44 protein-coding genes are annotated in these 57,671 nt (G+C 58.1%); 29 read left to right on the top strand and 15 right to left on the bottom strand.

Annotated elements, in window-relative coordinates:
• Positions 1 to 77 precede the first annotated feature (77 nt).
• The 7 genes from cls (at position 78) to FD37_RS00190 (ending at position 10,536) form a co-directional block, all read left to right on the top strand.
• Positions 78 to 1,529 (top strand): cardiolipin synthase, encoded by a 1,452-nt coding sequence (cls, locus tag FD37_RS00220; RefSeq protein ID WP_056962645.1) that lies wholly within the window; start codon positions 78 to 80, stop codon positions 1,527 to 1,529.
• Between the two features lie 963 nt (positions 1,530 to 2,492).
• Positions 2,493 to 4,307, top strand: a complete 1,815-nt coding sequence (locus tag FD37_RS00215; RefSeq protein WP_056962643.1) for a DUF2207 domain-containing protein — start codon at positions 2,493 to 2,495, stop codon at positions 4,305 to 4,307.
• Between the two features lie 400 nt (positions 4,308 to 4,707).
• Complete coding sequence (locus tag FD37_RS00210) at positions 4,708 to 7,809, top strand: YfhO family protein (protein WP_056962641.1); 3,102 nt, start codon at positions 4,708 to 4,710, stop codon at positions 7,807 to 7,809.
• A gap of 141 nt (positions 7,810 to 7,950) precedes the next feature.
• Positions 7,951 to 8,886: a prenyltransferase gene (locus FD37_RS00205; RefSeq protein ID WP_082605078.1), complete on the top strand. Its 936-nt coding sequence runs from the start codon at positions 7,951 to 7,953 to the stop codon at positions 8,884 to 8,886.
• 30 nt (positions 8,887 to 8,916) lie between these two features.
• Positions 8,917 to 9,543 (top strand): pyroglutamyl-peptidase I, encoded by a 627-nt coding sequence (pcp, locus tag FD37_RS00200; protein WP_056962637.1) that lies wholly within the window; start codon positions 8,917 to 8,919, stop codon positions 9,541 to 9,543.
• A 252-nt stretch (positions 9,544 to 9,795) separates the two neighbouring features.
• On the top strand, positions 9,796 to 10,152 hold the full coding sequence (locus FD37_RS00195; protein ID WP_056962635.1) for a hypothetical protein: 357 nt from the start codon (positions 9,796 to 9,798) through the stop codon (positions 10,150 to 10,152).
• Between the two features lie 57 nt (positions 10,153 to 10,209).
• The gene (locus tag FD37_RS00190) at positions 10,210 to 10,536 is read left to right on the top strand and encodes a hypothetical protein (RefSeq protein WP_056962634.1); all 327 of its coding nucleotides are present in this window, start codon (positions 10,210 to 10,212) and stop codon (positions 10,534 to 10,536) included.
• Between the two features lie 81 nt (positions 10,537 to 10,617).
• Here FD37_RS00190 and FD37_RS00185 read toward each other — a convergent pair whose 3' ends face one another.
• Complete coding sequence (locus tag FD37_RS00185) at positions 10,618 to 10,851, bottom strand: hypothetical protein (protein WP_045807307.1); 234 nt, start codon at positions 10,849 to 10,851, stop codon at positions 10,618 to 10,620.
• A gap of 227 nt (positions 10,852 to 11,078) precedes the next feature.
• Between FD37_RS00185 and larD the strand changes: the two genes are divergently transcribed.
• Positions 11,079 to 11,795 (top strand): D/L-lactic acid transporter LarD, encoded by a 717-nt coding sequence (larD, locus tag FD37_RS00180; protein ID WP_045807306.1) that lies wholly within the window; start codon positions 11,079 to 11,081, stop codon positions 11,793 to 11,795.
• 556 nt (positions 11,796 to 12,351) lie between these two features.
• Here larD and FD37_RS00170 read toward each other — a convergent pair.
• Positions 12,352 to 13,662 carry an NCS2 family permease gene (locus FD37_RS00170; protein ID WP_056962630.1) on the bottom strand — a complete coding sequence of 437 codons (1,311 nt, stop codon included), beginning with the start codon at positions 13,660 to 13,662 and terminating at the stop codon, positions 12,352 to 12,354.
• Between the two features lie 248 nt (positions 13,663 to 13,910).
• The gene (locus tag FD37_RS00165) at positions 13,911 to 14,894 is read right to left on the bottom strand and encodes an aldo/keto reductase (protein WP_056962628.1); all 984 of its coding nucleotides are present in this window, start codon (positions 14,892 to 14,894) and stop codon (positions 13,911 to 13,913) included.
• Positions 14,895 to 15,052: 158 nt separating this feature from the next.
• Here FD37_RS00165 and FD37_RS00160 point away from each other — a divergent pair, with 158 nt between their 5' ends.
• From FD37_RS00160 to FD37_RS00140, 5 genes are all read left to right on the top strand, one after another.
• Positions 15,053 to 15,667: an SDR family oxidoreductase gene (locus FD37_RS00160; RefSeq protein ID WP_056962625.1), complete on the top strand. Its 615-nt coding sequence runs from the start codon at positions 15,053 to 15,055 to the stop codon at positions 15,665 to 15,667.
• A 76-nt stretch (positions 15,668 to 15,743) separates the two neighbouring features.
• On the top strand, positions 15,744 to 16,106 hold the full coding sequence (locus FD37_RS00155) for a hypothetical protein (RefSeq protein WP_045807302.1): 363 nt from the start codon (positions 15,744 to 15,746) through the stop codon (positions 16,104 to 16,106).
• 206 nt (positions 16,107 to 16,312) lie between these two features.
• A complete protein-coding gene (locus tag FD37_RS00150) occupies positions 16,313 to 17,782 on the top strand; it encodes a C69 family dipeptidase (RefSeq protein ID WP_056962623.1) in 1,470 nt (489 codons plus the stop codon).
• A gap of 396 nt (positions 17,783 to 18,178) precedes the next feature.
• Positions 18,179 to 19,192 (top strand): polysaccharide deacetylase family protein, encoded by a 1,014-nt coding sequence (locus FD37_RS00145; RefSeq protein ID WP_056962621.1) that lies wholly within the window; start codon positions 18,179 to 18,181, stop codon positions 19,190 to 19,192.
• A gap of 188 nt (positions 19,193 to 19,380) precedes the next feature.
• Positions 19,381 to 20,415, top strand: coding sequence for a polysaccharide deacetylase family protein (locus tag FD37_RS00140; RefSeq protein ID WP_056962619.1), 1,035 nt, complete (start codon positions 19,381 to 19,383; stop codon positions 20,413 to 20,415).
• An 84-nt stretch (positions 20,416 to 20,499) separates the two neighbouring features.
• Here FD37_RS00140 and FD37_RS00135 read toward each other — a convergent pair whose 3' ends face one another.
• Positions 20,500 to 21,642, bottom strand: coding sequence for an ArgE/DapE family deacylase (locus FD37_RS00135; protein WP_056962617.1), 1,143 nt, complete (start codon positions 21,640 to 21,642; stop codon positions 20,500 to 20,502).
• 190 nt (positions 21,643 to 21,832) lie between these two features.
• On the opposite strand from FD37_RS00135, the gene FD37_RS00130 reads away from it, so the two are divergent.
• From FD37_RS00130 to preA, 4 genes are all read left to right on the top strand, one after another.
• Positions 21,833 to 25,483 (top strand): PD-(D/E)XK nuclease family protein, encoded by a 3,651-nt coding sequence (locus FD37_RS00130; RefSeq protein ID WP_056962616.1) that lies wholly within the window; start codon positions 21,833 to 21,835, stop codon positions 25,481 to 25,483.
• Positions 25,473 to 29,249, top strand: a complete 3,777-nt coding sequence (gene addA / locus FD37_RS00125) for a helicase-exonuclease AddAB subunit AddA (RefSeq protein WP_056962614.1) — start codon at positions 25,473 to 25,475, stop codon at positions 29,247 to 29,249. The genes FD37_RS00130 and addA overlap by 11 nt, the downstream gene beginning before the upstream one ends.
• Positions 29,250 to 29,857: 608 nt before the next feature.
• Entirely contained in the window at positions 29,858 to 31,093 is a 1,236-nt protein-coding gene (locus FD37_RS00120; RefSeq protein ID WP_045807296.1) for an FAD-dependent oxidoreductase, read from the top strand.
• A complete protein-coding gene (preA, locus tag FD37_RS00115; RefSeq protein ID WP_045807295.1) occupies positions 31,090 to 32,358 on the top strand; it encodes an NAD-dependent dihydropyrimidine dehydrogenase subunit PreA in 1,269 nt (422 codons plus the stop codon). The genes FD37_RS00120 and preA overlap by 4 nt, the downstream gene beginning before the upstream one ends.
• A gap of 301 nt (positions 32,359 to 32,659) precedes the next feature.
• Here the strand turns inward: preA and FD37_RS12685 are convergent, their stop codons facing one another.
• Genes FD37_RS12685 through FD37_RS00105 form a run of 3 tightly spaced genes read right to left on the bottom strand, consistent with a single transcriptional unit; the run spans position 32,660 to position 35,066 of the window.
• Positions 32,660 to 32,824 carry a FeoB-associated Cys-rich membrane protein gene (locus FD37_RS12685; RefSeq protein WP_147007762.1) on the bottom strand — a complete coding sequence of 55 codons (165 nt, stop codon included), beginning with the start codon at positions 32,822 to 32,824 and terminating at the stop codon, positions 32,660 to 32,662.
• Positions 32,825 to 32,839: 15 nt separating this feature from the next.
• The gene (gene feoB, locus FD37_RS00110) at positions 32,840 to 34,837 is read right to left on the bottom strand and encodes a ferrous iron transport protein B (RefSeq protein WP_056962612.1); all 1,998 of its coding nucleotides are present in this window, start codon (positions 34,835 to 34,837) and stop codon (positions 32,840 to 32,842) included.
• Position 34,838: 1 nt separating this feature from the next.
• Entirely contained in the window at positions 34,839 to 35,066 is a 228-nt protein-coding gene (locus tag FD37_RS00105; RefSeq protein WP_225351224.1) for a FeoA family protein, read from the bottom strand.
• 275 nt (positions 35,067 to 35,341) lie between these two features.
• Between FD37_RS00105 and sufC the strand changes: the two genes are divergently transcribed.
• Genes sufC through FD37_RS00070 form a run of 7 tightly spaced genes read left to right on the top strand, consistent with a single transcriptional unit; the run spans position 35,342 to position 41,776 of the window.
• Positions 35,342 to 36,136, top strand: coding sequence for a Fe-S cluster assembly ATPase SufC (gene sufC, locus FD37_RS00100; RefSeq protein ID WP_056962610.1), 795 nt, complete (start codon positions 35,342 to 35,344; stop codon positions 36,134 to 36,136).
• A 12-nt stretch (positions 36,137 to 36,148) separates the two neighbouring features.
• Positions 36,149 to 37,420, top strand: coding sequence for a Fe-S cluster assembly protein SufD (gene sufD / locus FD37_RS00095; RefSeq protein WP_056962608.1), 1,272 nt, complete (start codon positions 36,149 to 36,151; stop codon positions 37,418 to 37,420).
• Positions 37,413 to 38,660 (top strand): aminotransferase class V-fold PLP-dependent enzyme, encoded by a 1,248-nt coding sequence (locus tag FD37_RS00090; RefSeq protein ID WP_056962606.1) that lies wholly within the window; start codon positions 37,413 to 37,415, stop codon positions 38,658 to 38,660. Before sufD ends, FD37_RS00090 begins: the two co-directional genes overlap by 8 nt.
• A complete protein-coding gene (gene sufU / locus FD37_RS00085) occupies positions 38,638 to 39,093 on the top strand; it encodes a Fe-S cluster assembly sulfur transfer protein SufU (protein WP_045807290.1) in 456 nt (151 codons plus the stop codon). Before FD37_RS00090 ends, sufU begins: the two co-directional genes overlap by 23 nt.
• A 3-nt stretch (positions 39,094 to 39,096) precedes the next feature.
• Positions 39,097 to 40,503 carry a Fe-S cluster assembly protein SufB gene (sufB, locus tag FD37_RS00080; RefSeq protein ID WP_056962604.1) on the top strand — a complete coding sequence of 469 codons (1,407 nt, stop codon included), beginning with the start codon at positions 39,097 to 39,099 and terminating at the stop codon, positions 40,501 to 40,503.
• Positions 40,504 to 40,521: 18 nt separating this feature from the next.
• Positions 40,522 to 40,857 carry a metal-sulfur cluster assembly factor gene (locus FD37_RS00075; RefSeq protein ID WP_056962602.1) on the top strand — a complete coding sequence of 112 codons (336 nt, stop codon included), beginning with the start codon at positions 40,522 to 40,524 and terminating at the stop codon, positions 40,855 to 40,857.
• Between the two features lie 16 nt (positions 40,858 to 40,873).
• Positions 40,874 to 41,776 (top strand): helix-turn-helix domain-containing protein, encoded by a 903-nt coding sequence (locus tag FD37_RS00070; protein WP_056962600.1) that lies wholly within the window; start codon positions 40,874 to 40,876, stop codon positions 41,774 to 41,776.
• Positions 41,777 to 42,004: 228 nt separating this feature from the next.
• Here FD37_RS00070 and FD37_RS00065 read toward each other — a convergent pair whose 3' ends face one another.
• Positions 42,005 to 42,679 (bottom strand): response regulator, encoded by a 675-nt coding sequence (locus FD37_RS00065; RefSeq protein ID WP_056962598.1) that lies wholly within the window; start codon positions 42,677 to 42,679, stop codon positions 42,005 to 42,007.
• 72 nt (positions 42,680 to 42,751) lie between these two features.
• Positions 42,752 to 44,380 carry a helix-turn-helix domain-containing protein gene (locus FD37_RS00060; protein ID WP_056962596.1) on the bottom strand — a complete coding sequence of 543 codons (1,629 nt, stop codon included), beginning with the start codon at positions 44,378 to 44,380 and terminating at the stop codon, positions 42,752 to 42,754.
• A gap of 254 nt (positions 44,381 to 44,634) precedes the next feature.
• Here FD37_RS00060 and FD37_RS00055 point away from each other — a divergent pair, with 254 nt between their 5' ends.
• On the top strand, positions 44,635 to 45,198 hold the full coding sequence (locus tag FD37_RS00055) for a DUF1097 domain-containing protein (RefSeq protein WP_045807284.1): 564 nt from the start codon (positions 44,635 to 44,637) through the stop codon (positions 45,196 to 45,198).
• Positions 45,199 to 45,379: 181 nt separating this feature from the next.
• Positions 45,380 to 45,934 (top strand): DUF1097 domain-containing protein, encoded by a 555-nt coding sequence (locus tag FD37_RS00050; RefSeq protein WP_056962594.1) that lies wholly within the window; start codon positions 45,380 to 45,382, stop codon positions 45,932 to 45,934.
• Positions 45,935 to 46,192: 258 nt separating this feature from the next.
• Here the strand turns inward: FD37_RS00050 and FD37_RS00045 are convergent, their stop codons facing one another.
• Both FD37_RS00045 and FD37_RS00040 read right to left on the bottom strand, forming a co-directional pair.
• Positions 46,193 to 46,384 carry a hypothetical protein gene (locus FD37_RS00045; protein WP_056962592.1) on the bottom strand — a complete coding sequence of 64 codons (192 nt, stop codon included), beginning with the start codon at positions 46,382 to 46,384 and terminating at the stop codon, positions 46,193 to 46,195.
• Positions 46,385 to 46,460: 76 nt separating this feature from the next.
• Positions 46,461 to 47,630, bottom strand: a complete 1,170-nt coding sequence (locus tag FD37_RS00040) for an acetyl-CoA C-acyltransferase (RefSeq protein WP_056962590.1) — start codon at positions 47,628 to 47,630, stop codon at positions 46,461 to 46,463.
• Positions 47,631 to 47,823: 193 nt separating this feature from the next.
• Between FD37_RS00040 and FD37_RS00035 the strand changes: the two genes are divergently transcribed.
• Positions 47,824 to 48,780: a hypothetical protein gene (locus tag FD37_RS00035; protein WP_056962588.1), complete on the top strand. Its 957-nt coding sequence runs from the start codon at positions 47,824 to 47,826 to the stop codon at positions 48,778 to 48,780.
• 232 nt (positions 48,781 to 49,012) lie between these two features.
• Positions 49,013 to 50,107 (top strand): agmatine deiminase, encoded by a 1,095-nt coding sequence (aguA, locus tag FD37_RS00030; protein ID WP_056962586.1) that lies wholly within the window; start codon positions 49,013 to 49,015, stop codon positions 50,105 to 50,107.
• A 202-nt stretch (positions 50,108 to 50,309) separates the two neighbouring features.
• On the opposite strand, the gene FD37_RS00025 is transcribed toward aguA, so the two are convergent.
• The 4 genes from FD37_RS00025 to lysS form a co-directional block, all read right to left on the bottom strand.
• Complete coding sequence (locus FD37_RS00025) at positions 50,310 to 51,047, bottom strand: amino acid ABC transporter ATP-binding protein (protein WP_056962584.1); 738 nt, start codon at positions 51,045 to 51,047, stop codon at positions 50,310 to 50,312.
• The gene (locus FD37_RS00020; protein ID WP_056962581.1) at positions 51,044 to 52,486 is read right to left on the bottom strand and encodes an amino acid ABC transporter substrate-binding protein/permease; all 1,443 of its coding nucleotides are present in this window, start codon (positions 52,484 to 52,486) and stop codon (positions 51,044 to 51,046) included. The genes FD37_RS00025 and FD37_RS00020 overlap by 4 nt, the downstream gene beginning before the upstream one ends.
• A 505-nt stretch (positions 52,487 to 52,991) precedes the next feature.
• The gene (locus tag FD37_RS00015) at positions 52,992 to 54,503 is read right to left on the bottom strand and encodes a UDP-N-acetylmuramoyl-L-alanyl-D-glutamate--2,6-diaminopimelate ligase (protein ID WP_056962578.1); all 1,512 of its coding nucleotides are present in this window, start codon (positions 54,501 to 54,503) and stop codon (positions 52,992 to 52,994) included.
• Positions 54,504 to 54,524: 21 nt separating this feature from the next.
• A complete protein-coding gene (gene lysS, locus FD37_RS00010; RefSeq protein WP_045807275.1) occupies positions 54,525 to 56,036 on the bottom strand; it encodes a lysine--tRNA ligase in 1,512 nt (503 codons plus the stop codon).
• Positions 56,037 to 56,231: 195 nt separating this feature from the next.
• On the opposite strand from lysS, the gene FD37_RS00005 reads away from it, so the two are divergent.
• Positions 56,232 to 57,407: an MFS transporter gene (locus FD37_RS00005; protein WP_056962576.1), complete on the top strand. Its 1,176-nt coding sequence runs from the start codon at positions 56,232 to 56,234 to the stop codon at positions 57,405 to 57,407.
• Positions 57,408 to 57,671 lie beyond the last annotated feature (264 nt).

Here is a 57,671-nt window from a genome sequence, read left to right as displayed (position 1 = left end):
CTGAAATTTAGGAAAAAGTAAAGACATTTGTTTGTTTTGGCGTATGATAAAAAGGCAAGGGATGAAGGAGGTTACCCATGACATTTAGCACGGTAATGGAAATTATTATCATCATCAACGCGGTCCTCGCTTTTCTAACGGTCTTCCGGGAAAAACGGGATATCGCCGCGACCTGGGCCTGGATGCTGGTGCTGGTCTTGCTGCCGGTGGTCGGTTTTATTGCCTACGCCTTTATCGGGCGTAAACTGCCCAAGGGCCGGATGTTCCAACTGCAAAAACAGGTCGCCATGCAACTCGATGAGCGCCTCGCGCAGCAACGCGAACAGATCGGTAGCCAGATTATGCCGGCCGACCAAATCAGCCACTCCGTGATCAACATGGTCAACATGTTCATGTCGACCGACCACTCATTTTTAGCCCGGAAGAACCGGGTGCGGGTGATCACCGACGGCCACGACCTTTTCCACGTGATGTTGGAGGATATCGAGAAGGCCACGTCGAGCATTCACATCGAATTCTATACCTTTTATAACGACCAAATCGGCAACGAGATTCTCGACCTGCTGGTGAAGAAGGCCCAAGCTGGGGTCGAAGTGCGGGTCATCTACGACCCCTGGGGCTCGATGGGGACCTGGAAACGGTTCTTCAAACCCCTGATGGACGCCGGCGGCCACGTGGAACCCTTCCTGGGCACTCGGTCGGCCATCATCGACTTTCGGTTGAACTTCCGGGATCACCGGAAGATCGTGACCATCGACGGCCGCATCGGCTACGTGGGTGGGTTTAACATCGGCGACCAGTACCTGGGCCGCAAGGAAAAGTTCGGTTACTGGCGCGACACGCACCTGCGCATCGTGGGGTCCGGGGTCTTTTCCCTGCAGGCGCGCTTCATGCTGGACTGGAACGCCACCGATAAGGACCACCCGTTCAACGACTACCAGATCGACCACCGCTACTTCCCGCTGACCCAGGTCAAGGGGGAGACCAGCATGCAGATCGTCTCCAGTGGGCCGGACTCCGACCTGCAGCAGATCAAGATGGGCTACATGCGCCTGATTCAGACCGCCGAGAAACGGTTATGGATTCAGACCCCGTACCTGATTCCCGACGACAGTGTCCTGGACTCCCTGCGGATCGCGGCCATGGCCGGCATCGACGTGCGGATCATGATTCCGGACAAGCCGGACCACGCCTTCGTCTACCGGGCGACGCAGTACTATGCGCGCCAGCTGGCCGACGACGGGGTGAAGATCTACTACTACCATAACGGCTTCATCCACGCCAAGACCATGGTGGTCGACGGCAAGATCGCCTCCGTGGGGTCGGCGAACATGGACTACCGGAGCTTCAAGTTGAACTTCGAAATCAACGCCTTCCTGTACGACGCGGACATTGCGACGCAGTTGGAGGACATCTTCGAGGCGGACATGCGCCATAGCGAGCTGATCACGCCGGAGAAGTTCAACCAACAATCGTGGTATTTGAAATTCAAGCAAACGGCGTCACGCTTACTCTCACCGATTCTTTAGCGGGTCAAATCGCTTGGCTTCCGGGAACCGGGGGTGTACTCTAAGGGTGCTGACGGACGACGGTCACGGCCGGATTGAGGCCGGAACTTTTCCGGTGGTCGCAACCGTTAACAGCAGAATATGAATATGTGTAAGAAGGGCTCGTATCATGCGGTACGAGCCCTTTTTGCGACTGAAAATGAGGCTACAAGGGTCGTTGACTGCCGCTCCGCGCCGGCGAGCAAGCTGGTCACCATCGTCCTAGTCAGTCGCTTCCCTCCGCCGAGCAAGATGACCCGTAGTGGGCACGATTCCGAAGCCTCGCAACCCACGAGTCTTCGGAACTCGACCTTGTTCTAAGCCGGGAAAGTTCCCCCGACTAAGAACAATTTCACTACGGGTCATCAAGTCGGCTCCGGTCCGCTGATGTGGTGGCAACTTGCCGCAGGGGCGATGGGGATGGTCAACATTGGCGAAACTTTTCAGCACATTTCAGCGAAAATTTCGAAGATTGTCACGGTAGCGCGTTATTTCGGGCTGAGGGGGACGGTGCCTTTAATGAACCACTACGGAGGTTTCCTCCGTGCCTGATGAACTGAGCTGATTCTGTCGGCGATGGTGCACCTCATGCGTCAGGTAAGCACATAACGACATCGGCGGCTGATGGTCCGGATAACGGCTTAATGCTGATGATATCGTCCGTTGGATGGTCATATCCAGCAACGTGAGCGCAACAGAGGCGACTTGCTGGTCGTGGTGAAATTGATGTTACCTGGCGTTCTTTGCCAGGTTACATCAAGGCCGAGTTCCGGAGACCCGTGCACTTCGGGGCTTCGGAATCGTGCCCACCTCGACCAGCTTGCTCGCCGGCGTGGAGCGACTGGCTCGTACAATCTTTAAATTTAGAAGCTATCTATCTGTCAGACATCGTTTTGCGTGGGGAATTTGGTACACTAGAGGAAAGACTCCTGGGGAGGAAGAGGCATGAAATTTTGGCAAAACCGGTGGTGGCTGCTCATCATCGGGTTGATCATCGGCTGGACCGGCGTCGTGCAGGCCCACGCCGACTACACGATTGAGCCGTACCGGATGGCCGTACAGGTCACCAAGGACGGCAACGCAACGGTCACGCAGACCATGACCTACGACTTTGACGACGACTATCACGGCGTCTTCAACGTCCAGGACCTGCGGGGCATTCAGGGCGGCCGCCTGACGGGCGTGACCACCCAGCTGAATCACCAGGCGCCCGTCACCGCCCGGGCGGGGGACCAGGGTGCCACCAACACCTACCGGCTGACGAAGACGGCGGACCGGGTCAAGGTCAAGCTGTATCGCCCGGTCACGGACAGTGATCAGTTGAAGGTGACCTACCGCTGGCACCTGCGCGGCGTGGTCACCAACTACCGCGATACCGCCGAGCTGAACTGGAAGGTGATTGGGACCGGATGGTCGGAACCGCTCAACCACGTGCGTATCACGATTCAGCTGCCGGCCAAGCAGATTGCGAAACTCCAGGCCTGGACGCACGGCCCCTTAGACGGGCATACGACCGTGGACCGGCAGGTTGGTCGGGTGACGATGACGGTCGGCCAGAATCCGGCCGAGAGCTTCGTGGAAAGTCACCTGTTGTTTCCCACGACGGTGACGCCCGGCGCCCGGGTCGTTGACCGCCAGCGCAAAGCGGCCGCTCAGAAGCAAGAGGCGCAGCTGGTGGCCGCGGCCAACGCGAAGCGGTCCCGGCGCCAGCACCTGCTGTGGGGCGGCTTAGGTGGTATCTGGCTGTTGACGCTGGTGGCCGTCGTGGTTGCGGGCGTCTGGGTCCGGCGCCATCCCGCCCACGCGTACGTCCATCCGATCCCGATTCCCCACGCGTTTGACGTTCCCAGCGTCTCGCCCGCGGTGGCGGAGTCACTGCTGGACTATCAGTCGCCGACGACCGATGCGCTGGCGGGGGAGATCCTGATGGCGGTCACGCGCCGTGAGATCACCCTGGAACCGGTTCAGGACGGCCGGCACGCGACCATGCGGCTGACCAAGGTCGGCGACGTGCAGAACAGCTTTCTGCGGCACTGCTTCGACCGGGTGGCCCAGGACGACACCTCGTTTACCCTGCGCGACCTCAAGAAGTACGGCAAACGCGATAAGAAGGGCCGGCTGGGCAAATGGTTCCAGCACTGGCAAGACGACATCAACCGGGACGTGGAAGCCTACCAGGACGGCGAAAACGTCGCCTTACGCGACCGGCTGGCCTGGATTCGCGCGGGGTTGACGGGCCTCTTCGTCCTGTGTGCGGTCCTGGGCTGGCTGGTCAGTCCCACCTGGGGCGGGTGGCCGGTGGCCCTGGTCATGATGGTGCTGATGTGGATCGTCGTGACGCGGCAACGGCGCCGCATCGACCGGTACAACCAAGCGGGGCAGGAGTTGGCGAATAATGTTGGTGGGTTTCGGCGGATGCTCAAGGACATCGGCCACTTCAACACCGCACAGATCGGAGATTTGATCCTCTGGGAGGAGATTCTCCCGTACGCCGCGGCGTTTGGGTTGGCCAAGCAGGTGGCGGCGAAACTGGCGGTCGACTTCGATTCGACGGCGCTCCAGACCCAGTTCATGCTGTTCTACCCGCTATACATTGACAACAACGGCCTTAACCTGTCGCTGGGGGATGCCTTGAATACGGGGCTGTCCGGTGCGTTGGACGCGTCGGGCAATGCCAGTTCCAGCTCCGGTAGTTCGGGGGGCTTCTCGGGCGGTAGTTCCGGCGGTTTCGGCGGTGGTTCCGGTGGGGGCGCGTTCTAATCAGGCGTCCGCAGCCGCTCCACGCCAGCAAGTCGCCTCTGTTTCACTCATGGGGCGATTTCCCCTCAGTATTTTCGGCCGCCCAACGATGATGATCACAGTGGTCTACCTATCTTCAGGGTTTCGGGCCCCATACCGGCCATTTCTAAGTGATAGGGACTCACGAAATCCATGTGGGCGCCTGGGGGAGACCGGCGCTTCAAACGAGTAATGATTTCTTAAAACGAACGTGTCCTGACCGCTAAAACCGGGAAGGGCACGTTTTTTGAGTGGGATGGTGACGGGGCTGAAATATTACCGTTTGGCTAAACTTGGCCGCCCGCGATTGACACCGGGCCACCAGATTTGTACATTGGGAGTAACGACTTTTCACAGATAACTTGAAGGAGGACCTCGTATCATGAAAATTGCACACCACCGCTGGCCGATCACGGTCCTGTATACCGTGGCCTTTGCGGTGATTGCGGCGCTGAGTTTTGGCATCTTCGCCCTGAGTAACCGGACCCTGATCTGGTACCTCGACGGCATTACCCAGCATTATCCGATGATTATTGAATTACACCGCCTACTGGTCCAGCACGGCCTGGGCGGACTGGCGGGCTGGTCGTGGACCTTTGGCCTGGGAGCCGATAAGCTCACGACGCTGTCCTACTACGTGCTGGGCGACCCGTTCGCCTACCTCCTGGCCCTCCTGCCCACGCGGCTACTGGAGAGCGGCTACGGCTGGTTCGTGGTGGCCCGGTTGTACGCGACCGGGCTGGCGTTTTTGCCGTTAGCGAAAACGTACCGGTTTAAGCCACTTAGTCAACTATTGGGGTCCTTGACCTATGCGTTCACCGGCTACTCCCTGATGATTGGGGTGCACCACCCGTTCTTTTTGATGCCGATGATCTGGATGCCCCTGCTGTTTGTGGGCATCGAACGCATCCTGCGGGGGAAAAACTGGGGCGTCCTGGGTCTGGTGACCGGCCTGGCCATTCTCAGCAACTTCTACTTCGCCTATATCTTGGGGCTGGGAAGCCTGCTGTACGCCGGGATTCGCTTCTGGCACCGCAAGACCGATCGCAGCCTATTGGTCAGCGGTTGGCAAGCATTGCGGCGCTTCGTGACCGCGGCGCTGAGCGGGGTTCTGTTGGCGGGAATCTTCCTGGTCCCGTCCCTGTTGATGATGCTGCATTCGACCCGGGCCGCGGCGACCTTTGCCAACGGTCTGTGGCTTTACCCGGCCAGCTATTATCTGAAACTCAGTAACGCCGTGCTGACCACGGGGAACGGGCTGAGCTATTGGGCCGTGCTCGGCATGAGTGGGCTGACCTTTTTGGGGTGCGTCTACGTGCTGGTGCACTGGAAGCAGCACCGCTTCCTGGCGGGGACCCTGCTGGCCATCGTGGTGGGGCTGGGCTTTCCGGCGGTCGCCGCGTTCTTTAACGTGCTGTCGACGCCGTCCAACCGCTGGCTGCTGCTGGCGGTGGTGCCGTTTACCCTGGCCACGATGGTCTTGGCCGACCACCTGACCGAGCTGTCGGTGGTCGACCGCCGCTGGATCGGCGGGGCGGCCGCGGGGCTCCTACTCTGCGTGTACCTGAGCAACGGCCTGGTCTTTAATAACCCGGGACGTAATCTGATCACCTACGGCCTTTTCCTGGCCCTGACCGCCGCGTTAGTCGGCAGTGGTCAGCAGCCGGCTAAACTGGTGGTACCGGTGGTCTGCGCGCTGGTGGGTCTCAACCTGGTCAACAACGCGTGGGGCTATTACGACCCCAACGCCAGCCAGCAGGCGACCCAGCAGCTACGGCGCGGGGACGCGACCAAGTACCTGACCGACTACTACGACGGGGCGCAGGTCGTGCCCCAGGCGTCCAAGACCTTTACCCGGGTCAACCAGTTGCCGAGCTTCAACGTCTTCCGGACGGCCGGAAACAACTACGCCATGCTGCACGACCTTCACGGTATCATGTCGTACTTCTCCGTGGAGAACGGCTACGTGGGGCAGTTCAGCCAGGACCTGCAAAATTCGCAATATCAAATGAACTCGCCGATTACCCAGATCGATAACCGGACGGGGATGAACCACCTGCTGGGGGTCAAGACGATTTTCGCCCGGCAGGACCAGATCGAAGACCAGATGGCGTTGCCGTACGGGTACCACGTGACCAAGAAAATCTTTGCCGAAAAACCGGTCTACGCGCTGTCCAACGGTACCGGCACCCAACTGCTGACCACCAACCTGAACTTCCCGTTGGTTTACAGTCAGCCCAAGGCGTTGAGTGCCGCCCAGTGGCGCTCCCTCAGCGGGTACGACCGCGAGCGCAGCCTGACGCAGGCGGCGCTGGTCGACCACCCCAAGGCCAGCCAACGCACGACCTACCACTCCCCGGGCAAAACCCTGGATTACACGGTGACCGCCAACACGATTCCGGTGGTCGACAGCACCAACAAGCTGATCCAGTACCGCTTGAAGAAGGCGTTTGCCGGCCAGAAGAACAACCTGAATAACAAGCAGTCGGCCAACTTCGGGCAGACGCTGAAGATGCCGAAGCTGACCCTCGACGAGAACGGGCTGATGACCAAGCAAGAGGAAGCCCAGTACGGGCCCATGGTCCAGCTCGACCAGAACCGTGAGGCCGTTGACCGGGTGCTGACGCAGAACCAGGAGATCGTGGCCCGGACCAACGAGGCCAATGCCAACGGGCTGAAGCAACTGACCAGCGACGCGCAGGGGACGCCCATCAGCTACACCCTGACCATCAAACGGCCGAAGCTGGCCCAGGGGACCGAGCTGTACCTGGACCTGAGCGGTATTGAGGCCCAACGGCTGACCACGCAGGACCAACTGCGCGCCGAGGACAACACCAGCGTGCTGGGTGCGACGCCGCGGTCGGACCTGACCAAGCTGAACGACTGGCGGGACGCGGTCAACAGCCCCGACCTGGGCGACTACTGGGTCAAGGCGCAGACGCGCAACCAGACCAAGAGCTTTACCCAGCTGGGAATCGACAACCTGTCGGACTACGAGCCCAAGCACCAGGTCCTGTTGAACCTGGGGTACAGTCAGAAGAAACGGGAAACGGTCGACATCACCTTTAGTACGACCCGACAGATTACCTTCAAGTCGGTCAAGCTGGTGGCGATGCCGTTCAACCAGCGCTACAATCGGCGGGTCCACGCGGCCCAGAAGCGGGGCCTGCAGAACGCGCAGGTCCGCGATAACCGGGTCAGCGGTCAGTTGACCACCAACCAGGCCAGCGTGCTGACCACGTCGATTCCGTATTCGACGGGCTGGCGGCTGACGGTGGACGGGCGGACCACGCCAACGACCGTGGTCAACGACGGCTTCGTCGGGGCCCAGATTGGGGCCGGCAAGCACCAGATCGTGTTAACCTATCAGACGCCGGGCTTGAAACTGGGCACGGCGATGACGGGGGTCGGCCTCCTGTTCCTGCTGCTGGGGAGCGGCTGGACCTGGTTCCACCGCCCGACTAAACGTAAGCATAAGCACTAAGATGACTGGCCGTTCGCCCGATGAGGGGAACGGCCTTTTTGGAAACCAACCATCACGGAAGTACCGGGTCAAGCCGGTGAGCGGCTGGTGAGCAGGCGTTATTGACCGGATAGTCCGCGTTGTTTGCTACACTAAAGAAGAATGATTTTGGAGGGGGAGTTTCACGTGAAACAGTGGTTAACTTGGCCCGTTTTTTATGAATTAACGGAAATCTACACGGCACCGTTAAACGTCTTGTGGTTCGTTCTGGGAGCGGCCATCGCGCAGTACCACGTGGGAACGGTCGATTGGGGCAACGTGGCCCTCTGCCTGGTCGACGTGTTCATTTTTGATTTGGCGGTCAACGTCGCGGATAACTATTACGATTACCGCCACGCCCGTGACCGCGCCTATCGCGAGCAGACCAACCCCATCGGGCGCTTGCACCTGCCCGTCGCGGGCGTGGGGCGCTTGGCCGGGGGCCTGTATGCGTTGTCTGCGGTGCCGGGCCTGTGGCTGGTCGCTCGCACCGGCTGGCCGGTCCTGGCATTGGGGGCGGTGGGATACGTCGTGGGCATCTTCTACACGGCGGGGCCCCATCCCATCAACGCCACGCCGGTGAGCGAGACGGTGGTCGCGTTGGCGATTGCGTACCTGATTCAGCTGACCTGCGTCTACGTGTCGATTTATGGGCGGCAACCGCTGACCTGGTCGATCGTGGGCACGACCTTCCTGCTGTGCCTGCCGTTGACCCTGATCTTTTTCACCCTGCAGTTGGCCAACGATACGGCCGACCGGGACGAGGACATCGCCAATCGCCGCTTCACGTTGGCCTATTATCTGGGAAAACGCGGGGCGGTCCGCGTGATTCAGGGCTTGCTGGTGCTGGGTAGTCTGTGGCCGTTGGTCAACCTGTGGCTCGGCATTGCCCCGGGCATCACCGGGCTGGCGGTGATCCTGCTGCCCGTGATGTGGCGGGGAATGCGGCCGTTCTTTGCCGTTCAGGACAAGCAGCGCACGTTCATGACCACGGTCAAGAGCGCGTCCCTCTTTTTCTTGGCCTATCCGCTCTTGTTTGCGGTGGGCGCCTGGGTATAATTAATTTAATAAAACGAGGAGGCGGTTGTGATGAAAATTTTAGTAACGGGGTTTGACCCGTTTGGCAAGGAGACCATTAACCCGGCCTGGGAGGCGGTTCGTCGGTTACCCGCGACCATCGCGGGCGCCCAGATTGTGACGCTGCAGGTGCCAACGGTCTTTGATCAGGCCGCCAGTGTGGTCCACGCCGCCATCGTGCGGGAGCAGCCCGACGTGGTGCTCGACATCGGCCAGGCCGGTGGGCGCTCCGGGTTGACCCCGGAACGGGTGGCCATTAACCTCAATGATGCCGGTATCGCCGATAATCAGGGAAACCAGCCGGTTGATCAGCCGATTCAGGCGGACGGCGCGGCGGCCTACTTCACCCAGTTGCCGGTCAAGGCCATGGTGGCGGCGATTCGTGCGGCGGGGCTGCCCGGCTACCTGTCGACCACGGCGGGGACCTTCGTCTGCAACCACCTGATGTACCAGGTCCAGTACCAGCGGGCCCACGAGTTTCCGCGGTTGCGGGCGGGGTTCATGCACATTCCCTTTTTGCCCAGTCAGGTCAGTGCTCGTCCCGGGGTGCCCAGCCTGGCGCTAACGGACGATGTGCGGGGCCTCACGGCGGCCATCACCGCCATCGTGACGCAAATTGAAGACGAAAAAGACGCGTGATTGTTGCTGGTCACGCGTTTTTTGAAGAGTGTTTGCCGGGAAATCAGCGGTCATAACCCAGGAAATTTCTGAAAATCACCCGGGTTGTTGAGCGCCGGGGGTGTCTGGTATGCTAGAGGGGTGTTATGAGGAGGCGGGACGTTTGTGTAAAGAGAGAATGGAGGCCGCGGCTGGTGAGCTGGGGCCATTATTTCCCGGGAAATTAACCGATTGGATGGTGCCGCTGGGTGGCCGATTCTTGGGGGTGTTCGCATGAAACTGACGAGACGAAGGCTGCTCCGGTGGGGTGGCCTGGGATTGTGGTTGGTGGCTTTAGTGGGCTTTCCCCTGGGCCTGGAAATTCCATGGTGGGGTCGTGGGGTGATCCTACTGGCGTTGGGGCTCCTGAGTGTCTTTTGCTGGCGGGTCCGAGGAGCCTGGCAGGACCGGGATCATCCTTACCTGGAACTGTTGATTCTCCTATTTCCGTTGAGCATTTGGGACCTGCCCACGGCGTTGACCGGTGCCTGGCAGTGGCTCTGGTGGGTAACCGGACTCTTGCCGTTTTGGCTCCTGATTTACGCCGCCTACTTTCTGGTCGACCGCTGGCAGAATCGTTCTCGCGCTTAGGACACCTACCGTTAAGTGGGTGATGGATGCTAAGCTACGGACGTAGGGGGAATGACGATGTGGAAAACCTTGATGGCCCCTTGGATGCGGGGAACCCAGCAATTTCGGGAGAGGGCCCAACAGACCCCCACGCGCCGGTTACGGCAGTGGGGCGGAGGGCTGGTGGTCCTTTTGTTGCTGGGCGCCGGACTGGTCGGCTTGCGGCTGACGACCTGGGGGTACGGCCTGATTGGGCTCACGTTCTTCGGGTTAGCCGATTACCTGCAGCTGTGCTGGTTACGCCGGTACCACAGCTACTGGATCGGCCTGCTGGTGAGCAGCGGTGCCGCGTTCGTGATCGTCGCGACGGAAAGCCTGGGCCTGGCCTTGCTGTTTCACGATTAACGGAAACTAGACAAAAATAGGCAGACAAATCGCGCATCGTTCGCCGCGATTTGTCTGCCTATTTTTTTAGCATCCGGGTGCTTAGAGCCGGCTGTTGTAGATCAAAAAGCTGATGTAGCAGTTCTCGCCTTCCGGTAGGTCGTAGCCGGTGTTGGTGTTTGATCCGTCGTTTTCGTGGAGGACCACGAATTCACCGGAGCCATAATCTTGTTCGTTTAAGTACTTGGCCAGGCGGTCGTCACATTCAGCCAGGGTCTTGCCAGTCACGACGCGGCGGTTCCAGCCACGGTGGATGACCTCGTTTGGATTCATCATACTGCTCATCTCCATCAATTTTTGTCCGGGAAACCGGGTCCGTGTGGTTAAGCGGTTCCATCCGGGCGACTACCTTCATCATAGCAAAGTTCGGGGGACGACATCAACCAATTGGTTAGCCCCGTTTATAAAAATGTAACAGACATAAGGCGAAACCTCTAGTATAATAATTAAATGCGCGCTTTTCGGCGGCAGCAGGCATAGGAAAAATTAGGAGGATTTGAGTCTTGTTACATAATTTAATCGCAGAATTCATGGGTACGGCGCTCATGATCATTTTTGGTGTCGGCGTTCACTGTAGTTCGGTTCTGAAGGGGACCAAGTACCGGGGCTCTGGCCATATTTTTGCCATCACGACTTGGGGATTCGGGATCAGCATTGCCTTGTTCATCTTCGGCAACGTCTGCATCAACCCCGCCATGGTCTTGGCACAATGCTTATTAGGCAATCTCAAGTGGAACGCCTTCATCCCATACTCCGTGGCGGAAGTCTTGGGTGGGGTCATCGGGTCCTTCATCGTGTACATCATGTACGCCGACCACTTTAAGGTCTCGGCCGACGAAATCTCGCCGATTACGATTCGGAACCTCTTCTGTACGGCGCCCGCTGTGCGGAACCTGCCCCGGAACTTCTTCGTCGAATTCTTCGACACGTTCATCTTTATCTCGGGGATCCTGGCTATTTCCGAAGTCAAGACGCCCGGCATCGTGCCAATCGGTGTCGGTCTGTTGGTCTGGGCCATCGGGATGGGGCTCGGGGGTCCGACTGGATTCGCCATGAACCTCGCCCGGGACATGGGCCCACGGATCGCCCACGCCCTACTGCCACTGCCCAATAAGGCGGACAGCGACTGGCAATACGGCATCATCGTACCCGGCATCGCGCCCTTCGTTGGCGCCGCTTGTGCCGCTTGGTTCATGCACGGTTTCTTCGGAATCGGGTAGTTTAAAGAACTAGGCACGACGCATCGTGTTGGTTAACATGAGTGATCGCTAAGGTTATCGGTGGGATGACCAGTAAAACAGCATGAAAAAGTCTGAAGCAGGCTGTCACTGCAAAGGTCGTTAAGGCCCCGAGCAGCGGCAACCTGCTTTTTTGATAGCGTGCCGGCCACCGCTGTTGCTGGTCAGCACGGTGTTAGGATTACTGAACATTCTACTGGGGCACGGTACCCCAGTACTTGAGTCGTGTTGGGGGGGCATTATAGCCTGAAAAAAGGATAGTGGAATCGTATGTCATGGTTATGCCACTGTGTCAGCAAAACAGAGGCGACTTGATGGCCGTGGTGAAATTGATGTTAGCTGGCGTTCTTAGCCAGCTTACATCAAGGCCGAGCTTCGGAGACCCGCGATTTTTGCGGGGCTTCGAAGTCGTGCCCACCTCGGCCAGCTTGCTCGCCGGCGTGGCGCGAAGGTTATCAGTGGAGTGACAAGTAAAACAGCATGAAAAAGGCGTCTGACCGCATGATGGGTCAGACGCCTTTTGGCATGTTCGTAAAGGTTAGTGGGCGTTGAGGATCCAGAGGAACCCGACGAAGACCACGGCCAGACCGTACATCATCGGGCCGACTTCCTTACCGCGCTTAGCGGCGATCATGGTCAGTGGGTAGGTGATGAATCCCAGTGCAATCCCGTCAGAGATACTGTAGGTCAGTGGCATGCCCAGCACGATCAAGAAGGCGGGCGCTGCGACTTCGAACTTTTCCCAGTGGATGTTCTTAAGGGATTGGGCCATCAAGACCCCGACGATGATCAGGGCGGGTGCCGTCACTTGGCTGGTCACCACGGCCAGCAGTGGAGAGAAGAAGGCCCCGAAGATGAAGAGAATCCCGGTCACGATGGCGGTAAAGCCGGTCCGACCACCCACGGCGATCCCCGCGGAGGATTCCACGAAGGCGCCCATTGGCGAGGTCCCCAGTAAGGACCCCACGACCATGGTACTGGAATCGGCCATCAAGGCCTTTCCGATCCGGGGCAGCTTGTTGTTTTTAACTAACCCGGCTTGTTCGGCCAAGCCGACCAGCGTCCCGGTGGTATCGAAGAAGGTGACCAGTAAGAAGGTCAGCACGACCACGGCCAGTTGAAGCGTGTTGATGCTGCCGACGTGGGTCAGCCCCACCATGAAGGTTGAGCTGATGCTGGGCACTCCGGAGATGATCTGTTTAGGCATCGGAATCAGACCGGTTGCCAAGCCCAAGACGGAGTTAGCAATCATCCCGATAAAGATGGCCCCGGGAATCCGGGCGCTCATCAGGATCAGGGTCACCAGCAGCCCGAAGATGGTCAACCAGGTGCTGCCGACGTGTAAGGAACCCAGCGTCAGGAAGGTCGATTTATCCGCTTGGACCAGGCCCCCTTCACTGAGCCCGATGAAGGCGATAAACAACCCAATCCCGGCACTGATGGCCATCTTGAGGTCCCGTGGGATGGCGTCGACCACCATTTCCCGCAGCTTGAAGGCCGTCAAAATCATGAACAGGATGGAGGCCACGAAGACGCCGGCCAGCGCCGTCTGCCACGGCACCTTCATGCCGATGACCACGGAGTAGGCGAAGAAGGCGTTGATCCCCAGGCTTGCCGAGATGGCGATGGGGTAGTTGGCCAGGATACCCATCAGGAAACACCCGAAGGCGGAAGCGAAGGCCGTCGCCGTGAAGACGGCGCCCTGGCTGATGCCGGAAGCCCCTAAGACTTGGGGGTTGACGAACAGGATGTAGGCCATGGAAACGAAGGTGGTTAAGCCGGCCAATATTTCAGTCTTGAAGTTTGTGCCGTTCTCTTGGAAATGGAAAAAGTCTGCGATGCGTTGCATATGAATGCACTCCTTAAAGCAATTAGTAGAAACCGAACATTCTGGTTAATCGTTCGGATTTTATCCCTTAATCAATACTTATAGAGTATAGCATAGCCACAAAAAGATAACAATCACGAATTTATATTAATTTTAAAATAATAAAGTTCGTTATTAAACGCAAACTGATTAAATGCAGTCGAAAAAGGCTCGGGGAACGGTGCGTTTTCTGCATCGTTCCCCGAGCCGGGATGGGTCTTTATTAAGGGTTAATCGGGATCGGCCAGAGACTTGCCACTAGTGGTGGACTTGAAGCCGCTGAAGGCCTGGTCGATGGTCTGATACTCGGCCGCCGTCAGGGTCACGTCCAGCGCCTGGGCGTTGGCCTCGACCTGGCTGGCGCGCTTGGCACCGGGGATGACCACGCTGACCAGTGGATCCTGCATGTACCAGGCTAAGACGGTCTGGGCGACGGTGGCGTCGTGGGCCTGCGCAATTGGCCGAACCTGGTCGATGGCCTTGAGCGCGGCGCTGTACCGGGGTTCCTGGAAGTCGCTGATCTGGCTGCGGATATCGTCGGCCGGGAAGTTGACCGCTTGGTCGTACTTGCCGGTCAACAGGCCGGAAGCCAGTGGGAAGTACGGCACGAAGCTGATCTGATGGTCCTTCAGGTACGGCATCAGGTCGGCCTCGTGGTCCCGGTGCAGCAGGCTGAACTCGTCTTCGACCACGTCCACGTACCCGTCGGCGTTGGCTTCCTTGACCTGTTCGAGGCTGAAGTTCGAGACCCCGATGGCCCGAATCTTTCCCTGTTCCCGCAGACGTTGCAGCGCGCCGACCGCTTCGGCCTTTGGCGTTTGCTTGTCGGGGAAGTGGATGTAGTAAATGTCCAGGTAATCGGTGTTCAGGCGTTTTAAGCTGGCCTCGACCTGGGCGGTGAGAAAGTCAGGGGTGTTGTTGATGACCTGCTCGCCGGAGGAGAAGTCCTGCGCGCCCTTGGTGGCCAGGGCGAAGCTGTGCCGGTCGAAGGCGTGCATGGCTTGACCCACCAGCTCTTCGGAGTGCCCCAGCCCGTAAACGTAGGCGGTATCGAGCAACTTGATGCCGTGGTTGAGCCCCGCCGTGACCAGCTGGAGCCCGTCCTCATCCTTCAAGTTGGGGAAGAGGTTGTACCCGCCGACCGCGTTGGTCCCGAGACCTAAGGCAGTGGCTTGAACGTCGGATTTACCAATTGTGACCATTTCGTGTGACATCGAAATCCCTCCTATAATATGAAACCGGATACAAATCTACGTTCATCATACCAGATTCTCGAAAGCGGGGAAAACATTCGTTGGATTTTTTCACGAATACCTGCCGCGGCCCCCGTGCTTTCTGGTACACTGGACCTTAAAGACAAGGAGTAAATGATATGACAACCTATTTAATCATCGGGGCAAACGCCATTGCCCAAACGGTCGCCCGCCAGGTGCTCACGGATCCGGCGGCCACGGTGCGGGTGGTGCACGCCGCCGATCAGTCCTTACCGGCCGATTTAGCCGCCCAAGTCACGGAGATTGCGGGGGACCTGCATCAGGCAGCGACCTACGTACCGGCCTTGCAGGACCGGCCCAGCGTTTTCTCGGCGTTGACCGGGGTCGACGTAGACTGGGCGTTCGAGGAGCTCTTCGACGCGCAGTACCACCAGCAATTGCCGCTGACCCGCTTCATCATGCTGAGCACCGCCGGGGTCGACGACGAGGTCACCGGTGAGCTGACCTATCCGGGGATTTCCGACGTGAAGGAATACCTGAACCAGCAGCGGTACGCGGCCAAACAGGTCGATGAGGCGGAATTTCCGTACACGATTCTGCGGCCCGTGACGTTGACGGATGAGCCGGCCCAGACGCCGACGCTGATCGACGAGGGCCAGCCGGTACCGGCGGGAACTGTTTCACGTGAAACAGTAGCTGGGGTCGCGGCCGACCTGTTGATCCACGGGGGCCACGATTACCAGTCACTGGCGATTTGCCAGTCAATTCATTAAGTTTACGCGAATCCGATGAAATTGCGGTCATCGGCGGGACTTCTTTGTTAGAATAAACTGTGCGGGGGTGAATGAAATGGCCTTGAATATTAGTGACCAGCAACTTGAGGTGGTTCGCGAGCGGATTGGGGAAGCTAACCAGCGCGCCCACTTTGTGATTTTTCAGTCGATTGAAAAGGCATCCGGCAAGGTGTTGCGGTTGATCACCGACATCGACAGCTTCCGGACGATTCAGGAACAGCACCAGGGTGACGCTCAGATGGCGATCATCCAGGACATTGTTCCGATTACCGATACGTTGGCTCGCTGGGCGGTCGCCGAGAATATGGCGGCCCAACAGCAGGATAACGCCGAGGTCCTAGCCGATTTGGAAAAGTATACGAACGCCGTCTTAAAAGAAAATCACCAAGCCGAGAATACCGGTGAAGATGACGACTAAATCGCAGCTGCCAGGGATGGTGGGCTGCTTTTTTTTGCAATTTTTAAAGTCGAAGATATGCCATGATTCGGAGCAATTAACGATAATAGCAAATCAGATTTGATACGATGAGCACTGTTCTAATAGGAATGTAACCGCTATCTAATAAATATAGATTGTGAATAACTATTCATGGTATTCTTTATTTAGTGAAGGAGGGTAACATTATGAAGAAATTACATATTGCAATGGTGACTATGGTTTCATCGATGGCAGCGCTATGGATGATGACGGATCCAGCTTTAGGTTGTACTACCGTATTAGTGGGGAAGAGTGCCTCGACGGATGGGTCGACCATGATTGCTCGGGATGAGGATGCGCATACGGCCTGGACGAAGCGGTTCGTGGTTCATCCGCAGACGAATAATGGCGCGACAACATATCGGTCGGTAGGGAATGACTTTACAATGACCCTCCCGAAAACACAACAACGCTACACTGCCACGCCGGATTGGACGTCTGAGGACGGAACCTATGGCGAAGACGGGATTAATCAAAACAATGTCGCAATGAGTGGTACGGAATCCTCTGAGAATAACCAGAAAGCTGCTAAGGCAGATCCGTATGTGAAGAACGGGATTAGTGAAGACTCGATGTTAGATGTCGTGCTTCCGTTTATTGATTCTGCAAAAGACGGGGTATTACGCTTAGGACAAATTGTTGAAACAAAGGGAGCTGCTGAATCTGACGGCATCATTTTCTCCGACAAAAATGAGATTTGGTACATGGAAATTGGTTCTGGCCATGAATGGGCAGCCGTTCGGGTCCCAGATAACCAATACGCCGTGATTCCTAACCAGATGATGATTGGTAAGCTTAACTTGAAAGATACTAAAAACTACTTATCATCACCGAATTTACAGGGATTTGTTAAAAAACATCAACTTAAGTCATACAGGAATAAACAAGTTAATTTCTCAGCAGCGTTTGGAACCAACAGTAAGAGTGACGCTCAGTATAATCGACCACGGGTCTGGGATGGACAACGAATTTTAACGCCTAGCAAGAAACAGACGCCTCAACAAAAGCATTTTGCGATGTTTATGAAGCCGGATAAAAAAATTAGTCGGCAAAAAGTGGGCCAAGTTCTCGGCTTACATTTTAACGGGACTAAGTACAACTCGACTGGCAAATGGACTAAAGAGTATCGGCCAATCAACGTGCCGACAAATATGGAATCCCACATTATTCAATTTCGGCAGAATGTTCCAGCCGCTATTTCTGGAATTCAATGGATTGCACTAGCATCACCAGATACCAGTGTGTATGTACCGTTCTATACGACGATTACGGATACACCGGCGCAATACAAGATTGGGACGGATCATTATGACAGTCAGTCGGCAGCTTGGACGTATAAGCAGACGAAGGTACTGGTCGATCCGTACTACAATGAATTTGTGAAGAAGTACGTCCGGCCAGCTCAAGCAACGACGAATCAAGAACTGCAAGCTAATCTGAATGCTTCGGATCAAAAGGCCAAGAGTATCACAAACTCAACGGATTTGGCCGCTTATCTGACAGCAAGTAATGCAACTCAGGCAGATTTAGCCCAAAAGAACTTTACGACGCTTAATGCAAAATTAATGGAAGCAGCAACTGCCAAGACGCCGATTAAGCACAAAGCAAACCTATAAATTATGCTAAGAATGATCCTTTCGATAGTCTGAAATAGGGCTACTAAGGGGTCATTTTTATGATGGTGCTAATTTCCTAGTCGTTTGGACGACATGAACCACTGCATTTAGCGGAACAGAGGCGACTTGATGGTCGTGGTGAAATTGATGTTGGTCGGGGTTTTTACCCGGCCTACATCAAGGCCGAGCTTCGGAGACCTGTGGGTTTCAGGGCTTCGAAGTCGTGCCCACCACGACCATCTTGCTCGCCGGCGTGAAGCGAAGATTAGCGGCTATCATGGGACACTTTTACGGCCTTTTTTCTTCTAAAAATGAAACACCCTTATTGACCCCATCCCACCGAAAACCTGCTAAACTAAAGATACTTTAGGGGAAACCTTTTGAGGAGGGGTCATCATGAAGAGACACGATTTTTGGCAAGGCTTGGTCGCCGCGGCGGCCGTCGTGGGGCTGTTCGGTGGATTCGGGACGGTTGCGCAGGCCAAGAGCACGGCCAAGACGGTCACGTTTGGTCAGCTGACCAACCATAATACGCACCGCTTGGCGGCGATTCGGCAGGCGGCCCGGCAACAGATCCTGACCCAGACGCACGCGAAGAGCCGGCGCGTGGCGGCCGTGTACCAGGTCAAGCTCCCGCACCACATGACGAAGAAAGCCACGTTGACGGCGAACGGGGTGAAGATGAACCTCTTGGCCAACAGTTTCAAGGTCAAATCGATCACGATTCCGTACACCCAATTACGGGGGAAGATCCTGAACCGCTACATTCCCAAGGCGGACCGGACCAAGGCCGTGAAGGGCAAAGTCGTGGCGCTGACCTTTGATGACGGGCCGGACCCGACCTTGACGCCGAAGCTGTTGAAAATCTTGAAGAAAAATCACGTCCACGCGACCTTCTTTGAGGTGGGGCAGAGCGTCAGCCGGTACCCGAAGATCAGTCGGGCCGTGCTGGCGGGCGGCAACGAGTTGGGCAACCACTCGTGGAACCACCCCGACTTCAACAGCATCGGAACGGCCAAGACGGTCAACCAGGTTATGCGGACCAACCGGGACATCTACGCCGCGACCGGGCAACTACCGCAGTACGTCCGGCCACCATACGGCAACATCACGGCCGCGGAAGGACGGGCCATCGAGCAGCCAATCATTCGCTGGTCGGTCGATTCCCGCGACTGGTCGTACCTTAACAAGCAGAAGGATATTAATTCGGTCATGCGGGCCACGCGCAACGGGTCAATCGTGTTGATGCACGACATCCACGCGCCCTCGGTCGCCGCGGTGCCGACGATTATTCATAAGCTGAAGGCCAAGGGTTACCACTTCGTCACGGTCAGCCAGCTTTACAATAATCAGGCGTTGCCAGGTCTCCAGTACTTTGGTGCCGGGGATTACCGGGTCGCCGGACGGTAACCACTCATGAAAATCAGCAAGTAAACGGATCGTCACCGGCGGTCCGCTTTTTGTTGGCGTCAGGGACGTTCTTTTATAAAATAATTAATACCCGGATTAATTCGTGATCTGACCTGTCTATTTATTCGGAAACCTGCTAAACTAAAAATTATCAGAAATCGGGGAGCGAACAAGGGGGATATTTGAAAATGAGGGGAACACGAATCGTTATGGGGCTGGTGACCTTGGTTGCGGCCAGCCTACTGGGCACGGCGCCCACGGTCGGGGGCAACCTACCCGCAAAACAGGTCGCGATTGAGGCGGCGAAACGCAGCGAACGGGTGGTGACGCTGGGCCAGCTGACGGGGCATGATCGGAACCGTTTCGCCGCGGTCCAGCAGGCGGCCCGCCAGCAGTTGCTGACCCAGACGCACGCGGCGGTGGCGGCGGTCGAACACGTCGGGGTGCCGACACAACCGACCGTCACGGCCAGCCTGACCCAGCAGGGGGTTCGGGTACCCCTGACACCGGCAATCCGCGGGGTACGGGAACTGGTGATTCCGTACCGGCGATTGACGGGGAAGATTCAGAATCGCTACTTACCGGCCGCCCAGCGCGCCACACCGGTCGCCGGGAAGGTCATCGCGCTCACGTTTGACGACGGGCCCGACCCGAAGCTGACGCCGAAACTCTTGAAAATCCTGAAGCAGGCGCACGTCCACGCAACCTTCTTTCAGGTCGGCAAGAGCGTGGTCAAGTACCCGCAGCTCAGCCGGGCAGTCCTAGCCGCGGGACACGAGCTGGGGAACCATTCGTGGGACCACCCGAACTTTGCGGCGGTGGGGACGCGGCAGGCGGTGCGCCAAGTCGCCCGGACCAACGCCGCCATTTACCACGCGACCGGTCAGCTGCCGACCTACGTGCGCCCACCGTACGGCGCCATTACCCGGGCCGAGGGACGGGCCATCGCCCAACCAATTATTCGCTGGTCGATCGACTCGCGGGATTGGGCGTACCTGAACCGCCAGAAGGACGTCCAGTCGGTGGTCCATGCCGCGCAGAGTGGGGGCATCGTGCTGATGCACGACATCCACGCCCAGTCGGTTGCCGCGGTGCCGGCGATCATCAAGCAATTGACGGCCAAGGGGTACCGGTTCGTGACGGTAGGCCAGCTGCTCGGTCAAAATACGTTACCGGGATTGGAATATTTTGAACGGGGCGATCACCGGGTGGCCGGAAGTTAAAAGAGCAATCGAAAAAGCGCCTGGGACGGTGATTGGCCGTCTCAGGCGCTTTTGGTCGTTGCTTAGAAATTTGTAAGTCAGTCGTTACGCTAAAAATTGTTCGGCGAGCTTTTGGTAAACGTGTTGGACGTGGGCGAAGAGGTCCAGGTCGACCGATTCGTTGGTCGAGTGGGCGGCACTCCATTCGCCGGCCCCGTAAACGGCGACCGGGAAGTGGTGCGCCGACTTGGTGAACTCGGAGGCGTCGGTCGCACCGTGAATCACCTGCCGCTGGATGGGGTGGCCAAACTCGTCGTCGGCGATGGTTTTGACCAGCTCCAGTAAGAGTGCGTGGATGTCGCTGATGATGGGCTTGAAACTGTAGTCCACGTGGAGCGTCAGGTGCACGTCGGGTTCCTGGTTCAGTTGGTCGACGACCTCGTGGAGCCGCTGAATCACGGCGGCGTTGTCGAATTCGGGGATCGGCCGAATGTTCCCTTGCAGTTCGGCGTTGGCCGGAATACTGTTGACCTGTTCGCCGCCCTTGAAGACGGTCACGTTGTGGACTAGGGGCCCCAATTCGGGACTGACCGGGGCGTTGTCGAAGGCCGTCTTTTCGGCCGTGACGAATTTGATCAGGTTGGTGATGGCGTTGATGCCCTTTTCCGGCATGGAGCTATGGGCGCCCTTCCCCTGACAAAAGACGTGGTAATTGAGCGACCCGTTGTGGGCGTAGACTAGGTTGCCGCCGGTGGGTTCCCCGATGACCAGGCCGCTTAAATCGTCGGCCAGGCCTTGCTCGGTCAGTATCCGGGAGCCCATGGCCCCGTTTTCTTCCCCCACGGTCCCGATGAACCGTAGGCGTCCCTTGAGCGGCGTGTGGGCGTCGGCCAGGTTGATGAAGGTGATGACCATTCCGGCCAGACCACTCTTCATGTCGGCCGCGCCCCGCCCGTAGAGCACGTTATTTTCCACGTGGGCGTCAAACGGCGGGAACTGCCAGTTGGCCGGGTCGCCGGTTGCCACGGTGTCTAGGTGGCCGGATAACGCTAAGACCTTGTCGCTTGTGGTGTCGCCAATTTCGGCGACCAGATTGCTCCGGCCGGGTGCGTAGGGGATGAGGCGACTCTCGATGCCGTGGTTGGCAAAGAGCTTTTTGATGTAGTCGGCCACGGCGGCTTCGTTGCCATTGACCGAGTTGAGACTGACTAAGTGTTGTAGGATTTGAAGTTGTTCGCTAGATTGCATAGGTGCAAGCCCGCTTTCTCATCATTTTTTAATCTCGTGTATCCTCAGTGTAGCACGCGAGCCGGGGTGGGGAAAGCGGACAATAACGTTTTTCATAGCGAATTTCCAATCTTGCGTGAACGTACGTTCGTTTCGAGAAAGAACTATGCTAAAATGAACGCAACGAGAAAAAATAACGGAGGGTCGGCTTATGAGTTTACAGTTTGTCTTGGGGAGCGCGGGAATGGATCACCGGCGACCACTGGTTGACGCGTTGGCGCAACAGGTCCAGCAGCACCCGGATGACCAGGGGTATTACCTGGTTCCCAACCATATTAAGTTTGAAACTGAAGTGGACGTTTTGGCGGCGCTGAAGGCCCAGTTAGCGGCGGACCAGCCGTTATTTGCCCAGACGCAGGTCCAGGTCTTTTCGTTTACGCGGCTGGCCTGGTTCTTCATGAAGAATGAACCGATCTATCAGCTGCCCCGGATCTCGCCGGCCGGGCTCAACATGCTGATCTACCAGATCATCCAAAGCCACGCCGATGAGCTGACCATCTTTCGGGGAGAGGTCACCCGGCCGGGCTTCATTAGCCAACTGACCGCCCAGCTATCGGAGTTTCGGGTGGGTCAGGTGACCGCGGCCGACCTGACCACGGCCATCGACCAGTTGGCCCCCAGCAACGCCGATCTGCAAGCCAAGCTGCACGACCTGCTGATCATCTATGAGGCGTTCGAGACCCAGATGGCGGGGAAGTACGTGGCCAATACGGACCTATTGAACCAGTTAGCGGACTTTTTGACGACACAGGTCGATTTGAGCCACGCCCACTTCTACCTGGAAGGCTTTTCGCAGCTGAGTGCGCAGGAACGGCAACTGGTGACGGTGCTGATCCAGCGAGCCGCCAGCGTGACCGTGGCGCTGAACCTGGACAAGGCCGCGCCCCAGACGCTCCCGGACCCCACGGCCCTGTTCTTTCAGTCGGCCAAGTTATACCAGCAGCTATACGCCAGCGCCCGGGCGAACCGGGTCCCGGTGATGGTCGACCAACGGGCCCAGACGCCCCGGGTGTCGGCCGACCTGTTAGCGTTGGACCAGTACTGGCAGGCCAGCACCGCGGTCGATCAACGCCCGCAAGAGGTGACCACGCCGCCGACCAATATTCGCGTGGTCCAGGCCACCAGTCGCTACGCGGAGGTGGCCCACATCGCGACCACGATTCGCCAGTTGGTCGCCAGCGGGAAGTACCGCTACCGCGACTTCTTGGTGACGACCCGGCACCTGGACGCCTACCAGACAGTGTTGGCGCCGATTTTTAACGCGCAGGCGATCCCCTACTTCGACGATGCGGACGTGCAGATGGCCGACCACCCCTTCGTGGAGCTGATCAACGCGCTCTTCGACGTGGACCGGCGCAATTACCGGTATGCGGACGTCTTTCGGGTCTTGAAATCCGAATTGCTGCTGCCCCAGGACGACCAGGGGGAGCCGATGCCGATTGAGGCCTACCGCCAGGCGGTCGCGTTGACCGAGAACCTGGTGCTGAAGAACGGGTATCAAGGCAAGCGTCGCTGGGGCCAGGACGAGGACTGGCAGTACACCCGCTTCTCCGCGGGGGACGACAGTGTGCAGACCACCCGCGACGACCAGTTGACGGCGCAGATCAATCAGATCCGGCACTTTGTGAAGCAGACCCTGCCGCCGTTCTTTGCCCAACTTAAGGGGGCAAAGACTTACACGGATGCGGCCGCCGTTTTGTACCAATTCTTGGCCAACCACGGCGTCACAAGCCGGCTGATGGCCTGGCGGGACCAGGCGATTGACGATGGTGACCTGATGCGGGCCGGCCAACCCGAGCAGACCTGGACCACGTTCTGCCAGATGTTGGATGAATGCCATACCATCCTGGGACCCTTGCCGTTTGACCAGACAGACTTCCAGGCACTCTTACAGACCGGGTTTGCCGGCGCTAAATTCAACCAGATTCCCTCGACCCTGGACCAGGTGTCCGTGTCCGAAAGCGGGCTGGTCCAGGCGAACAACCGGAAGGTGACCTTCTTGATGGGGGCCACCGCGGATACCATGCCGGATAACCAGGTCCCGAATACCCTGTTAGCCGACAGCGACCGGCAGGACCTGGGCGAACAGCTGCAAACCACGGACAGTAACGCCTACTTGCGGGACGACGCGGCGACCCAGCTGGCGGGGGAACCCTACCTGAACTACCTGGCCTTTCTGAGCGGCAGTGAGACGCTGGTCTTCAGCTATCCGGCGGCCAGCGACGAGAGTAGCGGCCTGGAGATTTCGCCCTACGTGGCACGGATTCAGGAACACTTCCACCTGCCGACGGAGACGTTACCCGCCACGCCGGCGGCCGATGCGACGGCCATTTTACCGTTCGTGGGGACCCGCCGGACCACCTTGCGCCACCTGGTGCAGGCTAGTCACGATAGCCAGGTCCGCGAGGTGCCCCTGTCGCCGGCGTGGCTGTACGTCTTACGTCTGTTGCGGCAGGACCCGAACTACGGGGACCTGACCACCAAGCTTCTGGGAAGTCTGACCTACCGGAACGTGCCCCAACAACTGACGCCGGACATCGTGACCCAGCTGTACGGCAACCGGATCAGCACCTCGATCTCCAAGCTGGAGGAGTATTACGCGAACCCGTACGCCTACTTCCTGAAGTACGGTCTGCGACTCCAAGAACGGGACGTCTTTGAGCTGTCCCCGGCCAGCACCGGGGAGTTCTTCCACGCCACGTTGGACGGGTTGATCAAACTGATCAACCAGCAGGAGCTGAACCTGGCCGACCTGGATGACCAACAGATGGCCGAGATGATCGACGAGGTCACGGCGAAGGTGCTCGATACCACGGAGAACCCGCAGTTTGCCATCCTGGAGAGTTCGGAACGGATGACCTACATTCGCCACCAGCTGATCAAGACCATGCATCAGATGGGCCGGACCCTGCACGAGCAAAGCAAGCGGACCCGGATGCGGCCACGGCGAACCGAGCTGCAGTTTGGCTTGGGAGACCAGCACGGCCTGCAACCGCTGTTGTTCGACCTAGATGCCGATCGGCCGCAAGACGACCAGGTGCCGCACCGGGAGGTCATGGTCCGGGGCCGCATCGACCGGTTGGATGCCTTGAAGCTGGCTGACAAGACCTTCCTGGGCATCGTGGACTACAAGAGTTCGGAGCACCAGTTTAACTACCAAAACGCCTACTACGGGCAGGCCATGCAGATGCTGACCTACCTGGATGCGGTCAAGCAGAACCTGACCGCGCTGGTCGACCAGCACGAAGCACCATCGACGGAACTGGCTGGAGCCGTGTACCTGCACCTGCAGAACCCGATCTTAAAGGCGGGGGATGTGCTGGGACAGGACCCGCTGGCCGCGTTATTGAAGGCGGAACAGTACCAGGGGCTCCTGCTCAACGACCTCGACTTTTTGGACCACATCGAAGAGTGGCTGAAGGGCGGCAAGTATTCGCAACTCTTCCGGGGCCTGCGCAAGACGGCCAAGGGCTACTCGTCGGATAAGCTGGTCACACCGGCGGAATTGGATAACCTGCTGGCCCACACGGAACACCTGATCAAGCGGGCCGCCAGTGAGATCCTCGACGGGCAGCTGGACCTGGCCCCCGTGCGGGAACAGAACCGCACGGCGTTGCAGTTCTCGCCGTACAAGTCGATCATGCAGTTTGACCCACTGTTACCGGAAAACAACTATCACGATTTAACCAGTCTCAAGAAGGCCGACGTGATGGCCTTGATTGAGGAAGAGAAGACGCAGAACGCGGCGGCCGAGATGGCGGCCATCAAGCGTGCGGAACGGGAGGCCCATGATGAGCGATAAATTTAAGTACACCCCCAGCCAGGAAAAGGCAATCTTTCAACGCGGGACCGACCTGTTAGTGTCCGCCTCGGCCGGGTCGGGGAAGACCCGGGTCCTGGTCCAACGGGTGATTGAACACCTGAAGGCCGGCACCGGGATCGACCACATCCTGATTGTGACCTTTACCAAGGCCGCGGCGGCGGAGATGCGGGACCGGATTCAGACGGCCCTGCGGCAGGAGCTGGCGGCCAATCGGGGGGATAGCGAGCAGCAACAGTTCTACCTGCGCCAGCTGAACCTCTTGCCGGTGGCGGACATCAGCACGCTGGACGCCTTTTGTCTCCAGCTGCTCCAACACTATTACTACATTATTGATTACGATCCGGTCTTTCGGTTGTTGGCGGACACCACGGAAAGTGAGCTGCTGCGCGATGAGGTCTGGACGGACCTGCGTGAGCAGCTCTACGCCGACGACACCGACGGTCAGTTTGCCCGGGTCACCGAGAACTTCTCGGGCGACCGGAACGACCAAGGGCTGACGGACCTGGTTCAACGGGTCTACACGTTTGCGGACGCGGCGCCCGACCCGGACGCCTGGTTGACCCAGTTGGCGGCGGCCTACACGCTGGACGCGGACCATTTGCCGGACACGACCTTCTACCGGGACCGACTCCAGCCGCTCTTAGTTGACCAGGTGGGGCAGCTCCACGCGGATCTGACCAGTGCCTTAGAACTGGCCGAGAATGCCGGGTTGGAGAAGCAGATCACCTACCTGAACACCCAGTTGGACCAGGCCCAGAACCTGCGGGACCTGGTGCAGACGGGGAGTTGGAACGACCTACGTGCGGCCGTCTTGGCGTATAACTGGGGCCGCTTGCCGTCGATTCCCAGCAAGAGCGAGGACCACCCGACCTACGTGGAATTGAAGGCCTACCGGGACTCGGCCAAGAAACAACAGGAGTCGTTGGTGAAGACCTACTTCTTACAGAGTGAGGGGGACGCGATGGCCACGATTCGGGAATCCGGGAAACTGGTCACGGAGCTGGCCCGGGTCGTGACGGCCTTTCGGCACGCCTACTTGGCGGAAAAGCAGCGGCGGCACGTCCTGGACTTCGCCGACGTTGAACACGCGGCGCTTCAAATCTTAACCCAGGACACGGCCGATTCGCAGCACGTGCGGCAACAGTTACAGCACCAGTACAGCGAGATCATGGTCGATGAATACCAAGACACCAACAGCCTGCAGGAGGCCATCCTGTCGGCCATCGCCCAGCCGGAACCCCATGGGAACCGGTTCATGGTGGGTGACGTCAAGCAGTCGATCTACCGCTTCCGGCAGGCCGACCCAACGCTGTTCATGGCCAAGGCCGACCGTTATGCCACGGGGCAGGCGGGCGACGTCATTACGCTGGCCGAGAACTTCCGGTCGATGCGTAACGTGGACGACTTCACCAACTTGATCTTTAAGCAACTGATGGACCGTAAGTTGGGGGAGATCGACTACCAGGGCCCGGCGCTCCTGAAGTATGGGGCGACCTATTACCCGGACGACCTGAAGAGCCCGGCGGAATTGCTGGTCTATTTAACGGACCAGCAGGCGACCACCGATGACGGCGAAGCCATGGACGAGACCTTCCAGGTGGACGATAAGCACCAGGGTGAGGTCCTGATGGTTGGTAAGAAGATTCAGGAACTCATCGCCGAGCAGACACCCATCTACGACCGCGACCTGAAGACGACGCGGCCCATCGACTATCGCGACATCACGTTGTTGACGCCCACCCGGTCGAACAACCTGATCATCACCGATGAGCTGAAACACCTGGGGATTCCGGTCGTGGTCAACGACGCGCAGAACTACTTCAAGACCACCGAAATCCAGATTATGATGGCCCTCCTGCGCATCATCGACAACCCGTACCAGGACATTCCACTGGTGGCCGTGTTGCGCTCGCCCATCGTGGGCCTCAACGAAAACGAGTTGGCGTTGTTGCGGATCAACCAGCGGACCGGCGACTACTATCAGGCGGTCCTGCACTTCGAGCAGACCTACAGTGACGATGCCGCCAGCGACTTTCAACAGCGGGTCCACCAGAAGGTCGCACACTTCTTGGAGCAACTCCGCGACTTCCGTAACGTGGCCCAACAGAACGAGCTGGTCACGCTGATTTGGCGCATCTACCAGGAGACCGGCTTCCTGGACTACGTCGGCGGGATGCCGGCGGGTGAGCAGCGGCAGGCCAACCTGCACGCGTTGTACGAGCGGGCCCAGAGCTATGAACACAGTAGCTTCAAGGGACTCTTCCAGTTCGTGCGCTTCGTCGAACGGCTGCAGGAACGGGACGACGACCTGGCGAGCGCGGCCGTTCAGACGGCGGATAACGCGGTGTCGGTCATGACGATTCACGGGAGCAAGGGGCTGGAGTTTCCCGTGGTCTTCCTGATGGACGCCTCACGGCAGTTCAACCGGCAGGACCAACAAGGGACCTACGTGCTGAGCGCCAAGGACGGCATCGGCATCGACTACCTGGACACGCAGAGCCGCATCCAGGTGCCGACGCTGCAAAAGCTGGTCACGGCCCGGGCGATTAGCCGGGCCAGCCTGGCCGAGGAGATGCGGAAGCTGTACGTCGCGTTGACGCGGGCCGAATCACGGCTATTCATCGTGGGGTCGCACAAGACTCAAGAAGAGGCGCTCAAAAGCTGGCAACAGGCCTTTCAAAGCCCGAACCTGGTGCTGAACGCGACCTCCCGGGAGAAGTCGACCCAGGCCAATTACCTGGACTGGATTGGCATGTGCCTGATGCGGACGCCCCAGGCGCAGGACTTGCGGGAAGACCAGCCGGCCCTGGGGGCGTTGGCCGGGGATGCGGCCGACTTTCGGGTCAGTTTCGCCACGGCCAGTGACCTGGCGCCGACCACGCCGGTGACCCAGGCGGCCGCCGATTGGCTGCACCAGACCAGTGAGGCCGCCCAGCAGGTGACCGAAACGGCGGTCGCGGGGGATCAGTTGAAGACCATCATGGACTTTCAGTATCCCCACCAGGCGGCCACGGTCACCACGGCCTACCAATCCGTCTCCGAGGCCAAGCGTTTGTTCGAAGACCCGGACAACGCGCGCATTGGGGAGAGTCAGCCGACCGCGGCCGGCCAACAGCGCGGTCGCCGGTTCGTGACCCACGACTTCGCCCGGCCGGAATTCCTGCAGACGGTGCGGGAACCCTTACCGACGGAGATCGGAACGGCGACCCACCTGGTCTTACAACAGTTAGACGTCAGCACCGCTCCTAGCGAGGACAGCGTGCAGACCCTGATCGACCGGCTCGTGGCCGACAAGGTGCTGACGGCCGAGGTGGCGGCCCGGATTCAGGTGCCGACGATTCTGCGGTTCTTTGCCGGAAAGTTGGGGCAGCGCATCCTGGCGCACCCAGAGCAGTTACATCGGGAAGTACCGTTCTCGCTCCTGATGCCGGCGAAAAGCCTGTTCCAGGACTTCCGCGAACAAGACTCGCAGGTCCTGGTCCACGGGATCATCGACGGGTACCTGACCACGGCCGACGGGATTCTTCTCTTCGATTACAAGACCGATCACGTGAATACCGACCGGTTGGCGGCCAGTCAGGAGAAACTGGTGAACAAGTACGGGGGGCAACTCAACCTGTACGCTACGGCGTTACACCAGATGACCCAGCAACCCGTGCTGGAACAGTACCTGTACCTCTTGTCGGTTGGGGAACTCGTGGCGGTTCCGCGGCGAGAACTGATCACCGATACACCATCCAAGTAACCAGATAAACGAACGCGTCATCGTCAGGAGCTCTGACGGTGGCGCGTTTTTTGTAATCAGTGGAAGCTGTCGATTGCTTTCGCTCATGTTTAGTCCGGAAAACATCAGTCGGCAGCACGACAAGCTGATACTTATCACCGTTTTCCGACCAATTAGCAGAATGCGTGATTAATTGGCCAAAAATATGCCGAATATTTTATGCCAAAAAGAGATAAAAAGTTTCAATTGCCCCCGAAAAGCGGGAATATTGCGGTCATCACCGGTCGCACCGGGCAAAAATCTCTAAGGGAAGGCCCTTAATTCCTCCCTAAATATTCCCGATCGTATATAAAAATCGTCCTAAAATATGCCAATCCTAGATAAGCGACTTCCGCATTTTACCGTGTAGGCGCTGGTCAAAAAGGGCGCTAAACGCCGTGAGGTCGGTCTTCGCGTTGCTCCGGGCAGGTGGGCATGCTATGCTTTCTCTTGTAAAACGTGTGAAAAACCAAACAAGCAATTATTCCTACTAGCCAAGAGCCAACCTAAAACCAGTTTCTATCTCACGTTTATACATGATTAGTTTCTGGAGCATTTCTCTAATCTCTTTTAAAGTGAGGAGCATTATTATGACGAACAATTATACCCATGAAAAATCAGGCTACACGATGACCACGGTCGCCGAAGAAGCCGCCCGGTGCTTACTGTGCCACGACGCCCCGTGTTCCAAGGCCTGCCCGGCCAACACCGACCCAGCCAAGTTCATCCGCAGCGTGCGGTTCCGGAACATCAAGGGCGCCGCGGACACCATCCGGACCAACAACGCCTTGGGAGCCATCTGTGCGCGGGTCTGCCCGACCGAAAAGTACTGTGAACTGGCCTGCTCCCGGAGTGGGATCGATACCCCGATCGACATCGGTGGGATTCAACGCTACGTCACCGATTTCGAACAACAAGCCAAGATGGACATCCTCGAAAAGGGCCCAGCGAACGGCTTGAAGATCGCCATCGTCGGGAGTGGCCCGGCCGGCTTGCAGTCCGCCACGACCTTACTCGAAAAAGGCTACGCCGTGGACATCTTCGAAAAGAACACCAAGCCCGGTGGTTACCTGACCTACGGGATTCCAGAATACCGCTTGCCACAAGACATCGTGGACTACGAAATCAAGCGGATCACGAACCTGGGGGCCAACCTGCACCTGAACACGGCCATTGGTGAAGACATCACCATGGACCAGTTGAAGGCCGACTATGACTCCGTGATCTTGGCCGTCGGGGCCAGCGAAGCCAAGATGTTGCCAATGTTTGACGGTAACGCCTACACCGAATCCGCCGTGGACTTCCTGGCCCGCGTCAAGGACGCCCAAGGCCAGATCAGCGATGTTCCCGAAAACGCCGTCGTTATCGGTGGTGGGGACGTTGCCATGGACGTGGCCACGACCCTGAAGCGGTTAGGCACCAAGAACGTGACCGACATGGCCTACGAAGAATTCGATGAATTCCGCGCCTCCAAGAAGGAATTGGCGGGCACCCGTGAAGCCGGCGTGACGCTGGTGGACGGCTACGTGCCAACGGCCATTGACGGCAACGAAGTGACCTTCAAGCACCGGAACATCGACGCCGAAATGACGATCAAGGCCGACAAAATCATCCTGGCCATTGGTCAACAGGTCAACACCGACAAGTTGGGCATTACCACGGAACACGGCGAAGTGTCCTTCATCGGTTACCGGACGGACGACCCGAAGGTTTACGTGACCGGCGATATCGCGCACGGCGACAAGACCGTTGTCTGGGCCGTACGGAAAGGGAAAGAAGTTGCTGAAGAAATCGACAACGCTTTAATGGGAGGTAACCGCAAATGATTAAGAAGGATTTAGGAATTGATTTTTTGGGTGTCCACTTTGAAAACCCATTCTGTCTTTCATCCTCACCCGTTGGGAACTGTTACGAGATGTGTGCCAAGGCCTTTGATGAAGGCTGGGGCGGGGTCGTCTTCAAGACGATTGGCCCGGAACACTTCAAGGTTGACGAAGTTTCTCCCCGGTTCGACGAACTGACCAAGGAAGGCACGCCTTTCGTGGGGTTCAAGAACATGGAACAAATTGCGGAACACAGTTTACAGGAAAACCTGGACGACCTGGCCCACTTAAAGCGCGACTACCCAACCAAGATCGTGATTGCCTCCATCATGGGGACCAACGAAGAAGACTGGGTGGAACTGGCCAAGTTAGTCACCGACGCCGGGGCCGACATGATCGAAATGAACCTGTCCTGCCCACAGATGACCTCCCACGAGATGGGGTCCGACGTCGGGACCAACCCCGAATTAGTCAAGAAGTACTGTGAAGCCGTTAAACGCGGGTCCGACCTGCCAATGATGGCCAAAATGACGCCGAACATCACCGACATGGTACCCGCTGCCAAAGCGGCCATGGCCGGCGGTGCCGACGGGATTGCGACGATCAACACCGTGAAGTCCATTTCGAATCTGGACCTCGACAAGAAGGTCGCCTTGCCAATCGTCAACGGTAAGTCCTCCATCTCCGGGTTCTCCGGGAAGGCCGTGAAGCCGATCGCCCTGCGGTTCATCCAACAACTGCGGGTCGCCGCTGGCCTGGAACAACTGCCAATCTCCGGTATCGGGGGCATCGAAACCTGGGAAGACGCCGTTGAGTTCATCCTGTTGGGCTCCACCACGTTACAGGTCACCACGGCCGTGATGCAGTACGGGTACCGAATCGTGGAAGACATGAAGAACGGGCTGATGCACTACATGGACGAACAAGGGGTCGACCACCTGTCCGACCTGGTTGGCTTGGCCAACAAGAACATCCTGCCCGCCGAAGACCTCGACCGGGACTACAAGGTTTACCCGAAGATCGACTGGGACAAGTGTATCGGTTGTGGCCGGTGCTTCGTTTCCTGCTTCGATGGTGCGCACCAAGCCATCACCTGGGACGAGAAGACGCGGCGGCCATCCGTCGACTACAGCAAGTGTGTCGGGTGTCAGTTATGTAACCTGGTATGCCCAGTGGGCGCCATCTCGACCGGCAAGATTGAAATGAAGCCGGGTCGGGAAGGCAAGATTGAAGACGTTGATATCGAATCCGTTCGTTTGACCCATTAGAAACGGCGCATTCCGCAACCAAGCAGTACGCTAACTTATTAACCCAAAAACCCAAAAAAATTCGACCAGCTGATTGGCTGGTCGGATTTTTTTGTGTGGGCAAACGGCGGGACTAAAAAGGAGCCGAGAACGGTCGTTCCGGGCTCCATAAGTGATTGATTGGACCACTTCGCGTTCAACTAATTGATTGAACGTGATCGATTCTGTCGACGGGTACCGTCTGGCGGATTATCACCCAATCCAAAACGTTAGTGACACCGTGGAAAAACGTAACCGCCACTCTGCGACAGCGACCGCTGATTTAACGCCGTTGCTTCTCCAGGGCCTTGAGCCGTTGCTTGGTCGCGCAGTTGTATTCGCAGGCGGCGCACCCGCCGTGCTTGCTGAACTGGAAGATGCGCCGAATCTGGCAGGCGGCACCGATGAGAATTGCAATGAGGACTAAAATACTGACAATAATTGACATGTGAACACCCTTCTTTCAGAGGAACAGCGACCCCACTTGGTAGATCAGAACGGCCAGGCCGTACGCAATCACAAAGCTGGAGCCAGCGGAATACACCATCCATTTCGTGGACCCCGTCTCGGCCTTGATGGTGGCCAACGTCGAGAAGCAGGGAATATAGAGCAGGATGAAGACCAGTAAACAGTACGCCGACAGGGGCGTGAACAACCCGCTGAAGGTGGCGACCAGGGCGGTCCGCCCCGTCAGGTGGAACAAGACAATCATGCTGGCCGTGATGATCTCCTTGGCCATGACCCCCGTTAAGAGGGCGCTCACGACCTCCCAGGACCGGACGCCCAGTGGGATGAACAGGGGGAGTAACAGCTTCCCCAGCGTTGCCGCCAGGCTCTGGTCGATGTCGGTCACCGGTCCGTGCCAGCTTAGGTTGGAGAGCAGCCAGATCAGCACGGTGCCGGCGAAAATCACGGTCCCGGCCTTTTTCACGAAGCCCTTGCCCTTGTCCCAGGTTCCCTGCAGGATGATGTCCAGCCGGGGAACGTGGTACTTCGGCAGCTCGATCATGAAGGTCGATGACCGTTTCAGGCGAAAGGCCAGCTGGTAGATCTTGGCCATGACCAGCGCCACGACGATGCCCAGAAAGTACAGCGACAGCACGATGACGGCTTGGTGTCGGCTGAAAAACGCGGCCACGAAGAGGCTGTAAATAGGCAACCGGGCGGAACAACTCATGAACGGGGAGATCAGGATGGTCACTAACCGCTCCTTGGGTTGCTCGATGGTTCGGGTGGCCATGACCCCCGTGACGTTGCAGCCGAAGCCGATGATCAGGGGGATAAAGGACTTGCCGTTTAACCCGATCATCTGCATCAGCCGGTCGGTCACCAGGGCGGCCCGGGCCATGTAGCCGGAGTCCTCGAGCGCGGAGATGCACGCGAAGAGCACGAAAATCTGGGGGACGAAGGTCAGCACGCCGCCCACCCCGTCCAGGATGCCGTTGACCAGCAGCGATTGCAGGAACGGCAACGTACCCCAGCTGCTCAGCAGGTGATTCGCGGTGGCCGTGACCGGTCCGCTCAGCCATGCGTTGAGCAGGTTCGAGGCCGGGGTCCCAATCCAGTCGAAGGACAGCTTGAACATCAGCCAGAAGATGCCGATGAAGATGGGGATTCCCAGCAGCGGGTGAGTGACCCACCGGTCGATCCGTTGGGTCAGCTGGTTGGGCTGCATGGCGGGATTCGGCCGGCGCGCAGCCTGAAGCGTCTGTTCGATGAAGGTCAGGCGGGTCTGGAAGATATGGTCTTCGAAGTTCTGCTGGTCGAAGGCAGCCGTCTGGTGCGTGAGCGCCGTGAGCTGCTGGCGCTGCGCGTAGTCCCGAATCGTCTGGTTCTGCGCCATGTACTGGATGATCAGCCAGCGCGTAAAGTCGCGCGGCAGCTCGGGATGCGTCGCCTGCAGCGCCTGCGTCGTGGCGTCGATGGCGTGCGCGACCGGCTCCGGATACGGCAACGTCAGGGCCGGCGAGACCGCCGAGTGGTCCAGCGATTGCAGGAGGTTGGCGTGCAGGGCCGCAATGCCCTGCTTGCTGCGCGCGTTGGTGCCCTTGACCTGGCAGTGCAGCCATTCGGCCAGCGTGGGCAGGTCGAAGAGAAACGGCGACTGTTGCAGGTCGTCGAGCATGTTCAGGGCCAGAACCACGGGGATGCCGGACTCCAGGAGCTCGATGGTCAGGAGCAGGTTGCGTTTGAGCTGGCCAGCGTTGGTCACGTTCAGGATCAGGTCGGGGTGGCCGGTCAAGAGGTAGTCGGTGGCCACGGCCTCGTCCTTCGTGAGCGGATTCAGGGAGTAGATTCCGGGCAGGTCGACCACCATGGTCTCGGAGTCGGTCAGCTGCCCCATCTTTTTCTCGACCGTGACGCCCGTCCAGTTGCCAACGTAGGCGTACTTATCGGTCAATTCATTAAAGAGCGTCGTTTTTCCGGTATTAGGATTTCCGAGCAGGGCAATCGTCGCCATGTCATGCGCCCCCTATGAGGGCCTGAAAGACCGGATAGCGCAGGGCAATCTGTTGTTGGTCGACCTGCAGGATGACCGGGCCGTGGAAGGGGTATTGCCGAATCACGGTCAGCTGGCTGCCCGGTCGAATCCCCAGGCGCTCCAAGCGCCGAACGGTGAGGGGGTCCAACTGCTGGAACGAGTGAGTCGTGAGCTGATGGACCATGATATCTTGTGAAAATAATTGCATTTAACTCAGCGCCTTTCATTTGAGCGGGGAGTCCCCGGTCATTATCTGTCCTCAGATTACCATTGTGATAGCGCTTGCAATATTAGGGAAATGCCTAATATTCTAGGAATAATATTCGGGACTACAATAAAAGCATGCTTGATAAAAGATACTTTTGTGATAATTGACGCGGTATATACCGCCCATTTTAAATGCTCATTTGAACACAAAAAGACGGAATTCAGGGTCGTTGGTGCCAACACCGCGACGACCTTGGCGAATATGGAGGGCTTAACATGGCGACACTAGAGATTCGGGATTTACACGTTGAAGTGGAAGATGAAGAGAACCAAACGGCCAAGGAGATCCTCAAGGGCGTTAATTTGACCATGGCGACGGGGGAGATCCACGCCATCATGGGCCCGAACGGGACGGGGAAGTCGACGCTGTCCCAGACCATCATGGGCGCCGCGGCCTACCACGTGACCCAGGGGGACATCCTGCTGGACGGCCAGAGCATCCTGGACATGCCGGTCGATGAACGGGCCCGCCGCGGATTATTCCTGGCCATGCAGTACCCGGCCGAGATTCAGGGCGTGACCAACGCCGAATTCCTCCGGGCCGCCATCAACGCCCGGCGCCCCGCCGATGACCAGATCTCGGTCATGAGTTTCCTGAAAGAGCTGGATAAAAACCTGGCGTTGCTGGACATGAGCGAATCGATGACGGAACGCTACCTGAACGAAGGCTTCTCCGGGGGGGAAAAGAAACGCAACGAAATCCTACAGCTGCTGATGATCCAGCCGAAGTTTGCCTTATTAGATGAAATCGACTCGGGGCTGGATATTGATGCCCTGAAGGTGGTCTCCAAGGGGGTCAACTCGATGCGCGGCGCCGACTTCGGGTCGCTGATCATCACCCACTACCAACGCTTACTGAACTACATCGTGCCCGACGTGGTCCACGTGATGATGGGCGGCCGCATCGTGAAGACGGGGGACGCTTCCTTGGCCAAATTGTTGGAAAAGGAAGGGTACGCCGGCTTACGCGACGACCTGGACCTCGACGTGCAACTGGTTGATGAGAATTAAGGAGGCGGCAGCATGACGATTGTAAAAGATACGGAGGCCCTGACGGCGACCGTCGTGGCGGAAGCGCAGCGGCGCCAGGAACCGGATTGGCTGATCGAACAGCGGGCCGCGGCCCTGCAGGAACAGTCCTACGCGGGCTTCCTGCGAGTTCAACGGTTTAACTACCGGGACTGGGACCTGTTTGCGACCCCCACGCTGAGTTGGGCGGAAGCCCCGGCTGACCCGGCCGAGACGGGCAGTCCCCGCTTCGTGCAACGGGGGACCACGCGGTTGCAGGCCAGTTTACCGGCTGAGCTGCGGGCTCAGGGCGTCGTTTTGACCGACATCCTGACGGCCGCCCGCGAGTACCCCGACCTGGTACGGCCCCACCTGATGCAGGTGGTCCGGGCCAGCGAGAACCGGCTCGCGAGCTACCATCAGGCGTACCTGAACGCCGGTCTGTTCCTGTACGTGCCGGAAAACGTTCGGATCGAGGACCCTGTGACGGTTCAGTTCATCCAAGACGCGACGACGGGCGAACCGCTCCAGGTCCACGTCTTGGTGGTCGCCGCCGCGAATAGCCAGGTCGCGGTGACCCAGCACCTCACGTCGCAGGGCGACCAGCCGGCGACGGTCAACCAGGTGGTGGAAGTCGTCGCTCAGGACGGCAGCCAGGTCAAGTTTGCGTCCGTGGACGAGCTGGGACCCCAGATCCAGGCGTCCTACCAACGCCGCGCCGCCGTGGGCCGCAACGCCCGGGTCGACTGGGCGATTGGCCTGATGAACCAGGGCAACACGGTGGGCCAGTGCGACACCGACCTGATCGGCGACGGTGCGCAGAGCGACGCCAAGGTGATCGCCATCACCAGCCGCCAACAACGGGTGGGCATCAACACTAAAGTCACCAACCACGGCAAGCACACGACCGGCAACATCCTACAACGGGGCGTGTTGAAGGGCCAATCCGAGCTGATTTTTAACGGGATCGGCGACATCATCCACGGCGCTTCCGGGGCGGAGGCCGAACAGGAGAACCGCATCCTGATGATGGATCCGGGGACCCACGGCGACGCGAACCCGATTCTCTTAATCGATGAAAATGACGTCTTGGCGGGCCACGCCGCGAGTGTGGGCCAGGTCGACCAGCAGGAGCTCTATTACCTGATGAGCCGGGGCCTGGACAAGCCGACCGCCGAACGCTTAGTTATTCGGGGCTTCCTCAGCGCGGTTCTGAGTGCGATTCCGGCGGTCAACGTGCGCCAGCAGTTGGCCCAGACGATTGAAAGGAACTTGCAAAATGATTGAACCGACACGTGAAACAACCACTGATTTTCCCATCTTAAAGCAACGGGTCAACGACGAGCCCCTGGTCTACCTGGACAACGCGGCGACCGCGCAGAAACCGACCGCCGTGGTGGCGGCTTTGACCCACTTCTATGAACACGACAACGCCAACGTACACCGGGGCGTCCACACCTTAGCGGAACGGGCGACCAGCGACTACGAGGCGGCCCGGCAGAAGGCGCAGCGTTTCATCCACGCCGCGGAACCGGCCGAGGTCATCTTCACCAAGGGCACCACGGACGGCCTGAACTTGGTGGCCAGCACCTACGGGGAACAGCACGTGCAGGCGGGCGACGAGATCGTCATCTCCATCATGGAGCACCACAGTAACCTGATTCCCTGGCAACAGCTGGCGTTGCGCAAGCACGCCACGCTGAAGTACATCAGACTGACGGCCGACGGGGAGCTCGACATGGCCGACGCCCGCGCAAAGATCACCCCGCGGACCAAGATCGTGGCGATTGCCCACGCCAGTAACGTCCTGGGCGTCATCAACCCGTTAAAGGAACTGGCTCACTTGGCCCATCAAAACGGGGCCATCCTGGTGGGCGACGGGGCTCAGGCGGCGCCGCACATCGCGGTCGACGTTCAGGACCTCGACTGTGACTTCTACGCCTTATCGGGCCACAAGATGATGGGGCCGACGGGTATCGGGGTCCTGTACGGCAAACGCGCCTTGCTGGACGCGACCGACCCCTACCAGTACGGGGGCGAGATGATCGACTTCGTTCACCAGCAGGACAGCACCTGGACCCAGTTGCCGTGGAAGTTCGAGGCCGGCACGCAGAACATCGCCGGGGCCATCGGGTTGGGCGCGGCCATCGACTACCTCACGGATTACGGGATGGACCGGGTCGCGGCCCACGAGCAGCAGTTGGTCGATTACCTTCTGCCTAAGCTCCTGGCGCTACCGGGCGTGACGGTCTTCGGACCCCACGACCCAGCCAAACACACCGGGGTGATCGCCTTTAATCTCGACGGCATCCACCCCCACGACGTGGCCACGGCCCTGGACATGGAGGGTATCGCCGTCCGGGCGGGCCACCACTGCGCCCAGCCGCTGATGGCCTACCTGCACCAGGTCGCCACGGCGCGCGCGAGTTTTTACCTGTACAATACGCTGGATGATGCGGACCGCTTACTGACCGCCATCCAGGAAACAAAGGAGTTCTTCAATCATGGGTCTGGCACAGCTAAATAGTTTGTATCGAGAGGTGATCCTGGATCATTCGGACCACCCGCATCATAAACACGCCCTGACGGACGCCACCAACACGATCACCCTGAAAAACCCGACCTGTGGTGACGTAATCGACCTGGACGTGCAGGTCAACGCCGCTGGTCTGATCACCGACATCGGGTTTACGGGTGAGGGCTGCACCATCAGCCAGTCGTCGGCCAGCATGATGACCGACGCGGTCCTGGGCAAGTCCCGCGAGGACGCCCTGAAGATGGCCAAGACCTTCTCAGACATGGTCATGGGTCACGAACACCCCCAGGCCGACCTAGATCAGCTGGGAGATGCGGCGATTTTATCCAGCATCATGAGTTTCCCGGCCCGCATCAAGTGTGCCACGTTGGCGTGGTGGGCGTTACAGCGCGCGCTATTGCGCGACGGCGATAAGGAGGAATAGACGATGGTAGAGGTACCTGATGTTGTCACGCAAGATCAAGATTATGAATTTGGGTTCCACGACGACGTCCAACCGGCCTTTTCAACGGGACGGGGACTGACCGAGGAGACGGTCCGCGAGATTTCGGCCGCCAAGCACGAACCCCAGTGGATGCTGGATTACCGGCTCCACGCGTACGAAATCTACAAGCGATTGCCGATGCCCCAGTACGGCCCGGACCTGTCGCAGCTGGACTTGAAGGACATGCTGTACTACCAGAAGATGACGGACAAGAAGTACCGTGACTGGCAGGACGTGCCGGACGACCTCAAGAAGACCTTTGACCGCTTGGGGGTCCCCGAGGCGGAACGCAAGTACCTCGCGGGGTCTTCGGCGCAGTACGAGTCCGAGGTGGTCTACCACAACATGCGCGACGACTTCGCAAAGTTGGGCATCATCTTCACCGACACGGACACGGCGCTCAAGGAATACCCCGAGCTGTTCAAGAAGTGGTTCGGCAAGCTGGTCCAACCCACGGACAACAAGTTTGCGGCCTTAAACGCGGCCGTATGGTCCGGGGGCTCGTTTATCTACGTGCCCAAGGGGGTGCAGACCAAGACGCCAATCCAGTCGTACTTCCGGCTGAACTCGGAGAATTCGGGGCAGTTCGAGCGGACCCTGATCATCGTGGACGAGGGCGCCCGCGTCGACTACGTGGAGGGCTGTACCGCGCCGAACTACTCGTCGGACAGTCTGCACGCGGCCGTGGTGGAGGTCAACGTCGAGAAGGACGCTTACTGCCGCTACACCACTATCCAGAACTGGTCGGATAACGTTTATAGTCTGGAGACCAAACGGGCCGCGGCGGCCGAGAACGCGACGATGGAGTGGGTCGACGGCAACCTGGGGTCCAAGGTCACCATGAAGTACCCCAGCGTGTACCTCAACGGTGAGGGCGCCCGCGGGACCATGCTGTCGATCGCCGTTGCCAGCAACGGAATCAAGCAGGATTCGGGCGCGCGGATGATCCATAACGCCAAGAACACCTCGAGTTCGATCGTGTCGAAGTCGATCTCCAAGACCGGGGGCTCGACGGACTACCGCGGGACGGTGCGGTTCGGGGAGCACTCGGACGGCTCGAAGGCCCACGTCGAGTGCGACACCATCATCATGGACGACCAGTCCTCGTCCGACACGATTCCGTACAACGAAATCTATAACTCAAACGTGGCCATGGAACACGAGGCCAAGGTCTCGAAGATCTCCGAGGAACAGCTGTACTACCTGATGAGTCGGGGTATCTCGGAGGCCAAGGCCACGGAAATGATCATCATGGGGTTCGTGGAGCCCTTTACCAAGCAGCTGCCAATGGAATACGCCGTTGAGCTGAACCGCCTGATCAGCTTCGAAATGGAAGGCTCGATCGGGTAGTCAAAGGAGGAACTGACGATGGCATCACAGGTAGGAATTGCAACCAAGAACGCCCTGGAGGACCAGGTGATCGAGCAGTTGGGCACGGTGATCGACCCGGAATTGCAGATCGACATCGTGAACCTGGGCCTAATCTACGGCATCGACGTCTCGGATGAGGGGGTCTGTACCCTATCGATGACCCTGACCACGATGGGCTGCCCCATCGGCAACCTGTTGGCCGACACGATTCGCGAGACGGTGTTGGGCGTGGACGGCGTGCACCAGTGCGACATCGACCTGGTCTGGGAACCGGCCTGGGACATTGACCGCATGAGCCGCTACGCCAAGGTAGCGTTGGGTTTACACGACTAAAAAATGAGGTGAAATTGTGGACATTGATGTCTTTATCGCGCGACGCAAGGAATTAAAGTTATCCCAGGTCAAGTTGTGTGCGGGAATCTGCACGCAGGCGACCCTCAGTAAATTTGAAAATAATAACCGGGTCCCGTCGTTGGCCATTCTGAATCAGCTGTGCGCGCGGTTGGGCATCACGGTCGATAACCTCTACCAGAGCCAGAAGAACCGCTCGGCCGAGCTGGCCAGCGCGCTGGACCTGGTCGAGAATCAGCTGATGACGGAGGATTACCGGCGGGTCCTACAGGGCTTGTCGCACATCGACGTGCAGGAGGTGGACGCGCTGGAGCTGAAGATGCAGTTCTATTACCTGCGCGGCATCGTGAACACGCTGGTGAACCGGGAACCGGACCACGTGCTGTTCGACTTCGCCCGCATCTTGGACGACCTGGACGAGAAACACCAGACGGTGATGACCCAGCTGGCGTTTGTGGGCTCCGGAATCCTGTACGCCCGCCGGCAGGAGCTGGAGGCGGCGACCTTCTACTTCCAGCGGGTGCGGCACTACGTCGAGAACCTGGACTACGCCAAGGTCGACCACCCGGACGCCAACTACAATCTGCGTATCCTGATGCTGATCTACTTCACGGCGGAGTTCTACGCCAGTCAGCAGAACTACCGCATCAGTAACCGGCTGATCAAGACCGGACTGGTGCTGTGCTCGGACCACCACGTGACCTACTACCTGCCGCGGTTGAAGTTTCTGGCGGCGCAAAACGCGCTGGCGGAACACCGGCCGTACGAGGCGGTGGAAAACCTGTTGGAGGAGGCCCTGGCCTTCGCCCGGATCAACCACAATGAGGTGGTGGTGCTGAAGATCGCCGCCTTGCGGAATCAGGTACGCGATAAGCTGGCCACCAAGAGTGAGGCGCACTGAGGCCTACATGGCTGATAGGCGATAGGGCGCTACCCGCCGGCGAGCAAGCCGGTCGTGGTGGGTGAACTGGCCACGTTAGTAGCGGTATCTGTAAAGCTTGATCAATCAAAAAGGACCCTCACTAGAATCGCATTCGATTCCGGTGAGGGCCCTTTGACGCTGGATATGTAAGTGGTTGCGGGCCCACGGGCGTCACGGCACGCAATCGACAGCCGCTACTAGCCAACCTTAGATATTCACCAGATGGTGATGGACGGCGTAGTGGACCAGGTCGACGTGGTGGTTGAGGGAGAGCTTGCGCATGATGCTGGCCTTATGGGCCTCGACCGTCTTGGTGGAGATGCACAGCCGCTGCGCGATCTCGCGGTTGGCGTAGCCCAGGGTGACCAGCGGGAGGACCTCCTGTTCGCGGTGGGTCAGTTCTTGATACCGCGTACGGGACTGTCCCATTCGCGTACAGCCACAGGTACATTCGTTGTAAAGTTCGCGGAGTTTTTCCGGACAAATGGAGATGTTTTCGTCAAGGTAGGTCTCGTTGGCCAGGGTGTGCTGCAGGGCCGTGAGAATCTCGGTGTTAGCCGACTGCTTTAGCACGTAGGCCGCGGCCCCGTTGCGGAAGCACTGGGCGATGCACTGGTGGTCTTCGTGGGTCGACAGGACGATCACGGGAACGGCGGGGAAAAAGTCGTGAAGGCGCTGGAGCGTCAACAGGCCGGTCTCGCCGGGCATGTCAAGTTCCATGATGACGACGTCGATGTCGTGCTGTTCCACGGCCATGAAGGTGTCGGTTCCGTTATGGGTGGTAGCGACCACCCGGAACAGGGATTTTTGCTGGTGATTGATGAGGTAGGTCAGGCCGGTACAGATGAGTTCTAAGTGATCGGCAACCAGAATGTTTTTCATGAGAAGGACTCCTTTTAGAGGGATGAATGGACTGAACGGGGCGTTCTGAGCACCACCTGGTTCTGCAGAAGTTTAGAGTGAATCGAGGGGGATGACGGGGGCCGGCTGATCGAGCAGCCGGAGGACGTGGATGCCCACGTTAAAGGTGAAGAGCTCTTCGGCATCCGTGAAGTCCGTCTGGAGCAGCTCCCGGAGCTTGCGGAGCCGGTAACTCATGGTCTTCGGGTGGATGAAGAGGGCGGCGGCCCCCTGCTTGACGCTCAGGTTGTGCTGGATGTAGGCCACTAGCGTCTGGTAGAGCTCGGGGTGACGCTGGTTTAACGACCACAGGTTTTCGGGGACCAGACTCTGGAGGTCCCGGGGATGGTCGGGGGTGGGCAGGCACCGGTAGAACCCGAGCCCGGTAAAGGTTCGCAGGGCGGCGTGCGGGACCAGCCGTTCCATTAGCTGAATGGTCTTGAGCGCCTCGCTGGCGGATTGCTTGAGCCGATTCGGCAGCTGGGCGGTCCCGACGCCGGCGTGGTAGTAAATCGTTTCGGCTTCGACGGGCAGTTGGGCCAAGGCCTCCTTGAGGTCGGCCTGGGCCGGTGCCTGGTCCCGGAAGATGAAGGTCAGGTGGTCGGACCGAATCCGGTAACGCAGGTCCGGCCAGTGGGACTTTAGGAGGTGAATCAGCTGGCGGGAAATGGTCGGCCGTTCGCTGAAGTAATCGGCGAGCGCGTGGCCGTTTGATTGTGCTTGAATGAGCAAAACCCGGTACGCGGAGTCCGAGTCCAACTTCAGCTGACGCAGCGTGTTGTGGTAGCGGTCCGGGGTGGTCAGCTGGCCATTCAGGAGGTCGTCGATCAGGTCGTTGGTGTAGGCCTGACGGTTCTGGTGGGACGCGGCCTGCTGGGAAATGATCAGCTGCAGGAAATTGATAGCGCTTTCAATAGTGGGAAAGTCACTTTCCTGGAGCGCTTGATTCTGGGCCTGAATGGCCAGGTACAGGGTCGAGGTGGCTGGCTCGAAGACCGGCAAGGCAATCACCGCCGCGCCGCGTTCATCGGTGGGCGACCAGGAATACCCCTGACCGTTGACGCCCGGCAGGCTCAACGAGGTGCGCTGAGCCCAGTCGAGATCAAGCGTGCTGACCGGGGCCGTGGCACTATGTAAGGTGGTCCGAATCTGGTGTTCCGTTAACTGACAGAGGAAGACGGGATTGTGAATCAGCCCGGCCAGAGTGTCGATCAGTGATTGTCGCGAGTTACTCTGGGTCAGGCTGGCGAAGTGCCGGTTGATCTGGTTGTAGTAGTCTAATTGCCGCTTCTTTTCCACGTAGAGGGCCTGGGTGATGTCGACGAAGATGTCGCGTTCATCCGCGGCGGCGGGCAGGTCGATCAGGGGCAGGGCCTGCTGATCACAGGCCGCCAGCAAAGGGTCGGGCAGGACCGCGGTGAACTGGTCGCGGTGGACCAACAGGGCGCTGCAACGTTTTTGGACCAGCTTTTCAATGAGGTGGTCGAACGACGTGGTCATCAGCTGGTACAGGTTCGTCAGGGAAATCGTCAGGACTTCGTGAACCGGGAGCCGCTGAAGACTCATCTGGGACGTGGCCAACACGATATTTTCGATGGGGTTCGCCAGCCCGGCGGCCCCCGCTAAGACCTGGGTGCTCGCCAGGGAAGGAATATCGCGTAAGGCCTTGACGGTTAATGCCATGGAATCTTCACCTCCGGTAGGTTTAAGGGATAAGCCCAGTTTACACGCTTCGGGATAAATAAGCATTAGGGAAAACGCTTAATTTGTGGCAAAACCCGAATTTTGTTTATCCCGCATGGATAAAAGGACCCGTGCTTTTATCCCCAAGCGATGATGGCAAACCGCTGAAAAGCGGGTACAATGAACGTAATAAGTTAGTGGCTGCCTTTGGTGGGAACGCGTTACGCGCTGACCTTCAAAGGAGTGACAAAGTCATGAAAATTAGTAAGGAATTATGGTGTTCTTCAATTGGCGTTGGGTTGTTTACGTTGTTTTACAGTTTGATCATGACGTCTTTCCAGTTGTGGATGGGTGCCGCGGCGTTCATCACGGCATCGTACTTCTTCGGGGTGGGCTGTCCCAATGACAAGGTCTGGAACATTGTCGGCAGCTTCGTGATGGGGATCATTTGGGCGATGATCTCCTTCCAGCTCCTGCAAAATGCCACCATCGCGCAACTTTGGCCATCGGCAATCATGTTTGGGTTCATGACGTTCTTGGCCATCTTTTTACAGGGAACCATCATGAAATTCACCATGGTCCCGGCCTGGCTGATCGCCTGGGGGAGTACCATGGTCATCATTTCGAACATCACCATTACCAAGTGGCCACTGTTCATCGTGGAGCTCTTCGTGTCGATGCTGATGGGAATCTTCTTTATCGCTTACGGCTCCAACTACTTCACCAAGGTCGTCTACAAGATCTTCCCGGATAAGAAACCTAAGGATCCGGTGGAAATTGACGACGACGCCGAACCCGTTTCGAACGACGAGGGCTAGGGGGGCTATGACGGGTCTGGGACGCAGGGTCCTGGGCTCGTTTTTTGCTGGGCGCGGTGAATCGGCCGGGCTCGTGAAAGCGCTGTTGAAATTTGTGAGCGGGTGTGGCAAGATAGGATGATTGGCTCGTCACTAAGGACGAGTACGTTACGTAAAACGATTTACAAAGGAGTCAACAACCATGAAAATTAGTCGTGACCTCTGGATCTCCGTCATCGGGGTGGGACTCTCCACCCTGGTCTACAGCGTCATCATGGGCGCTTTCTCGCTATGGATGGGCTCGGCGGCCTTCATCATGGCGTCGTTCTACTTCGGCCTGGGCTGCCCGACCAAGCAGCTGGGCAACATCGTGGTGAGCTTTGTCATGGGCATCGTCTGGGCGCTCCTGTCCTTTGCGCTGCTGCAAAACGCGTTCATCGCTCAGCTCTGGCCGTCCGCCATCATGTTTGGCCTAATGACATCTCTGGCCATCTTCCTGCAGGGGACGATCATGCCCTTTACGCTGGTACCGGGCTGGCTGATCTCCTGGGGGACCACCATGCTGATCATCAGCAACGTGACGGTGACCCACTGGGGGACCTTTCTGGTGCAGCTGTTCATCTCGATGCTGTTCGGACCGTTCTTCATTGCCGGCGCCGCCAACCTCGGCGGAGCGTACTGGCAACGCTGGTTCCCTAAGCGAAAGTCGGCGGAACAGGCCTTGCCGCGTAAGGACGTGGATGAGGAGTCCCTCTAAATAGGCGGGTAGCAGCGCTTCACGCCGGCGAGCAAGATGACCGCAGTGGGCACGACTCCGAAGCTTCGCCAATCGCGAAGCTCCAGAGCTCGGCCTTGACGTAAGCCGGCTAAAAACGGCAGCTAACATTAATTTCACCACGGTCGTCCCGGCCCAGCTGAGCGGAAGCAATCGACCCTTTCCGCTGTTTAACGAAATAACCAAAAAAATCAGCGTCAACGTCCTCCCTGGGATAGGGGGCGTTGACGCTGATTTTGTTTACTGGTGGATGGTGAGCAACGATCCCAGGATGGCGACTAGGACCACGATGACCCCCAGCGGGCCGACCAGGTACTTGGAGAAGTGCCGGTCGCGGTGCAAGAGGCCAAGGAGGATGCCCAGCAAGACCAGGATGCCGATGCTGACCAGGATAATCAATTTAATTTTAACGTCGAAATCCGCAGAGCTCATCACATAAACTTCCTTCCGGGTGATTATCGTTATTATACCAGATGGCCGGGGACGCCTTTCAAATGGCGACCACTCGTTAAGGCCGTTCGAGGGTCAGGGCCATGCCCATACCGCCGCCGATGCACATGGCGGCCAGTCCCCGTTGCTTGTCGGCGTGCAGGAGCTCGTACAGGAGCGTCACCACGATGCGGGTGCCCGAAGCGCCCAGCGGATGGCCCAGCGCGATGGCGCCCCCGTTGACGTTCAAGCGGTCAGCCGGCAGTGCCAAATCGCGGGCCACGGCGACGGATTGGGCCGCGAACGCTTCGTTGAGTTCGATGCGATCGAGGTCCGCAACGGTCAGGTGTTGCTGGTCGAGGAGTTGCTCGATGGCCAGCTTGGGGGCGTATCCCATCAACGCCGGGTCGATGCCGACTTCACGGAAGCCGGTCAGGGTGGCCAGGTAGGGCAGGTGGGCGGCCTCGGCCGCCGACTTGCGCATCAGGACCATGGCCGCCGCACCGTCATTCAGCGGGGCGGCGTTGCCGGCCGTGACCGTGCCATTTTCCTGAAAGGCCAGCGGCAGGGCGGCCAGCTTGGCCAGCGAGGTGGTCGACCGGACCGATTCGTCGTGGGCCACGACCGTGTCGCCGACCGTCACGGGAACAATCTCGTCGGCGAAGCGGTTGGCCGCCTGGGCCTGCGCCGCCTTGTGTTGGGAGGCCAGGGCGAAGGCGTCCTGGTCGGCACGCCTGACGTGGTAGCGGGCCGCGACGTTTTCCGCGGTGATGCCCATGGGGTAGTGGTGGAAGGCGTCGGTCAGCCCGTCGTGACTCAGGCTATCCGTCAGGGAAACGTCCCCCAGCTTATGGCCCCAGCGGGTCTGGGCGCTGAGGTAGGGCGCCTGGCTCATGCTTTCGGTCCCACCGACCAGGACCGCGTCCGCGTCACCCATGAGGATGGCCGCCTGACCCAACCGAATGGCCTTGAGACTGGACCCACAGACCTGGTTGACGGTCATGGCAGTGCTGGTCGCGGGAATCCCCGCGTGAAGCTCGACCTGGCGCGCGACGTTTTGTCCCAGCCCCGCCTGAACGACGGTGCCGAAGATGGTTTGCTGAATCTGTTCCGGGGTCAGGCCACTGCGCTGAATGGCGGCTTGGGCCGCGATGGTACCCAGGGTGACCGCTGAAACGGCTTGGAAGCTCCGGCCGAACTTGCCGATGGGGGTTCGAACGGCGCTCATAATAACGACTTCATCGACCATGATAATAGGATTCTCCTTTTCCGATAGGTTCTCGAACCTCTAATATAACCGACTTCGCCGGCTTTGTCTTGGATAATGCCGGGAAAATGGCCAATTTTGAGAATAATTTAACGAGCCGACCGGTGGCGATTTTTCAAAATTCCCCAAGTCGCTTATAATAAAGGTATTAATTCGTGATAAGGGGAAATTTAGGATGACACAAACTGAGAAGACACTGACACCTTGGACCCCAGCGCAATTCTTGACGCCGGCTCGCCAGGGAAAGCTGTCGAAGAACCAACAGAAGTACGCCGCGGCCATCGTGACGGACTTCGTCGATACCTACCAACAGGTGGCGAGTGACGACCGCGAGTGGACCGTGACCGGGTTAAAGGCGACCCTGACGGCGTTACCCATGATGGTCGACCAGCCGCACAACTACTACGTGGCGGTGGTCCCGGTCCTGAGCGCCTACTTAGCGGCCCAACAACCAGCTAACCTGGCCGCTCTGGACGCCGAGCTGACGGCGGCCCGCCCACAGCTGGTCGCCAAGCACGACAACCAACAGGTCAATCAAGAACAGCGCGACTACGAGGACGTGGTGGCGACGGTCGAGGGCTGGGTCCAGGAGATGGGGCAACAGCCGCAGGTTCAGAACCTAACGGCCGCTGATCAGCACAACTTCGGGTTGATCGTCCACGTGACGGCGGAGTTGTTGCTGACCGGGCGGCACCTGCAACCGGCACAGTGGGACGCCAAGGCCTTAGCGTCCGTGATGTTTGGGCCGTTTACCCACTTATTGGATGAGGACCAGCGGCAGACCAGCCTGTACCAGCTGTTGCCGTTCGCCCTGACGACGCTGTTCACGTACCTGCAGCACACGCAGGACCTGCCGTACGCCCATGAGTTGGTCGACTGGGTCCGGACCCACCATACGGCGCTGGTCACTATGTACGACCCGAAAATGGAGACGTTCTTCCAGCAGCTGACGAGTGCCATGCAGCGGGCCGGGGTCGATACGCAGGACCACGCGGCCGTGGACCAGTTCACCCAGCAGTACCTGCACGACAACCCCACGTTGGGTCAGCAGTTGTTCGCGACCGACCAGCAACTCGCCACGGCCAAGCACCGCGGCAGTCGGCCGGCCTTTCGCCGGAAACGCCGGCGGTAAACATGATGAAGAAACACCGGAAAGCTTGGAATCTGTCACAGGTTCCGGGCTTTTTTATTGTGCCACCAAATAGAAGAACAATCAGCTTAGATGAGTTGACACAAGCGACAAAGGACCCAGATGGGGAGGACAGTCATAACCACTTTCCAACAGGACGAACATCCGTTATGATAGGTCACATAAACTAGGAAAATCGGCGCGACTAAACTAACTGAACGAAGGAGTATTTGTCATGAAAACTTTAGAGAGTACCCCCAAACAAGATGGCTACCGGATGCCCGGTGAATTTGAACCGCATCAAGGGGTCTACATGCTTTGGCCGTATCGTCCCGACAATTGGCGGAACGGTGGAAAACCAGCTCAAAAGACCTTTGTGAATGTTGCCAGGGCCATCTCTCACTTTGAGCACGTAACGGTGGGGGTCAATGATGATCAGTACGCCAATGCTCGGACCATGTTACCGGACGACGTGGCGGTCGTTGAACTGTCTAGTAACGATTCTTGGATTCGGGACTGCGGGGCCACCTTTGTCGTTAATGACCAAGGGAATCTCCGCGGCGTCGACTGGACCTTCAATGCCTGGGGAGGCCTGGTTGATGGTCTGTACTTCCCCTGGGACCGAGACGATCGGGTTGCCCAGAAGATGACGGAGCTGGAACGCGTGGATCGTTATCGTCTGAATGACTTTGTTCTCGAGGGTGGGGCAATCCACGTTGACGGTGAAGGCACGCTGATAACGACCGAGGAATGCCTGCTGTCTAAGGGGCGGAATCCACAATTGTCCAAGGAACAGATTGAAGCGGTCTTGAAGGAGTCCTTGAATCTCGAGCGGATCATCTGGTTGAAGAAGGGAATCTACAACGACGAGACTAACGGACACGTTGACAACATTGCCAACTTCGTCAAGCCGGGGGAAGTTGTCCTGGCCTGGACCAACGACCAGAACGATCCCCAGTACGCAATCTCGCGGGAAAATTTGGACATTCTGGAAAATGCCACGGATGCTAAAGGACGCAAAATTAAGGTCGACAAGCTGGACCTGCCAAAGCCGATTACGATTACCCAGGAAGAAAGTGAGGGCGTGGACGCCGTGGACGGAACCTTGCCGCGGACCGCGGGTGAACGGTTGGCTGCCAGTTACGTCAATTACTACACGGCTAACGGGGGCATCGTTTTCCCGTTATTCAATGACCCGGCCGATGAACGGGCGCAAGCAACGTTGCAAGCCCTCTATCCTGACCGCAAAGTCGTTAGGGTTCCGGCACGAGAGGTCTTACTAGGTGGTGGGAACATCCACTGTATCACCCAACAAATCCCGCGTGGCTAGGGTTATCTTGGTAATGATAGAAAGGTCAGGTTTTGGGCCTGACCTTTTTTCTTGGCGGGAGGCGTGGTAGCGGCTGTCACGCGGTGGCCTGGCGACGACGAAATGGTGATTCGAGGCATTCAATCGCGATAGAAAATCCCCTCAGGTTGGCTTTGACGGCTAACCTGAGGGGATTTTCTATTTTGAGCATTTTCTAGCAGTGCTAAACGTTGATCACTTTATCCAAAAAGTCCTGTAAGCGGGGACTCTTAGGATGGGTAAAGAGGTCCTGCGGCGCGCCGCTTTCCTGGATCAAGCCATCGGCCATGAAGACCACCTGGTCGGCAACCTCCTTGGCGAAACCCATTTCGTGGGTCACCACGATCATGGTCATGCCGTCGGCGGCCAGCTGCTTCATCACGTCCAGCACGTCGCCGACCATTTCCGGGTCCAGCGCCGAGGTGGGCTCGTCGAACAGCATGATCTGGGGATGCATCGCCAGGGCCCGCGCGATGGCGACCCGTTGCTGCTGGCCCCCGGAGAGCGACTGGGGCATGGCGTCCGCCTTATCAGCCAGGCCGACCTGATCGAGCAGGTCACGGGCGGTCTGCAGCGCCGCGGCCGGGGTCTGCTTCTTAAGCTGCACCGGTGCCAGGGTGATATTTTGGGCCACCGTCAGGTTGGGGAACAGGTTGAAGTGTTGAAAGACCATGCCGATATTCTCCCGGACCAGGTTGATGTCGGTCTGGGGGTCCGAGAGGTCGTGGCCGTTAATCACGATTTTGCCGCTGTTGGGGACCTCGAGGTGGTTGAGGCACCGCAGAAAGGTACTCTTCCCGGAACCCGAGGGTCCGATCATACAGAGGACCTCGTTATCCGTGACCTCCAGGTTGAGGCCCTTGAGCACCTCGTTGGACCCGTAACTCTTGTGTAAATCTTGAACGCTTACTTTTGTGATCATGCGTTAATCCTCCTTTGGACCCAGTTAGACAGCCAGGTCAACAGCGTGATGATGATCAGGTAAATCATGGCGATCATCAGCCAAATCTTGAAGCCTTCGAAGTTCCGGGCGATGATCAGCGTCCCGGTCTGGGTCAGTTCGACAATCCCGATGACCGAGAGAATCGAGGTATCCTTCAGGGTGATGATGAATTGGTTGATAAAGGACGGAATCATGATCCGAATCCCCTGGGGCATGATGACTTTGCGCATCGCTGGCCAGTACGGCAGTCCCAGCGACCGGGCCGCTTCCATTTGGCCGGCATCGACCGCCTGGAAACCACCCTTGACGAAGGCCCCGGTATAGGCGCCTTCGTTTAGCATCAGGGTGATCAGCCCGGCGACGAACGCGGGGATCTTGAAGCCGTGGCCAATCAGGTTAGGAATCCCGATATAAATGAAGAAGGCCAGGACCATCAGGGGCATGCCCCGGAAGATGTAGATGATGGTGCTGGAGATGGCCGGGCCGACCTTACCGGGCATCACGCCCAGTACCCCCAGCAACAGGCCCAAGAGGGTGGCGAGGATGATGGCTACCACGGTCAGCTCCAGGGTCATCCACAGCCCACTGCTGATGGTGCCGAAGTTTTGGGTGAAGAGCCCCCAGAAGGTCCGGCTGCTGGCGGTTTCACCGGTGATCGACGATTCCTTGGCGTGAAGGTACTTGTTGATGATTTTCTGGTAGGTCCCGTCGGCCTTGATGGCGGCGAGCCCGGCGTTGAACTTCCGCAGCAACGCGGCGTTCTTGCCCTTCTTGACGGCGAACCCGTAATCCCCGGCGTTGTGCTGCTTGGAGATGATCTTCAGGGGAATCCCGTTCTTGATGCCGTAGGACATGACCGGGTAGTCTTCGAAGCAGGCCACCGAGTTGCCGACTTTGACGTCGTTGTACATGGTGTTCGAGTCGTTGAAGTATTTAATCTTAAACCCGTACTTGCCCTGAATCGATTTTCCGTAAGCCGCCCCGGCGGTCCCCGTCTTGAGGGCCACCGTTTGGCCTTTCAGGTCGCGGAAGTTCTTGACGTGGCTGCCCTGCGCCACGGCCAGGACCACGCCGGACGTGTAGTAGGGCTTCGAGAAGTCGAAGGTGGCCTCCCGCGCGGGGGTGATGTTCATCCCGGCGATGACCCCGTCGACCTGGTTGGCACTCAGCTGTTGGACCGCGGCGTTAAAGCTCAGCGCCTTGAGCTGGTAGGTGAAGTGCTCCTTCTTAGCGATGGCCCGCAGGAGGTCGATGTCGATACCCTTGTATTGGCCCCCCTTGACCTGAAATTCAAACGGGGGAAACGTCGTATCGGTCGCAATCGTATAGTCCGCGTCCGCGTGCGCGGTGGTCGCCAGCCCCAGCCAGCTCCCCAGGGTCACCAGTAACGTGATGACCAAAACCTGCCACTTTTTCATGGTAATGACCTCCTAAGTCGTTCTTCATGTCATAAAATATAACATCAAAAACAACCATTGCCAAGATGTGATCCCCGAATTCGAGAAAAAACTGGCAAAACGGGTCAATTTCTTTAGAAGTTTTCCTTTCTTACGTCAATGGTTAAGCTGTTAATGGGCATGACCATGAAGCGTCGAATTTGTATGAGATGTTTTCTGACATTTAAAAAATGGTGTGGAGGTTGTCGATTGCTTCCACTCAGCTGGGCCGGTTTAAGTTTTGGCCACACGAAAAAAGACGAGTCTGGGATAAAAGTCTCGGGCTCGGTTTTGATGATCGGGTGTCAAAACGTGCGCCAAAAGGCAGCTGGTTCCGCTTAACTCCGTCAGTCAAATAATCCAAGTTCGGGATTATCTGACTGACGACGTTAATGCTCGCCAGCTAATCGCCTTTTGTCCCACTCTCATCTGCAAAAAAAGACGCCAACCCGTCTAGGCGAGTCAGCGTCTTTCTATCAATTAATGATTAAGCTTCGAGCGTGGCAATCACGTGTTTAGCCACGACGGGATCGGAAGGGTAGGGGGTGTTGACCCCGTTGACCTTCTGGTAGGCGTCCTCGCCCTTACCGGCCAGCACGATGAGGTCATCGTTGGTGGCGTGGGCAATGGCGTGGTGAATGGCGTCTTCCCGCTTGGCGATATAGGTCGTGGTGACCTTGTCGTGATCGATGCGGTCGTCGATCTCCTGGGCGATGGCCCGGGGATCTTCGTGACCGGGGTCATCGGTGGTCAGCACGGCCTGGTCGGCGTAAGCGTTGAGTGCCTTGGCAAACCCTTCACGGCGGTCCTCACCCTTGTCACCGGTACTGCCAAGCACGGCGGTGATCCGGTGGTCGGGGAACTGCGTGTGTAGGAAGTGCAACAGGGCGTTCATGCTGCCCCAGTCGTGGGCGTAGTCGATGTAGACCGTTCCGTGGTGCTGGGTCGCCAGCGACTCCATCCGCCCGGGGACCCGGGTGTGGGCCAAGCCATCCTGCATGTCGGCCGTGTGGGCCCCCGCCAAGAAGCTGGCCAGGATGGCCGCCGTTGCGTTCCCCTGGTTGAAGTCGCCGGGGACCGACACGTGGTAGGTGGCCGCCAGCGACTTCAGAGCGGGCTGGTTAGCCGTGACCGTAAAGGTGCTGTCGGTCAACGTGGCGTCCTGGGTGTGCAGTGACAGGCTGGCCTGCGGGTTATCGACCCCGTAGGTGAAGATCTTGTCCGGATCCGTGGAGACCTTGGCGGCCGAGTAGACGGCGTCAAAGTGGTCCATGTCGGCATTAATGATGCACCGGTCGGCGTTCAACATCAGCTGTTGCTTGCACAACAGGTAGTTGGCGAAGGTCGGGTGCTCGTTTACCCCGATGTGGTCGGGCGAGATGTTCAGGAAGATACCAACGTCGAAGTGCAGGCCGTAGACCCGGTGGACCAGGTAGGCTTGCGAGGCGACTTCCATCACCAGCACCTTCATCCCGTTATCGACGGCCTGCCGCATTTCGTGGAACAGGTCGAAGGATTCGGCGGTGGTCAGGTGGGCCTTGAAGGTGTCCTGCGGCTGGGTCCCGATGACGTGGTTGATCGTCGAGAACATCGCCACCTGACCCGGAAAGGCCTGGTTGAGGATGTTGTGCGTGAAGTACGTCGACGTGGTCTTCCCCTTGGTCCCGGTGTAGCCGATCAGGAACAGGTCGTTTTGCGGAAAGCCGAAAAACAACTGGGCGGTCAGCGACAGCGCCTTGCGGACGTCACTGACTAAGATCCCGGGAACGGCGACGTGGTAGTCCTGTTCGGCGAGATAGGCGGTGGCCCCCAGGTCGATGGCCTGCTTCAGGTAGTCCGGCGAGAAGGCCTTGCCTTTACAAACGAATAAGCCGTGGGCCGTCATCTTGCGGGAGTCGTAGCCCAACGCGGTAAAGTCCGTGTTGGCGGCGAGGGCCGTCGTGGTCCCCCGGTACAGATCGTGTTCTTGGAGCAGCGCAATCAGTTGGTTTGCTTGCATGACGATTACCCCTTTTCGAGTCTAGTCGAGTGGTCGCATCGTAGGGAAGAGCATCACGTCACGAATAGAAACGGCGCCGGTCAGCAGCATAGTCAACCGGTCGATCCCGATTCCCAGACCACCAGTAGGCGGCATACCATATTCCATGGCTTCCAGGTAATCTTCGTCGATTCCGTGGGCTTCTTCGTTCCCGGCGCTCCGTTCGGCGTCTTGGGCTTCAAACCGTTGCCGTTGGTCGACGGGGTCGTTCAATTCGGTGAAAGCGTTGCCGTATTCCTTCCCAACGATGTAGAGTTCGAACCGGTCGGTAAACCGCGGATCCTTGGCGTTCTTCTTGGCCAGCGGTGAGATTTCGACCGGGTGACCGTAGATGAAGGTTGGGTCCGTTAAGCGGCCCTGAACCTTTTCTTCGAAGAAGGCGTTGATGATGTGGCCGACCTTCCAGTAACTTTCGTAGTGAATGCCGTTGTCGTCGGCCAGCTTACGCGCTTCGTCGACGGACATTTCTTGCCAGAAGTCGATACCGGTGTATTCCTTGACGGCGTCGACCATGTGGAGCCGCTTGAACGGTTGGTCCAGGTCGATGTCGTGCTTCTTGTAGGTGAGTTTCCCCGTCCCGTTGACCTTGTTGGCGGTGAACCGGATCATGTCTTCGATCAGGTCCATGACGTCGGTGTAGTCGGTGTAGGCGGTATAGACTTCGACCATGTTAAATTCAGGGTTGTGTTGTAAGTCGGTTCCTTCGTTCCGGAAGTCCTTGCCCAGTTCGTAGACCTTCTCGTAGCCTCCAACGATCAGCCGCTTGAGGTACAGTTCAGTGGCGATCCGCAGGTACATCGGAATATCAAAGGCGTTGGACTTGGTCACGAATGGCCGAGCTTCGGCACCACCGGCGGCCGTTTGCAGCACGGGGGTGTCGACTTCCAGGTAACCGTGGTTGTCCAGGTATTCCCGGATGGCCTTCTTAACGGCCGCGACCTTGATGAAGCGGTCGAAGCTGTCCCGGTTCGAAATCAGGTCCAAGTACCGCTTCCGGTAGATGGTTTCCTTGTCGGTCAGGCCGTGCCACTTGTCAGGCAGTGGCCGCAGGGCCTTGGACAGGAAGGTCAGTTCGGTGATCCGCAGGGTGAGGGCGCCCGTGTTCGTCTTGATCACGTAAGCCTTCACGCCGATGAAGTCCCCTAAGTCCAGGGACTTGAACAGGTCATAGCTTTCTTCACCCAGTTCGTCTTGACGCGCGTAACCTTGGATAACGCCCGTTCGGTCGAGTAAGTCGATAAAGCCGGCCTTCCCACTGCCCCGTTTACCGGTCAACCGGCCCGCGAGCGTGACGAAGTGCTTATCTTCCATTAACTCTTCCTTCGTGTACTTGTCAAACTTCTCGTTGACGGACTTGGCATTGTCGGTGCGGTCAAACCGGTGACCGAAAGGTGCGATGCCTTCCTCACGAAGATGGTTCATCTTATCGCGACGCACCTGCATTTGATCGTTCAAATCGGGTTGTGCGGTAGTCTTCTTTTGGTTGTTACCCATTTTATGTCCTCCTACTATGAGTTGCTTTCTGAAACTGAATCCAGACCTGCTTTAAATTTAGTCGATTTTGATGGAATTGGCAACCCCCGCGCCCGCAAATGGCCGCTAGACTTCGGTGATTTTCCAATCAACTGGAAAGTGTTTCTTCTATTATGATACGATGATGGCACGACGAAAGGGAAGTGATGCAACGCTATGCGCAAAACGATTCGCAACATGTGGCCCCTCTTACTGTTGGGCTTTCTGGTCAACACGGCCTACAGTGTGATGTGGCCGCTGACCACGATCTACTTACATAATGACCTCCACCTGAACCTGGTGACCAGCGGCTGGATCCTGGCCGCCTACTCGGGGTGTAACGTCCTGGGCGGCTACCTAGGTGGGGTGCTGGGGGACCGGTACTCGCTGAAACGGGTGGGGCAGCTCACGTTGCTGGCCCTGACCGTGGACGCAATCGTCGGCATCTGGTGGAACGACCTGCTGGGGTACCCGGTCGTGCTGATTGTCTTTGGCCTGCTGACTGGTATCATGCTGACGCTGATTACGGCACTGACGGCGCAGTTGAGCCACACCAACGGTCGCTTGTTTAACCTGTTGTATATCTTCATTAATCTAGGACTGGTCGTGGGAACGGCAAGCATCGGTATTCTGTTTCACCGGAGTCTGCGACCAATCTTTGGCCTACTGGTGGGGTGCTACCTGCTAGCGCTGCTGGTGTGGACCCGGTTCATTCAACGGTTTATCGACCAACGGCGGCCAGCGGTGGAAGCGACCGCGACACCGGTCGACAGCCGGCCCAAGCAACGGCTGAGTGGTCTGACACTCGGCATTCTGTTGATCAGTTTGGTACTGATGTGGGGGACCTACGCCCAGTGGATGAGTAACGTGTCGGTCTATATCCAAGAAGTGGGACTGAGCATCAAGGTCTATAGCGACCTATGGGTGTACAACGGTCTGCTCTTGATTGTCGTGCAAACGGTGATGGCCCGGTTCAGTCGTGTTCGGGGCCTTCCGTGGCAGATTCTGCTGGGACTGGTCGCTATCGGCGGCTCGTTCCTCCTATTAAGTGGCGCCCATCAATTGGCAACGTTGTTTATCGCGATGACGTTCCTGACGGTTGGCGAGGCGGTCTACGTTCCGGGGGTGCCGGCACTGATCAATGCGTACACGGTGGGTCACGAAGGACTGTATCAGGGGTTGGTCAATGCGTTCTCGTCTTTGGGGAAAGCCCTGGGTCCCGTATTTGGGGGCTGGGTGGTTGGCCAGGCCGCTGGCTTTGACGGTCTATTCACCGTCTGTGCGTTGATTGATGGCCTGGTGGTTTTGGCAGTCCTGATAGGAATTGGGTCATTGATGCGGGTTCGTTCTTAATTTGAGCGAACCTTTTTCTTTGGTTTAACCATAATTATCCGGGGAAACCGACTGTCATTTGTTGCTTTCACCTGATGCGTTCGCCTTTGAAAATTAATTCCACGTTTTTCAAATCCTTAGTTGACGCCCGGCTGGTGGGTTGGTATAGTTATATACGTTGTCATCACGTGTGACCCACTAGACCAATTTAAACAATTGAAATTAGTGATTGACAGTGATGATAACAAAATGGTATATTAATTAAGTTGTCGCTAAGCGATGACG

The sequence above is a fragment of the Levilactobacillus spicheri DSM 15429 genome, assembly GCF_001435095.1.
Taxonomy (GTDB): Bacteria; Bacillota; Bacilli; order Lactobacillales; family Lactobacillaceae; genus Levilactobacillus; species Levilactobacillus spicheri.
Note: the sequence above shows the minus strand (reverse complement) of the source record. Positions and strands in the feature narration are given on the sequence as shown.

What these genes read in the sequence shown, in the direction of transcription:
- cls (WP_056962645.1), top strand. Translation starts at nt 78, where the DNA reads ATGACATTTAGCACGGTAATGGAAATTATTATCATCATCAACGCGGTC.
- FD37_RS00215 (WP_056962643.1), top strand. Translation starts at nt 2,493, where the DNA reads ATGAAATTTTGGCAAAACCGGTGGTGGCTGCTCATCATCGGGTTGATC.
- FD37_RS00210 (WP_056962641.1), top strand. Translation starts at nt 4,708, where the DNA reads ATGAAAATTGCACACCACCGCTGGCCGATCACGGTCCTGTATACCGTG.
- FD37_RS00205 (WP_082605078.1), top strand. Translation starts at nt 7,951, where the DNA reads ATGATTTTGGAGGGGGAGTTTCACGTGAAACAGTGGTTAACTTGGCCC.
- pcp (WP_056962637.1), top strand. Translation starts at nt 8,917, where the DNA reads ATGAAAATTTTAGTAACGGGGTTTGACCCGTTTGGCAAGGAGACCATT.
- FD37_RS00195 (WP_056962635.1), top strand. Translation starts at nt 9,796, where the DNA reads ATGAAACTGACGAGACGAAGGCTGCTCCGGTGGGGTGGCCTGGGATTG.
- FD37_RS00190 (WP_056962634.1), top strand. Translation starts at nt 10,210, where the DNA reads ATGTGGAAAACCTTGATGGCCCCTTGGATGCGGGGAACCCAGCAATTT.
- FD37_RS00185 (WP_045807307.1), bottom strand. Translation starts at nt 10,851, where the DNA reads ATGATGAATCCAAACGAGGTCATCCACCGTGGCTGGAACCGCCGCGTC.
- FD37_RS00170 (WP_056962630.1), bottom strand. Translation starts at nt 13,662, where the DNA reads ATGCAACGCATCGCAGACTTTTTCCATTTCCAAGAGAACGGCACAAAC.
- FD37_RS00165 (WP_056962628.1), bottom strand. Translation starts at nt 14,894, where the DNA reads ATGTCACACGAAATGGTCACAATTGGTAAATCCGACGTTCAAGCCACT.
- FD37_RS00160 (WP_056962625.1), top strand. Translation starts at nt 15,053, where the DNA reads ATGACAACCTATTTAATCATCGGGGCAAACGCCATTGCCCAAACGGTC.
- FD37_RS00155 (WP_045807302.1), top strand. Translation starts at nt 15,744, where the DNA reads ATGGCCTTGAATATTAGTGACCAGCAACTTGAGGTGGTTCGCGAGCGG.
- FD37_RS00150 (WP_056962623.1), top strand. Translation starts at nt 16,313, where the DNA reads ATGAAGAAATTACATATTGCAATGGTGACTATGGTTTCATCGATGGCA.
- FD37_RS00145 (WP_056962621.1), top strand. Translation starts at nt 18,179, where the DNA reads ATGAAGAGACACGATTTTTGGCAAGGCTTGGTCGCCGCGGCGGCCGTC.
- FD37_RS00140 (WP_056962619.1), top strand. Translation starts at nt 19,381, where the DNA reads ATGAGGGGAACACGAATCGTTATGGGGCTGGTGACCTTGGTTGCGGCC.
- FD37_RS00135 (WP_056962617.1), bottom strand. Translation starts at nt 21,642, where the DNA reads ATGCAATCTAGCGAACAACTTCAAATCCTACAACACTTAGTCAGTCTC.
- FD37_RS00130 (WP_056962616.1), top strand. Translation starts at nt 21,833, where the DNA reads ATGAGTTTACAGTTTGTCTTGGGGAGCGCGGGAATGGATCACCGGCGA.
- addA (WP_056962614.1), top strand. Translation starts at nt 25,473, where the DNA reads ATGAGCGATAAATTTAAGTACACCCCCAGCCAGGAAAAGGCAATCTTT.
- FD37_RS00120 (WP_045807296.1), top strand. Translation starts at nt 29,858, where the DNA reads ATGACGAACAATTATACCCATGAAAAATCAGGCTACACGATGACCACG.
- preA (WP_045807295.1), top strand. Translation starts at nt 31,090, where the DNA reads ATGATTAAGAAGGATTTAGGAATTGATTTTTTGGGTGTCCACTTTGAA.
- FD37_RS12685 (WP_147007762.1), bottom strand. Translation starts at nt 32,824, where the DNA reads ATGTCAATTATTGTCAGTATTTTAGTCCTCATTGCAATTCTCATCGGT.
- feoB (WP_056962612.1), bottom strand. Translation starts at nt 34,837, where the DNA reads ATGGCGACGATTGCCCTGCTCGGAAATCCTAATACCGGAAAAACGACG.
- FD37_RS00105 (WP_225351224.1), bottom strand. Translation starts at nt 35,066, where the DNA reads ATGCAATTATTTTCACAAGATATCATGGTCCATCAGCTCACGACTCAC.
- sufC (WP_056962610.1), top strand. Translation starts at nt 35,342, where the DNA reads ATGGCGACACTAGAGATTCGGGATTTACACGTTGAAGTGGAAGATGAA.
- sufD (WP_056962608.1), top strand. Translation starts at nt 36,149, where the DNA reads ATGACGATTGTAAAAGATACGGAGGCCCTGACGGCGACCGTCGTGGCG.
- FD37_RS00090 (WP_056962606.1), top strand. Translation starts at nt 37,413, where the DNA reads ATGATTGAACCGACACGTGAAACAACCACTGATTTTCCCATCTTAAAG.
- sufU (WP_045807290.1), top strand. Translation starts at nt 38,638, where the DNA reads ATGGGTCTGGCACAGCTAAATAGTTTGTATCGAGAGGTGATCCTGGAT.
- sufB (WP_056962604.1), top strand. Translation starts at nt 39,097, where the DNA reads ATGGTAGAGGTACCTGATGTTGTCACGCAAGATCAAGATTATGAATTT.
- FD37_RS00075 (WP_056962602.1), top strand. Translation starts at nt 40,522, where the DNA reads ATGGCATCACAGGTAGGAATTGCAACCAAGAACGCCCTGGAGGACCAG.
- FD37_RS00065 (WP_056962598.1), bottom strand. Translation starts at nt 42,679, where the DNA reads ATGAAAAACATTCTGGTTGCCGATCACTTAGAACTCATCTGTACCGGC.
- FD37_RS00060 (WP_056962596.1), bottom strand. Translation starts at nt 44,380, where the DNA reads ATGGCATTAACCGTCAAGGCCTTACGCGATATTCCTTCCCTGGCGAGC.
- FD37_RS00055 (WP_045807284.1), top strand. Translation starts at nt 44,635, where the DNA reads ATGAAAATTAGTAAGGAATTATGGTGTTCTTCAATTGGCGTTGGGTTG.
- FD37_RS00050 (WP_056962594.1), top strand. Translation starts at nt 45,380, where the DNA reads ATGAAAATTAGTCGTGACCTCTGGATCTCCGTCATCGGGGTGGGACTC.
- FD37_RS00045 (WP_056962592.1), bottom strand. Translation starts at nt 46,384, where the DNA reads ATGAGCTCTGCGGATTTCGACGTTAAAATTAAATTGATTATCCTGGTC.
- FD37_RS00040 (WP_056962590.1), bottom strand. Translation starts at nt 47,630, where the DNA reads ATGGTCGATGAAGTCGTTATTATGAGCGCCGTTCGAACCCCCATCGGC.
- FD37_RS00035 (WP_056962588.1), top strand. Translation starts at nt 47,824, where the DNA reads ATGACACAAACTGAGAAGACACTGACACCTTGGACCCCAGCGCAATTC.
- aguA (WP_056962586.1), top strand. Translation starts at nt 49,013, where the DNA reads ATGAAAACTTTAGAGAGTACCCCCAAACAAGATGGCTACCGGATGCCC.
- FD37_RS00025 (WP_056962584.1), bottom strand. Translation starts at nt 51,047, where the DNA reads ATGATCACAAAAGTAAGCGTTCAAGATTTACACAAGAGTTACGGGTCC.
- FD37_RS00020 (WP_056962581.1), bottom strand. Translation starts at nt 52,486, where the DNA reads ATGAAAAAGTGGCAGGTTTTGGTCATCACGTTACTGGTGACCCTGGGG.
- FD37_RS00015 (WP_056962578.1), bottom strand. Translation starts at nt 54,503, where the DNA reads ATGCAAGCAAACCAACTGATTGCGCTGCTCCAAGAACACGATCTGTAC.
- lysS (WP_045807275.1), bottom strand. Translation starts at nt 56,036, where the DNA reads ATGGGTAACAACCAAAAGAAGACTACCGCACAACCCGATTTGAACGAT.
- FD37_RS00005 (WP_056962576.1), top strand. Translation starts at nt 56,232, where the DNA reads ATGCGCAAAACGATTCGCAACATGTGGCCCCTCTTACTGTTGGGCTTT.